This is a genomic window from Streptomyces sp. NPDC014623 (assembly GCF_043088245.1).
Classification (GTDB): domain Bacteria; phylum Actinomycetota; class Actinomycetes; order Streptomycetales; family Streptomycetaceae; genus Streptomyces.
Genome location: NZ_JBIBZU010000029.1, coordinates 1 through 54,513, shown reverse-complemented (window position 1 = coordinate 54,513; position 54,513 = coordinate 1). Strand labels below are relative to the sequence as shown.

Sequence of the window (54,513 nt, the reverse complement as noted above, 5' to 3'; positions counted from 1 at the left end):
CTGCCGGCTCGCACGAGAAGCGGCACCCGGCCACGACGGCGACCTCGGGCATCAGCGCGGCGAGCGCCCGCACGGCGGTGGACTTGGCGGTGCCCTTCTCACCCCGGACCAGGACCCCGCCGACGGCGGGACTGACGGCGTTGAGCAGGAGCCCGAGCCGCAGATCGTCCTGCCCCACGATGGCGGTGAAGGGATACGGCGTACTCACAGGGCCTCCTCGTTCACAGAAACATCGGTGCCGGCCCCGGGATCCACCCGGGCTTCCGGAGTGCGGGGCAACAACTCGGGCCCGTGCGGGTCCCCCCGGTCGAGGTCCGGGGGAGTCCGAGGGCCGGGGTCCGGGGCGGAGCCCCTGTCACGGGAAGGGGCGGGGCGGGGGGACAGCCCCGCCGCAGGCGCCTTTGCGCCCGGCGCCTCCGGCACCGGCGGCGCGCCGGGCGGGAGGAACGGCAGCCCCCCGGGCACGCCGGTCTCGATCAGCCGCCACAGCGCGTCGGTGTCCGCGTGTTCCTCGATCAGGTCCCCCAGCCGGTCCAGCTGTTCCTCCCGCAACGCCCCGAAACCCGTGTCGGGCGCCGCCGTGAACCGCCGTCCCGCGGCCCGCGCCACCTCGCCCAGGAACGCGCGCCGGAACGCGTCGCTCTCCAGCGACCCGTGCCAGTGCGTCCCCCAGACCGAACCCACCCGGCACCCGTCCAGGAACGGCTCGCCGCCGCTCACCTCGGCGACCCCGTGATGGATCTCGTACCCCTCCACCGTCTCCCCGAGCGCCGATCCCACGGGCCTGGCCAGGACCTTCTCCCGGCCGAAGCGGACCCGTACCGGCAGCAGACCGAGTCCCTCGACCAAGCCGGCCCGCGACTCCACGTCGTCCTCGATGCGCTCGCCCAGCACCTGGAAGCCGCCGCAGATCCCCAGCACCGGCCGCCCCTCGGCGGCCCTCCGCAGCAGCGCGCCGGCCAGTCCCCGCTCGCGCAGCCACGCCAGCGCCTTCACGGTGCCCCGCGTCCCGGGCACGATCACGAGGTCCGCGTCGGTGAGCTCCTCCGCCCGGTCCACGAACCGCACGACCACACCCGGCTCGGCCGCCAGCGCGTCCACATCGGTGAAGTTCGACATCAACGGGACGGCGCACACCGCGACCCGCAGCACGTCCTCGCCGTGCGGCGGCGCCACGACCGACTCCCGTACGGCGCCGCGCATCGACACCCGCAGCCCGTCCTCCTCGTCGATGCCCAGGCCATGGGCGTAGGGAAGCACCCCGTACGTCGGCCGCCCCGTGAGCCCCAGCAGCATGTCGAGACCGGGCTCCAGCAGTGACACGTCACCGCGGAACTTGTTGACGAGGTACCCGGCGACCAGCGACTGGTCCTCGGGGCTCAGCAGCGCCGTCGTACCGAAGAACGAGGCGAACACACCGCCCCGGTCGATGTCGCCGACCACCAGCACGGGAAAGCGCGCGGCCCGCGCGACACCCATGTTCACGATGTCCGTGCGCCGCAGATTGATCTCGGCCGGACTGCCCGCCCCCTCGCAGATCACCGCGTCATAGGTGGCCCGCAGCTGCTCCAGACAGTCCACGACCGTCCCGAGGAGGGCTTCCTGCCGCCCCCCGTGGTAACCGCGCGCACTCATCTCGCCGACCGGCTTCCCCATCAGGACGACCTGGCTCGACCGGTCACCGCCGGGCTTGAGCAGCACCGGGTTCATCAGCGCGGACGGCTCCACCCGGGCGGCCTGCGCCTGCATCGCCTGGGCGCGGCCGATCTCCGCCCCCTCCCGGGTGACGAACGAGTTCAGCGACATGTTCTGCGCCTTGAACGGCGCGACCTTCACCCCCCGGCGCACCAGCCACCGGCAGATCCCGGCCGTGACGACGCTCTTGCCCGCGTCCGAAGTGGTCCCCGCGACCAGCAGTCCGCCGCTCATCCGGCTCTCCGTCCCATGGCCAGCCGCCCCGCCGCGCACACGGCGAGGGCCAGCACACTCACCCGGCGCGACAGCCGCACCGCGCGTTCGATGTCCGTGACCCGCACGTCCCGGCCGGCCTCGCCGTTGAGCACCGGCCGGTGCTCGACCCGCCCGCCGTACGCGAGGGTGCCGCCGAGCCGTACCCCGAGCGCTCCCGCGAACGAGGCCTCCACCGGGCCCGCGTTGGGGCTGGGGTGCCTGCCCGCGTCGGCCCGCCAGGCCCGGACGGCCTCGCGGGGGCGCCCCCCGGCGGCCACGGCCAGCACCGCGGTGAGCCGGGCCCCGGGCCAGCCGGCGACGTCGTCGAGCCGGGCCGAGGCCCAGCCGTAGCGCCGGTAGCGGGGCGACTTGTGCCCGACCATCGCGTCGAGCGTGTTGACGGCCCGGAAGCCGACGAGCCCGGGCACTCCGCCGAGCGCGCCCCACACAAGGGCTCCCACGACGGCGTCGGAGGTGTTCTCGGCGACGGACTCCACCACCGCACGGGCGATCTGCTGTCCGTCCAGGGCCTGCGGATCGCGGCCGCACAGATGCGGCAGCCGCTCCCGGGCCAGCTCGATGTCCCCGGCGGCCAGTGCCCCGCCGACGGCGCGCGCCTCGCGCCCCAGCGAGGTGCCCCCGACGACCGACCAGGTGGCGGCGGCGGTCAGCGCCACGGCGGCGGCGGGACGGTTCCGTACGGCGCGGGCGGCCAGCGCGGCGGCGCCCGTGGCGCCGCCGGCGCAGACGAGCGTGTGCAGGGCGCCCCAGCCGCGGTGATCGCGCCACAGCCGGTTCTCGGCGCCCGCCGCGGCGCGCCCGAAGGCGGCGACGGGGTGGCCCCGCCGGGGATCACCGAGCAGCAGGTCGCCGACCAGGCCGGCGGCGGCGCCGTACGCGAAGATGCGGTCGGCTCGCACCGCTCAGCCGGCCGTCGCGCCTCGACGGGGCTTCGAGGCAGGTGGTGCAGCGACCGACACGGGGCAGCCAGGCATGACGTATGTCCTCACTCAGGGTCCGCGCCCTGGTTCGACGTGACCGGCGACGAGAGTCTCCTGGCTCCCGGATCCGCAGTTCCCCCCCGGCCTTCCAGTCCGCGGTGGCGGACCGTGACTTCCGTACGGAGGCTGCTCCCCGGTGACAGTGGCGGGACCGCGCCGGACTCGCACCGGCTTCCTCTCCTGTCGCCGTAAACGGCTCCGGCAGTCCACCATGCCCCACGAATGCCCGTCAACCTGCCGTTGACCTGCGGGGCTTCGGTGTGCTCAGACGCACACCGGGCCGGACACACGTGGTGTGTCCGGCCCGGTGGGTGTCCACGTGGGAGCGGTCAGGCGACGATCAGATAGATCCCGTACGCGACCGCCGCCACGCACAGCCCGAAGCAGGCGTACGCGCCGGTGCGCACCAGGACGCCGGCACCGCCGGCCCCCTGCGCCGTGGGGACCTGCTTCGCCAGGCCCGTGATGCCGAGGGTGAAGAGGCCGACCAGTGCGACGGTGACCACGAGGCTGACGCCGAAGACGGATGCGAGAGCTGCCCAGTCGATGTTCATGCGGATCTGTCCTTACACCGTGGCCGGGTCGGCCGGGGTTCCGGCCGTGGGAACCGGGGCCGGGATGGTGGTCTTGAGGTCCGGCGGGAGGGTACCGGCGGGCGGCGGGCTGACCGCCGAGATGGCGGTGGTGACGATGCCCGCGGGCTCGGTGTCCGCGTTCACGTTGGTGTGGTCGACCGGCTTGCGGCGCGACAGCAGCCAGATGGCGGCGGAGCCGGCGACGAGGATCACGGCGACCACCGCGACACCCCAGGGGCCCTGCTTGGTCAGGAACTCGGCGCCCGCCCCGATCAGACCGGCGGCCGGCAGGGTCAGGCCCCACGCGACGAACATCCGGGTGGCGGTGGACCAGCGGACCGTGCCGCCCTTGCGGCCGAGACCCGCGCCCATGACGGCCCCGGAGCACGACTGCGTGGTGGAGAGCGAGAAACCGAGGTGCGAGGAGGCCAGGATGACCGTGGCCGCGCTCGTCTGGGCCGCGAAGCCCTGCGGCGGGCGGAGGTCGGTGAGACCGCTGCCCATGGTGCGGATGATGCGCCAGCCGCCGAGATAGGTGCCCAGCGCGATGGCGATACCGGCGGAGGCGATGACCCAGACCGGCGGGTTGGAGCCGGGGGCGAGGACCCCGCCGGTGACCAGGGCCAGGGTGATGATGCCCATGGTCTTCTGCGCGTCGTTGGTGCCGTGGGCGAGCGAGACGAGACCGGCCGAGGCGATCTGGCCGGCGCGGTAACCCTTGGCGGTCGACTTCAGCTGGGCCTCGTCGGTGATCTTCCGGTTGAGGCGGTACGTCAGCCTCGTGGCCAGCAGCGCGGCGACACCGGCGACGAGCGGCGCGGCGACCGCGGGCAGCAGGACCTTGGTGACGACGGTGCCGCCGTCGATCGAGGACCACCCGGCCGACATGACCGCGGCGCCGATGAGACCGCCGAAGAGCGCGTGGGAGGAACTGGAGGGCAGGCCGACCAGCCAGGTCAGCAGATTCCACAGGATGGCGCCGACGAGCGCGGCGAAGATGACCTCGGTTCTGAGACCGTCCTCATTGATGATGCCGCCGGAGATCGTCTTGGCGACCTCCACCGACAGGAACGCGCCTACGAGGTTGAGAACGGCGGACATGGCCACCGCTGTCTTGGGCTTGAGAGCGCCGGTCGAGATGGTGGTGGCCATCGCGTTGGCGGTGTCGTGGAAACCGTTCGTGAAATCGAACACGAGAGCTGTCACGATCACGATCGCGAGCAGCAGCGTGATGTGTTCCATTTACCCAGGCAATCGTTCGACGTCATTGGCACGTGGAACGTAAGCAACCAGGATGAACGGAAGGTGAACTGGGCAGGGCGTCACGGTGACCCCAACCGCATGCGCCGGTTCCGCTTGTGTGCGTGGAGGGTGCGCCGGAGATCCCCGGACCGGTGCGGGAACCGGCACCCGCCCGGTCTCCGCCCGGTATCGGCCCCGCGGCCGTCAACCGGCGTCCTGCCCGGGTGTCCCTCCGAAGAGACCTCGGTCACGTGACCCTAGGATCACCGCATGAGTGACGTGGACGAGGACGCGATCCGACAGGCGTGGGACGGTGTCGTGGCGACGGCCCGGAGAACGGCGGCGGAGGGCCTGGTCGTCGGCACCTCGGGCAACGTCTCGGCCCGGGCCGGCGGACTCGTCCTGGTCACCCCCAGCGGGGTGCCCTACGACCGGCTCGGCCCCGGGGACGCGGTCGGCGTCGACCTCGAAGGACGCCAGGTCCTCGGCGAGCTGGCCCCCACCAGCGAGCTCCCGCTCCACCTGGCCGTCTACCGCCACAGCGACGCCGCGGCCGTCGTCCACACCCACGCGGTGCACGCCACGGCCGTCTCCACCCTCGTCACCGAGATACCGCTCGTCCACTACGCCGCCGCCCTGCTCGGCGGCCCCGTCCGCACCGCCGCCTACGCGCGCTACGGGACGCCGGAACTCGCCGGCAACATGCTGGCCGCCCTGCGCGGGCGCACCGGCTGCCTGCTGCAGAACCACGGCACGGTCACCTACGGGAGCACCCTCGACGAGGCCTACGACCGCACCGCCCAGCTCGAGTGGATGTGCAGGCTCTGGCTCACCGCGAGCTCGGTGCCCGGCCACCGGCCGTCCCTCCTCACCCCGGCCCAGCTGCGCGACGTGCAGGACGCCCTGGAGGGGTACGGCCAGCCCGGCTGAGCCCGGCGCCACCCCGTACGGCCGTTGCCTACTGGCCGTCGGCGCCGCCGCCCAGGACACTGGTGCCGTGCGCCCGGCAACAGCGGCGGCAGTGGCCGCCACCTCGGTCCTCGGCGTCGGCGCGGCAGCGGTCGCCGCCGGCCGCTACGCCAGCGACGCCGCTCTCGGGGCGGCCTCGCCACGCCCCTTCCCGGCCGACCGCCGACTCACCGTCCACGCCACGGCGGCCGGGCGGATCGCCCTGACCCGCTCCTTCTCCGCGCTGCGCCCCGGCACGTACGGGCTCACCGGGCGCGGGGTCCACGCGGTGGTCGGCCCGGTGACGGAGCAGGCGCCCCACGGTTCGGCCGACACCGTCGTACGCCGGCTGGAAGGCGTGACCCTCGGCAGCCTCAAGCGGGGCGCCAAGGTCCGCCTCACCCCGGAGCTCCACCGCGGTGACCCGCTCACCGCCCTCGGCCTCACGTACAAGGAGGCCGAGGTCCCCGGCGAGCTCGGCGCCCTGCCCGCCTGGTTCGTCCCCGGTGCCCGCGACACCTGGGTGATCGCCGTGCACGGCCTCGGCACCACCCGGGACCACCCCATGAACCTGATGGGATTCCTGCACGCCCAGCAGTTCCCCGTGCTCGCCCTCGCCTACCGCGGTGACGCGGGCGCCCCGCGCTCCCCGGACGGACTCGCCCACCTCGGCGAGTCCGAATGGCGCGACCTCGACGCCGCCATCCGCTACGCCGTGCGCTACGGGGCCGAGGACGTCATCCTCCACGGCTGGTCGTCCGGCGCCTCGATGGCCCTGCACGCGGCCGTCAACTCCGCCCTCCGCGACCGCATCCGCGGCCTCGTCCTCGACTCCCCGGTCATGGACTGGAAGACCACCCTGCGCGCTCTCGCCTCGGCCCGGGGCGTCCCCTCCGCGCTGCTGCCCCTCGCCGTCCGGGCGGCCCAGGGCCAGACCGGGCTGCACGGCGCCCGGCTCCTGGACACCTCGGTGCCGACGGCCCTGCACGCCCCCACCCTGATCGTCCACGGCCCCGACGACACCCTGGCCCCCTGGGAGCCGTCCAGGGAGCTCGCCGCACGCCGCCCCGACCTGGTGAGCCTCCACTCCGTACCGCAGGCTCCGCATGCGGCGATGTGGAATGCCGACCCCACCGGCTACGAAGAGGCGCTACGGCGCTTCCTCACGCCCCTGATGTGAGCTGATGGGCCGGAACCGCCCGGTTGGTGCCCGGCCCCGAAGCCCTTCGAACCCCGGTGACACGGCTTCCGTTTGGGCTTTCGGCCCGTCAGAGGCAAGACTGCTCCTCGTGACGTCCCGTACCCCGCGCGACTCCAGGCTGCGACTTGTCCGCCCGCGACCCCAGGCGACCGCCCGTAAGGCCGTGACGACCCGGCGCACCAGGCCGGCGCCCCGCCCACCCGAGGGCACACCGCCCCCGGCGGAACTGGCACGCCAGGCCAGGGCCGTACTGGCCGACGCCGTGCGGATCGCCCGCTGGGCCGCGGACGGCACGAGCCCGGGCTCCGCCCCGCTCGCCGCCCAGGTCCTGGAACGGGCCGCCGCCGCGCTCGAACTGTCCCCGGCCCAGGTGCGGACCGGCTGGGACCGGGCCAGGCTGGCCGGGCTCATCGAACTGCACGGCGACACCGCCCGCCCCGGATGGCGGCTGCGCGCCTGGGACCGTGACGATTCGGCCGTGCTCCGCGGCTGGGTGGCGCTCTTCGACGCCTGGTCGCTCGTCCACGCCTCGCCCGAGGGCATCGAGGCCACCGCCGTGGCGGAGGCCGTCGAGGCCGTGCCCCAGGTGCTCTCCCTCCTCCAGCTCTCGGCGGGGCCGGTCACCGTGCCCGCGCTCCTCGACCTGCTCGGACAGCGCGTCGCGGAACTCCACGAGGAACGCTGCGAGGTGCCGTACGGTCAGCAGGAGCAGCCCGCCCCCGCCGGGGGGCGGCCCGCCGACCTCAACGCGCTGCTGCTCGACTGGGCCCTGGAGGGTCTCGCCTCCGTCGGCGCCCTCACGCTCGGCCCGGGTCACGCCACTCTCACCCCGCTGGGCAACTGGGCGGTCTGGGTCAAGCTGGAGCAGATCTGCGTCGCCGCCCAGAGCCCGGCCGGAAACATCGAGCAGTCCGCGGCCGACATGCTGCTCGGCTGCGCACGGCTCACCCCTGGCCCGGCCCGCGCCGAATACCGGGCCTGGCTCGCCGCCCGGCCCGTCGGCAGCGCCGTGACCGAACTGCTGGCCGTCGCCCGAGGCGAGGACGCCCTGCTGCGCGGCCTCGCCTTCGAGGCCCTGCGCGTCGTAGGGGCCCCCGCGGAGCCCGTCGTCCGCTCCGTCGCCACCGAAGCGCCGCTGCGTCCGTACGCACTGCTCTGGCTCGCCGAGTACGAGGGCACCGACCCGGACGACGCCCAGGACGTCCTCAGCCGTGAGGAAGCCACCTGGCTCTGGGTGGACACCGCCGCGGCCGTGGCCGACCACGGCGAGACGGGCCTGCTGGTCCGTCATCTCGATTCGGCCGTCCAGGGCACGGTCCCCGCGCTCCTGGACGAGGTACGGGCCGTAGGGCACCCGCGGACCGTCCAGGTGCTGGTCGCCCTGGCCGCCGCCCACCCGGACCCGGCCCTCGCCAAAGCCGTACGCCGCGCCGCCTTCCAGGTGCACAACGGCGGGGTGTGACCGCGAGGCCCGCGAAGTCCCGGGCGAGGCCCGGTCCGAGGGGAGCGGGGCCCGGAGCTCCGGACGCCGCCCTCCGGGCCCCGCGCCGCGCAGCCGCGCGAGCCGCGGCCCCGGCGGGCGGGCAGCAGGGCCTCCGTCCCGGTGCCCGCCATCGCCTGGGCGAAGGCGCCCGCACCCCTCCGAAGCGGTCCTCGCCCCGTTGTTGCCGCAGGGCGGCTCGGCACGGGGGACGCTGCCGTTCCTCCCTTCGTGCACCGCTTCCCCGGTGATACTCCGGGACCCGCGACGGCACCCCGGTCTCCCGCTCACGGACGCCTTTCGACGTGATCTCCGTCTCGCTGCCCCGCCGGTCGCAGGCCACCTCCGCGAAAGCGCGGCCGGTGCCGGTGGCGGGGTGGCAGACGGGCCGGCACCGCCGGGTGGCGCACCCGCGGCGCCGCGCCGACGGGGCAGGAGCATGACGAAAAGCAGGTGGACACCGCCAGTAGACTGAGTCCCATGGCAATTCTCCTTGTGCATTAGGCGGCGTCGAGTCGTGAGCCCGCTGTCCCTCCGCCGTCCATACCGCCCTGGAGTATTTCCGTGATCACCGCTTCCGGCATCGAGCTGCGCGCCGGCGCACGCATCCTCATCGAGTCCGCCTCCTTCCGCATCGCCAAGGGCGACCGCATCGGCCTGGTCGGCCGCAACGGCGCGGGCAAGACCACGCTCACCAAGTGCCTTGCGGGTGAGGGGACGCCGGCCGGCGGCACCATCACCAACAGCGGCGAGGTCGGCTACCTCCCGCAGGACCCCCGCACCGGCGACCTCGACGTCCTGGCCCGCGACCGCATCCTCTCGGCCCGCGGACTCGACGAGATCCTGCGCAAGATGCGGGAGAACGAGGAGCGGATGGCGAACGGCAAGGGCGCCACCCGCGAGAAGGCGATGAAGCGCTACGAGCGACTGGAGACGGAGTTCCTCACCAAGGGCGGGTACGCCGCCGAGGCCGAGGCCGCCACCATCGCCGCCGCGCTCAGCCTGCCCGACCGGGTGCTCGGCCAGCCCCTGCACACCCTCTCCGGCGGCCAGCGCCGCCGTGTCGAGCTCGCCCGCATCCTGTTCTCGGACGCCGACACCCTGCTCCTGGACGAGCCCACCAACCACCTCGACGCGGACTCGATCGTCTGGCTGCGCGACTACCTCAAGACGTACCGCGGCGGCTTCATCGTGATCTCCCACGATGTCGAGCTCGTCGAGACGGTGGTCAACAAGGTGTTCTACCTCGACGCCAACCGCGCGCAGATCGACATCTACAACATGGGCTGGAAGCTCTACCAGCAGCAGCGCGAGGCCGACGAGAAGCGCCGCAAGCGCGAGCGTCAGAACGCCGAGAAGAAGGCCGCGACCCTCAACGCGCAAGCCGACAAGATGCGCGCCAAGGCGACCAAGACCGTCGCGGCCCAGAACATGGCCAAGCGGGCCGACCGTCTGCTCTCGGGGCTGGAGGCCGTGCGGGTCTCCGACAAGGTGGCGAAGCTGCGCTTCCCGGACCCGTCCCCGTGCGGCAAGACCCCGCTGATGGCCGAGGGCCTGTCCAAGTCCTACGGCTCACTGGAGATCTTCACCGACGTCGACCTCGCCATCGACAAGGGGTCACGCGTCGTCATCCTCGGGCTCAACGGTGCGGGCAAGACCACGCTGCTGCGGCTCCTCGGCGGCGCCGAGAAGCCCGACACCGGCCAGGTCATCGAGGGACACGGCCTCAAGCTCGGCTACTACGCCCAGGAGCACGAGACCCTGGACCCGGAGCGCACGGTCCTGGAGAACATGCGCTCCGCGGCGCCCGACCTCGATCTCGTCGAGGTACGCAAGACCCTCGGATCCTTCCTCTTCTCCGGTGACGACGTGGACAAGCCCGCCGGAGTGCTCTCCGGCGGGGAGAAGACCCGGCTCGCCCTGGCGACGCTCGTCGTCTCCTCCGCCAACGTGCTGCTGCTCGACGAGCCGACGAACAACCTCGACCCGGCCAGCCGCGAGGAGATCCTCGGGGCCCTGCGCACGTACAAGGGTGCCGTCGTCCTCGTCACCCACGACGAGGGCGCGGTCGAGGCGCTCCAGCCGGAGCGGATCATCCTGCTGCCCGACGGGGTCGAGGACCTCTGGGGTGCGGACTACCGGGACCTGGTCGCCCTCGCCTGACCCGCACGCGCCCCCGGGTCCGGGGAGAAGCCCGGTGATCCAACGCGTCTGGATCATTCGGCCCATCGGTGATCCGTCATCTGGGTGAGCGGGTCTCGTACCCCGGCGCGGCGCCCGGCGGCTATCTGCCGGGCGCACTCGTTTCGGGCCGCCCCACCAGGTACGGCTCTGACCTGCCTCTTCTCCCCGCACTCCGCCCCACGGGGCCGCGAGACACCCTGGAATTCTGAGTTCCATTTGTGTCGGACCGCTTCGGGGCGGTGAATCCCGCCGTACATACCTTGCCGAATGGGTGGCCATGAAGCCGGGAAGGGGTGATCATGAGAGTTCAGAGCGCACTTCCTTGAGGAGGCACGGGTGGCCGAGACTCTGAAGAAGGGCAGCCGGGTGACCGGCGCCGCGCGCGACAAGCTCGCGGCAGACCTGAAGAAGAAGTACGACTCCGGTGCAAGCATCCGGGCGCTGGCCGAGGAAACCGGCCGCTCCTACGGATTCGTCCACCGGATGCTCAGCGAGTCCGGAGTCACGCTGCGGGGACGCGGCGGGGCTACTCGAGGCAAGAAGGCCGCTTCGGCCTGACGGCGGGCAGCGGCCCGGGGACGGCCGAGGCCGGCTCCGGGGCTCACCGGAACACCGGGTGGCCACCCGGTCGATCGTCAGGTCGCCCGGGTGGTTACTGTTCAGTTACTTGCCAGTAAGTGCTGACTGCACCCGATCCGGAGGCCTCCATGACCTCGCTCGACTCCGTGCTCGACAAGGATGGCGTACGGCTCACCGTCGAAGACGCGGTTGCCACGGTGACGCTCACCAACCCGGCCAAGCGCAACGCTCAGTCTCCCGCTCTGTGGCGGGCGTTGGCAGAGGCCGGACGGGCGCTCCCCGGCAGTGTGCGGGTCGTCGTGCTGCGCGGTGAGGGCAAGTCCTTCTCCGCGGGCCTCGACCGGCAGGCATTCGCACCGGAAGGATTCGACGGCGAGCCTTCCTTCCTCGACATGGCGCGCGGCCCGGAAGCCGAGCTCGACGCGATCATCGCCGAGTACCAGGAGGCCTTCACCTGGTGGCGCCGCAACGACATCGTGTCGATCGCGACCGTCCAGGGACACGCGATCGGCGCGGGCTTCCAGCTCGCCCTCGCCTGCGATCTGCGGATCGTCGCCGAGGACGTGCAGTTCGCGATGCGTGAGACCAGCCTCGGCCTCGTCCCCGACCTCACGGGCACCCACCCCCTGGTGAACCTCGTGGGTTACGCCCGCGCGCTCGAGATCTGCGCCACCGGGCGCTTCGTGCACGCGGAGGAGGCCGAGCGCACCGGTCTCGCCAACCTCGTGGTCCCCGCAGACCAGCTCGACGCCGCGGGGGCCGACCTGGCCGCGGCCCTGCTCGCCGCCCCGCGCGACGCGGTCGTCGAGACCAAGGCACTGCTGAGCGGCGCACTCTCGCGTGACTACGAGGAGCAGCGCACCGCCGAGCGGGCCGCCCAGGGCCGCCGCCTGCGCGACCTCGCCGGCCTCTCCGACTGAAAAGACGGAAACCCGGCACACGCTGCCCCCGCCGTCCGGCGGGGGCAGCGTCACGCGCGGTCCACGACGGCCGTGACCAGCACGGCGACCGTCGGACGGCCTTCCACGGCCCCGGCCACCGCCTCACGCACCGCCTGCGCCACATCGAACGCGCGGTGGTCCCCGGCCGTCGCCAGCTCCAGCCGGACATGCCCCTCCGTGTGCTGCACGGCACCGCCCAGTACCCGCGTCAGCGACACCACGCCCGGGACCCCGGCCGCCGCCCTCGCGGCAGCCCCCTCAGGTGCCGCCGCGAGCATCTCGGCGGCCGGAGCCCTGGCCGGCGCCGGCTCCTCCTCCAGCAGCTCCGTCACCCGGAGGTCCACCTCGTCGACCACCAGACCGAGCCGCTGGACCGCCACCGTCAGCAGAGCCGCGCGCAGCGCGTCCGCCGTCACGGTCAGTGGCCGCCGCGCCGTCGCGGAGAAACCGGCCTCGATCCGCAGCGGGCCGGGCGGCAGTGCGCTGGGAGGCCCCGGCACCACCGGGTCCGGGGCGTGGTCCCCGTCGGCAGGGGCGATCCTGAGCGTGCCCAGGACGGCCCCCGTTCCGGCGGCGGCGTCCCGCAGCACCGTCGTCGCCGCTCGTTCCGCGATCCAGGAACCGCCGGCGGGGCCACCCAGAGGGAGCAATCTGCCCAGACCGAGCCGTTGGCGTACCGCGGCGGTCCATCCGTCGGCCCGGTGCGGGCTGTCAGCCGTTGTCATTGCTCCACCCTGCCTCATCCACGGCGCGGGACCACGGAAGCGCACTTACTGTGAGCCACGGAAGTACAACCCGCCCCGAAGGGAAGAGCGGCGATGACCGAGAGCCCACAGCGGAACCGGCCCGACAGCCCCGGCAGTGTGACCGGCGGGGACGACGGCAGGCAGAGCCAGTTCAGCAAGCGCGGCGGGGGAGCCCCCGCGACCCGCGGTCGCACCACCATCGCCGACGGTGTGGTCGAGAAGATCGCCGGAATGGCGGCACGGGACATCGCCGGTGTCCACGCCATGGGCAGCGGCCTCTCCCGGACGTTCGGCGCGGTCCGCGACCGCGTTCCCGGCGGCAACAAGTCCGTGTCCCGCGGCGTCAAGGCGGAGGTCGGCGAGTCGCAGGCCGCGGTCGATCTGGAGATCGTCGTCGACTACGGCGTGGCCATCAGAGAAGTGGCCCGCGACGTGCGCGAGAACGTCATCGCGGCGGTCGAGCGGATGACCGGCCTGGAGGTCGTCGAGGTCAACATCGCCGTGAGCGACGTGAAACTGCCCGACGAGGAGGACGACGAGGACGAGTCGGAGTCCCGCGTTCAGTAGATCTGTCACGTCCGGCAGTTGAGGAGCACACGATGAGCATGGCTGTGGTCGGCCTGGTGGCCGGCATGGCACTCGGTTTCGCCGGGTACTTCGGCGGGTTCGGGGCCTTTCTTCTGGTGGCCGCGCTGGGCGCGGTCGGCTTCGTCGCCGGCCGCTTCCTGGACGGCGACCTGGAACCCGGCGACTTCTTCCGGAGTCGCGAGCGCGGCGACCGGCGACGGTGACGGGGATGACAGGCCGGGTCGACGCCGCCGGGCGCGGGCAGACCCGGGTCGCCGACCGGGTCGTCGCGAAGATCGCCGCCCAGGCGGCCAAGGAGGCGGCCGGCGAACGGCCCGAGGGCGCCGCCACGCCGCGTGCCACCGTCACCGTGCACCAGGACACCGCGCGGGTCCGGGTCAGCCTCGACCTCGCCTACCCCTGCGACATCGGCCGTCGGTGCGGCTCGGTGCGCCGTCGCGTGACCGAGCGGGTAAGAACCCTGGCGGGGATGGAGGTACCCGAAGTGGCGGTGCAGGTCGAACGGCTGTATCCGTCGGGAGCGGGCACCGCACCGGAGGGGAGCATCCGATGACCGAGCCCCACGAGCCGGAGAACAGTACGCGGCACCTGTCCACCACCGAGCCGGCGCCACCGGGCGGCGTGCTGGAGGCGGACCGGTCCGCGTCGGACTCGTCCTACGAACCCGTCCCCGCACCGGACCACCGGGGCGGCCGGACGGGCCGGTTCTGGTCCGGGCGCAGAATCCCCGCGGCGCTGGTCGCCCTGATCGTCCTCGGCGGTTGCGGGCTCCTGCTCTACGACATCGCGGCGGTGCGGGCCGGCCGCCCCGCCATGCAGTGGCGGCGCTCCGTCGCCGACGACCTGGCGAGCCGTCATCTCGACGACGTGTGGGTCCTGGCAGGGTCCGCCCTCGCGGCCGCACTCGGTCTCTGGCTCCTGCTCCTGGCCCTCACCCCCGGACTGCGCGCCCTCCTCCCCATGAGCCGCCACCACGCCGGCGTACGTGCCGGACTCGACCGGACCGCCGCCGCCCGCGTCCTGCGCGACCGGGCCGTGAAGGTGTCCGGGGTGCAGTCCGCCCGGGTGAAGGTGAGACGGCGCAAGGCGACCGTGCGGGCCCTCTCGCACTTCCGTGAACTCGACGACGTCAGGGCCGACCTGGACGACGTCCTCGGCAGGGCCGTCAGCGAACTGGGTCTGGCCCGGCCGCCCGGCCTCTCCGTGCGTGTACGCCGACCTGCGAAGAAGGGGTGACCCCGTGATCAGATCCGTGAACCGGGTCCTGCTCGGTCTGGCAGGACTGGTCCTCCTCGTCCTCGGCGCCGCCGTCCTCGTGTCCGGGCTCGGTCTGTCCGTACCCTCCTGGCTGCCCTTCGACGGCACGGAGGACGTGCTGCTCAGCAAGGCCGACCGGACCAGGTGGCGGGACGAGGGCTGGTGGTGGCCCGTCGTCATCGCGCTCCTCGCCGTCCTGGTGGTGCTCGCGCTGTGGTGGTTCCTGGCCCAACTGCGCCGGGGGCACCTCGCCGAGGTGCTGGTCGACAGTGGCGACGGCGAGGGCGCGCTGCTGCGCGGCAGGGCTCTGGAGGGCGCGCTGGCCGACGAGGCGGGTGCGCTGGGCGGGGTGTCCGACGCCAAGGCCACGCTGACCGGCCGGCGCACCGCACCGCGGGCCCGGGTCCGGCTGCTGATGGAGCCGCACGCGGCCCCCGGGCCGGCGCTGCGTGGCCTTTCCGAGGGGGCCCTGGAACACGCCCGGACCTCGGCGGGGCTGGACGAACTGCCCGCCGAGGTCCGGCTGAAAGCGGTCAAGCACCGGGCGGAACGCGTGAACTGACGGCGCGAAGGACCGCGCGGAGCGGGTCAGGCGGCGGTCCGTCGGCGCGGGAGCGTCAGAAACCGTGCCGGGCGCCGCCGTCGACCGGCACCATGATGCCCGTCAGGTAGGAGGCGGCGGGGGAGAGCAGGAAGGCGGAGGTCTTCCCGAACTCCTCCGGGGTGCCGTAACGGCGCAGCGGGATACGCGCCTCGTTGGCCGTACGGGAGGCCTCCGCGTCGCCGGACAGGGCGTCGAGCTCACGCACCCGGTCCGTGTCGATCCGGGACGGCAGGACCCCGACGACCCGGATGCCGCGCGGGCCCAGTTCGTCGGCGAGGGACTTGGCGAAGCCGGCGAGGCCGGGGCGCAGTCCGTTGGAGATCGTCAGACCGGCGATCGGCTCGTGCACGGATCCGGAGAGCACGAAGCCGATGACCCCGCCCTCGCCGAGCGCCTCGGCCGCCGTACGGGCCAGACGTACGGCACCGAGGAACACCGACTCGAAGGCCGACTGCCACTGGTCGTCCGTGTTGTCGGCCATGAAGCCCGGCGCGGGGCCGCCGACGCTGATGAGGATGCCGTCCAGTCGGCCGAAACGTTCCTTCGCGGCGTCCACCAGGCGTCGGGCGGCCAAGGGGTCGGCGTTGTCCGCACCGAGCCCGAGTGCGTCGGGGCCCAGCTCGGCGGCTGCCTCGGCGGCGGCCTCCTCGTCACGGCCGGAAATGACCACCTTCGCCCCGTCGGCGGCGAGAGCACGCGCGGTGGCGTTGCCCAGCCCCCGGGTCGCACCGGTGACGATGTACACACGGTCCTTCAGTCCAAGATCCATGGTCCTATCCTGCCAAGTCCGCACGGGCCAGGTCGACCGCACTGTTCACCAGACCGATGTGGCTGAAGGCCTGCGGGTAGTTGCCGAGCTGGCGCCCGGCCGCCGGGTCGTACTCCTCGGCCAGCAGCCCCACGTCGTTGCGCAGGTCCAGCAGCCGCTCGAAGAGCACCTCGGCCTCGTCCCTGCGGCCCGTCCGCAGCAGGGCGTCGACCAGCCAGAACGAACATGCGAGGAATGCCCCCTCGTCACCGGGAAGGCCGTCCACCGACGCGCCCTCGGTGCTGTAGCGGCGGATCAGACCGTCGTGGGCGAGCTCGCTGCGCACCGCGTCGACGGTCCCGATCACCCTGGGGTCGCCGGGGGGCAGGAAGCCGGTACGCACGATGAGCAGCGTCGAGGCGTCCAGCTCCTGGGAGCCGTAGTACTGGGTGAAGGTGTTGCGTACGGGGTCATAACCCTTCTCGCAGACTTCCGCGTGCACGGCGTCCCGCATCGCCCGCCACCGGTCGGCGTCACCCGGCAGACCGGGGTTCTCCTCCAGGGTGCGCACCGCACGGTCGGCCGCGACCCACGCCATCACCTTGGAGTGCACGAAGTGGCGGCGCTCCCCGCGGACCTCCCACAGACCCTCGTCCGGTTCGCGCCAGGCGGCCTCCAGGAAGCCGAGCAGACTGAGCTGCAGGTTCCAGGCGTGCGTCTTGTCGTCGAGACCGGCCTCACGGGCCACCCTGAGCGAGTCGATGACCTCGCCGTACACATCGAGCTGCCGTTGCCGTACCGCCGCGTTGCCCGTGCGGACCGGGGCGGAGTTCTCGTAGCCGCTCAGCCACGGCAGCTCCGTCTCCGGCAGTCTGCGCTCACCGGCGAGGCCGTACATGATCTGGAGGTCCGCGGGATCGCCGGCCACGGCCCGCAGCAGCCAGTCCCGCCACGCAGCCGCCTCCTCCACGTACCCGGCCGAGATCATGGCCCCGAGGGTGAGGGTGGAGTCCCGCAGCCAGCAGTAGCGGTAGTCCCAGTTCCGTACGCCCCCGATCTCCTCGGGCAGCGAGGTCGTGAGGGCCGCCACGATTCCGCCGGTGGGGGCGTAGGTGAGCGCCTTCAGGGTGATCAGGGAGCGGAGCACCGCCTGCCGGTGCCTGCCGTGGTAGGTGCACTGCGCGGCCCATTCCGCCCAGTCGGCGAGGGTGTGCTTCAACGACTCGTAAGGGTCGATCAGCTTCGGGCGGGGGGAGTGCGAGGGGTGCCAGGTGAGGACGAATGCCACGGACTCACCCTCGGCGACCGTGAAGGAGGAGCACGTGCTGTACTCCTGGCCCCAGGTCTTGACCGGCGGCTCGCTGCGCAGCCAGACGGAGTCGGGGCCCGCGACGGCCACGCGGTGACCGTGCGAGCGGCGCATCCACGGGACCACGGAACCGAAGTCGAACCGCAGCCGCAGCACGGAACTCATGTCGACGCTGCCGCTGACACCCTCGACGATCCGCATGACGTCCGGCGCCTTGTCGCGCTGCGGCATGAAGTCGACGACCTTCACGGTCCCGGTCCTGGTCTCCCAGAAGGTCTCCAGGACCAGGGAGTCGTCCACGTAGGCGCGCCGGGTGCAGGTCTCCGTGCTGTCCGTGCCCTGGGGGGCGATACGCCAGTGGCCGTTCTCCTCGTCTCCCAGCAGGGCCGCGAAGCAGGCACCCGAGTCGAAGCGGGGCAGACACAGCCAGTCGACGGAACCGTTCCTGCCGATCAGGGCGCCCGTCTGGAGATCGCCGATGATGGCGTAGTCCTCGATAGGTGGGGTCACGCTGTGGCGTCTTCCCGGACCTCGGCCCCGTTAAGCAGCGAAACCGGTACGAACAGAACCGGCGGCACGGAGCTCAGGCGGTCGCCGGTTCCGGCTGGGCCGCCTTCTCGCCGTCCTCGCCGCCCCTGGCGGCCTCTTCGCGGTCGCGCTTCTCGCGGCGTACGAGGATGAACCAGCCGACGGGGACCCCTGCGGTGAACAGCCACCACTGGACGGCGTACGCCATGTGAGGGCCGATGGAGCTGTCGTCGGGGGCGGCGATCGTCTCGGGGCTGCCGTCCGCGGGTTCGGGGCCGGTCAGCTCGACGTACCCGCCCAGTACGGGGCGGCCGAGCAACTGCGACTGCTGCGAGCTGTTCATCAGCATCACCTGGCGGTCCGGCAGGCCCTCGAGGTCCTTGATGCCGCTGGCCCCCGTCGTCTCGTCCGCCTTGAGCCGGCCCGTGACGGTGACCTCGCCGCGGGGCGGGGCGGGGACCTCCGGATAGGTCCGCTGGTCGGCGGCGGCCGGCACCCAGCCCCGGTTGACCAGGACGGTGCCCCCGCCCTTGAGGTCCAGCGGGGTCAGGACGAGTACGCCGATGCGTTCGTCCCGCGAGGTACGGCGGCGTACGACCACCTCGTGCTCGGTGTCGAACGTCCCCGTGGCCGTCACGGCGCGCCAGTAGTCGGAGCGGGGCACCGTGTGCCCGGGAGAGGTGAGGCGGGTGACGGGGACCGGGTCCGCCTCCAGGTTCCGCGTGATCAGCGCGTTCTGCTCGACCCGGTGTTCATGCCGGTGGAACTGCCAGAAACCCAGCTCCACCATCGTGGGAATCATGGCCAGGACGAGGAGGGTGAGAATCACCCACTGCCGGGTCAACAGGAAGCGGTACACCCCATGACCGTACAGCCGGGGCCATGGGGTGCGGCACGGAGGGTCCCCCGTGCGGACGGGGCGGCTCGTCATACTTTGTCCACGATGCCCGTCCTTCCTTCGGCGCGGGCGCAGTGGCCGCCGCAGTACCAGTGACCGTCGACCTCGACGCCCTGGCCGATGACCTGGACCCGGCAGTGCTCACAGATGGGCGCCATGCGGTGGATGGCGCAGGAGAAGCAGTCGAAGACATGCACCGCCCCCTGCGCGTGCACCTCGAAGGACATCCCGTAGTCGTTTCCGCAAACCTCACAACGTGCCATGCGCCACAGGGTGGGGCGCCGGGCGGCGGCGGGCGAGCCGGTGCGGGGCGAGTCGCCGCCGGTTCACTCCGATGACGCTGACGGGTCCGGTACGGCGACCGTCCCGGCCGGCGCCACATCCCTCAGCAGATGGGTGAACGCGCTCTCCTCGAGGATGGGGACGCCGAACGACCTGGCCTTCACCGTCTTGGACGTGGCCGAGTCCGGGTCGTTGGTGACGAGCAGGCTCGTCAGCCGCGACACGCTGGTCGCCACGTGCAGGCCCGCCTCCACGGCGCGGTCCTCCAGGAGTTCCCTGTCGATCGAGGTGTCACCGGAGAAGGCCACACGCATGCCCTGCATGAGCGGTTTGTCCGACTCGTAACGCCCGGGATTCGGATACGGGCACGCGGGACGCTTGCGCGAGGGACGCCAGCTCCCCTGTCCCTGTGACGGGCGGTACCCGGTGCGAGGGGTGACCGGGGAGTCGTTCCACTCCGTCAGCGGGCGGCACTCCAGCAACGGCAGCCGCACCCCGTCCCTGGCTGCCGCGTGCAGACTCGGCCGGAACGCCTCGGCCAGCACCCGGGCGTCGTCCAGCGCGTGGTGCGCGTGCTGCTGCACCACGCCGAAGTGTGCGGCCAGCGACTCCAGCTTGTGGTTGGGCAGGGGCAGCCGGAGCTCCTTGGCGAGCGCGATGGTGCACAACCGCTGCTCCACGGGAGCGGTGATCGCCGCCCGCGCGTACTCCCGGGCGATCATCGACCAGTCGAAGGCCGCGTTGTGGGCGACGAGAACCCGTCCGGCGAGCCGCTCGGACAGCTGCGCGGCGACCTCGGGGAAGAGCGGCGCACCCTCCAGGACGTCACTGGTGAGCCCGTGGATCCATACGGGCCCGGGGTCCCGCTCGGGGTTGACCAGGGTGTACCAGTGGTCCTCGACGGCGCCTCTCGCGTCCAGGCGGTACACGGCAGCGGACACTATCCGGTCGTCGCGGGCGAGTCCGGTGGTCTCCACGTCGACGACCGCGTATCCCCGGGGATACGCGGCCGGCCACGGGGCTGCGGTCTGACGGTCGTCGAGCATGGTCACAGAGAATACGGGCCGGGACCGACAGGGACCCATCCGGGCGCCCTCCCGCCGTGAGCCCGAAGGTGGCGCCGGGCGGTGGGTCACGGCGCCGGCGACGCGCCCGGTCCGAGGGCCGGCAGTGACCTGGTGGCCGCGCCGATGACCGTGGCGGCCGGCCGGACCGGTGAACCTCCGTGCCGGTCACGCGTGTTCCTCCCCCTGGTGGCGCCCGTGCCGGAGGTCCTGCGGCGGGGGCGCCCGGCGGAACCTGCCGAACGCTCATGACGCCATGTCTCACATACTTGTCGGTAACAACGTCTGTACCCGGCACCCCGGGCGGCTCTACGGTGCTCCCATGGAGCCGAACCTGCCCGATGTCGTGCTGTGGTCGATCCCGGCCTTCGTCCTGCTCACCGCCCTCGAGATGGCCCTCCACCGGCTGCACCCGGACGAGGACGCCGCCGGGTACGACGCCAGGGACGCCGCCACCAGCGTCACCATGGGGCTGGGCAGCCTGGTCTTCGACCTCTTGTGGAAGATACCGATCGTGGCGGTCTACGCGGCCCTGTACGAGCTGACCCCGCTGCGGGTCCCGCTCCTGTGGTGGACGGTCCTGCTCATGCTGGTCGCCCAGGACTTCTGCTACTACTGGTCCCACCGGGGCCACCACGTCATCCGGGTCCTCTGGGCCTGCCACGTGGTCCACCACTCCAGCCGCAAGTTCAACCTCACGACGGCGCTGCGCCAGCCCTGGACCTCACTGACCGTCTGGCCGTTCTACGTCCCGCTCATCGCCTGCGGGGTCCACCCGGCCGCACTCGCCTTCTGCTCCTCGGCGAACCTCGTCTACCAGTTCTGGGTGCACACGGAACGGATCGGCAAGCTGCCCCGGCCCTTCGAGTACGTGCTCAACACCCCCTCCCACCACCGGGTGCACCACGCCTCGCAGGGCGGCTACCTCGACCGGAACTTCGGCGGCATCCTGATCGTCTGGGACCGGCTCTTCGGCTCGTTCGCCGCCGAGACCGAGCGGCCCGTGTTCGGCCTCACCAAGAACATCGCCACCTACAACCCCCTGCGCGTCGCCACACATGAGTACGCGGCCATCGCCCGGGACGTCCGGGCGGCCACCAGCTGGGGTGAGCGGGCCGGACGGATCTTCCGCGGGCCGGGCTGGCAGCCTTCACGCGCCGCCGGGGCGCCCGCCGCCACGGCTGCGCCCGCGCCGCCGCGCGCCGCCGCCACCGAGCAGGCCGGATGACGCCCCGCACGGGTGCGCCCCGGCTCGCGCGCCCGCTGCTCGCGGCCTTCCTGGCGGTCTCCACCGTCCACCTGACCGGGCTCCTGGTGGGCGTCGACGCCGCCCACCAGGTCACCAAGCCGCTGCTGATGCCCCTGCTAGCCGCCTACGCCGCCGCGCGTGGCGGCCCGCGTCCGCTCATCGCGGCGCTGCTGTTCGGCTGGGGCGGGGACGTGCTGCTGATGCCCGGCTCGGACACGGCCTTCCTCGCCGGGATGGGTTCCTTCGCCGCCGGCCACGTCTGCTACCTGTGGCTCTTCGGGCGCGACCGCGTCTCCCCGACGGCCGGCGTCGCGTACGCCGCCGTCCTGGCGACCTTCGTCGTGCTCCTGTGGCCCGGCCTGCCGGGCGAACTGAGGGTCCCTCTGACCGGCTACAGCCTGCTGCTCACCGCGATGGCCTGGCGGGCGGGCGCCCTCGGCCGTCACGCGGCCCTCGGCGGCGCGCTCTTCCTGCTCTCGGACGCGCTCATCGCGACCGGTATCGCGGACCGGCCGCAACTGCCCGCACACGACTTCTCGGTCATGCTGACCTATCTGGCCGCGCAGTACCTGCTCACCCGGGGGGCGCTCGGCGGACCGGTGGATTCCCCCGCCGTCGGTGCGGAAGGCCACCGGGAGATGGGCTGGCGCACCGCGCTCAAGGCCCTCACCGGGCCGTAGCGGTGCGTCGCACGAGAGGGGCCGGGGACAGCCGTCCCCGGCCCCTCTCCCACGTATTACCTGCGGACCGCGTCCAGCGCGTCCACCACACCGGCTCCGTAGAAGCCGTTGTACTGCTTGCCGCCCTCGCAGACCGCGTCGATTGTGCCGTCACCGTCGATGTCGTACGGCGCGCCGCACGCGGTGGCATCGGCCTGGTGGGTCAGCAGCGCCTTCACCCCGGCCGCCGAGGCGTACGGGTGGGTCGACTTGATCAGGGCCGCGACCCCCGCGACGTGGGGGGAGGCCATGGACGTACCCGCCTTGTAGCCGAATCCGCCGCCGGGCAGCGTGGAGAGGATCAGCCCGTTGTCGGCCGGCGCCTCCGGCGTCTGGTAGCGCGTCGAGTCACCGCCCGGGGCGGCCACGTCGACGACTCCGAGGCCGTAGTTCGAGTAGGAGGACTTGAGGTTCTTCGCACCGGTGGCCGAGACCGTGACGACACCCGGGATCATGGTCGGGATGTCGGGGCAGGCGCTCGGGTCGACCGTGCGGGTGACCGGCGTCGTGTCGTTGGGGCTCGTCGTGTCCTCGATGGCGTCCAGGGCCAGGTCGTGGTCGGAGTTGCCGGCCGCGGCGACGTTGACGACGCCCTTGCCCTCCGCGTAGCGGGTGGCGCGGGTGACCGACTCGACCAGGGCGCCCTGGTCCGGGTCGTTCTTGCAGTTGAACAGCCACGGGTCGGTGTAGTAGCTGTTGTTGGTCACGTCGACGCCGTGCTCGGCGGCCCAGACGAAGCCGCAGACGACGGCCTCGGCGTAGAAGAACCCGGCCGGCGTGGACACCTTGATGCCGGAGACCTTCACGCCGGGCGCGACACCGGTGATGCCGGTGCCGTTCTTCGCCGCGGCTATGGTGCCCGCGACGTGCGTGCCGTGGTCGCTCTCGCCGGCCGCCGGCCGCCAGGCGCCGTCCGTGGTGTCCGGGGCGCCGGACACACAGTTCACCGAGGCCTCGCGGTCGAAGTTCGGGGCCAGGTCCGGGTGCGTGTCGTCCACACCCGTGTCGATGACGGCGACCGTGACCTTGCTGCTGCCGAGCGACTTCTTGTGTGCCTTGTCCGCCTTGATGGCGGGCAGGTCCCACTGCAGGGGCTCCAGCGGGTCCTGGCCCGCCACCGCGTCCTGCGACGCCGCCCGCGCCTGGCCGGCGGTGAGGGGCTGCTCGACCCCGATGTCCTTCGTCGCCTGCGGGACGAGCGGGCTGGTGCGCGTGGCGCCCGCGGACTGGACGCCCTTGGCCTTGCGGATCGTCGCGCCGAAGTCCGGGTTCTGCGAGTGGACGACGATGACGCCGATCTTGTCGTACGACGTCACGACGGTTCCGCCGGCCGCGGATATCGCCTTCCGCACCTGCTTGACGGTGCCGTGGCCGGCCCGCGTGTTGACGACGTACGACAGCGTGGGGCCGTCCGTGCGAACCGCCGCCGGCCCCTCCGCAGGTGCCGCGGACGCGGTACCCGTCGGAAGGAAGCCGAGCGAGGCCGTGAGCGCGAGCCCGACGGGCAGCGTGAGCACGCGAGTCCGTCTGGATGCCAGATGAGCCATGGGTTCTCCACATCATCCGTGCCGGTGGAGCCGGACACGGGCGTGTCCGGTCCGGTACATGACCAGTGAATTTATCGCTGATCTTCGCGGCACATCAATGAATACGGGCAAGTGAGTTCGAGGTGTGACCTGGGAGGGTCGCGTCCACGGGTGCCGGCCGGAGAAGACCGAACCTGCGGTGAACCGCTTCGCCGCGCTCTCCGTGCCGTTGCACAGGGAGTCGCGCACATTTCAGCCCCCACCACCCGAGAACGCAGAGGACTCCCCTTGGAACCCACCGTCCCCACCACCGCACCCGCGTCGCGAGGAGAATCCGTGGCCACCGAAACACCGCCGCCCCCGTCCCCTGAGGACGGCAGTCCCGTCCAGCCCACGACCGAGGCGTTCCTCGCCGCGCAGAACAGTGCGGAGTTCACCGAACTGCGCCGCTCCCACCGCTCCTTCGCCTTTCCCCTGACGGTCGGGTTCATCGCCTGGTACCTGCTGTACGTGCTGTTGTCCAGCTATGCCGACGGTTTCATGAGCAAGATCGTCTTCGCGAACTTCAACGTCGCCTTCGTGTTCGGCCTCGCCCAGTTCGCCACCACGTTCCTCATCGCCTGGTTCTACTCGCGCCACGCCACGAACAAGCTCGACCCGCAGGCCGCGGCCATCAAGTCCCGTCTGGAGGCCGACGCATGAGCGCCGCGTACGCATCGCACACCTTGAACCAGCTCGCCGCCTCGTCGTCGACGACCGAGCACCGGCCGCTGATCATCACCCTCTTCGCGGTCTTCGTCGCGGCCACCCTGGGCATCACCGTCTGGGCCGGCCGGCAGACCAAGAGCGCGTCGGACTTCTACGCGGGCGGCCGGCAGTTCACCGCCTTCCAGAACGGCCTCGCCGTCTCCGGCGACTACATGTCGGCGGCGTCCTTCCTCGGCATCGCCGGCGCCATCGCCCTCTTCGGCTACGACGGCTTCCTCTACTCCATCGGTTTCCTCGTCGCCTGGCTCGTCGCGCTGCTGCTCGTCGCCGAACCGCTGCGCAACTCGGGCCGCTACACCATGGGCGACGTCCTCGCCTACCGGATGCGGCAGCGGCCGGTACGCACCGCCGCGGGCGTCTCCACCATCGTCGTGTCGATCTTCTACCTGCTGGCCCAGATGGCGGGCGCGGGAGTCCTCGTCGCGCTGCTGCTCGGCATCACCAGCGACGCCGGAAAGATCCTCATCGTGGCGCTGGTCGGGGTGCTCATGATCCTCTACGTCACCATCGGCGGCATGAAGGGCACCACCTGGGTGCAGATGGTCAAGGCCGTCCTGCTCATCGCCGGCGCGCTGCTGATGACCCTCATGGTGCTCTGGAAGTTCGACTTCAACATCTCCGACCTGCTGGGCACCGCCGCGGAGAAGAGCGGCCACGGCGCCGCGTTCCTGGAGCCGGGCCTCAAGTACGGCGTCACGGACGTGTCGAAGCTGGACTTCATCTCGCTCGGGATCGCGCTGGTGCTCGGCACCGCGGGCCTGCCGCACATCCTGATCCGCTTCTACACCGTCCCGACCGCCAAGGCCGCCCGTAAGTCCGTGAACTGGGCCATCGGCATCATCGGCGCCTTCTACCTGATGACGATCGCCCTCGGCTTCGGCGCGGCGGCACTCATCGGGCCCGAGGAGATCAAGGCGAAGAACCCGGCGGGCAACGCGGCGGCGCCCCAGCTCGCCGAGTACCTCGGAGGGGTCGGCACCACCGGCGGTGCCATCATGCTCGCCGTCATCTCCGCCGTCGCCTTCGCCACGATCCTCGCCGTCGTCGCGGGCCTCACCCTGGCCTCCTCGTCCTCCTTCGCCCACGACATCTACGCCAACGTCATCCGCAAGGGGAAGGCGACCGAGAAGGAGGAGATGCGCGCGGCCCGCTGGGCCACCGTCGCGATCGGCGTCGTCTCCATCGGCCTCGGCGCGATGGCCCGCGACCTGAACGTCGCGGGACTCGTGGCCCTGGCCTTCGCCGTCGCCGCTTCGGCCAACCTGCCGACCATCCTCTACAGCCTCTTCTGGAAGCGCTTCACCACCCAGGGCGCCCTCTGGTCCATCTACGGCGGTCTCGCCTCGTCCGTCTTCCTGGTGCTGTTCTCCCCGGTCGTCTCCGGGAAGGCCAGCTCGATGTTCCCGGGCGTGGACTTCGCCTGGTTCCCCCTGGAGAACCCGGGCCTCATCTCCATCCCGCTGGGCTTCCTGCTCGGCTGGGTCGGCTCGGTCCTCTCCAAGGAGGAGCCGGACAAGGGCAAGTACGCCGAACTCGAGGTCAAGTCCCTCACCGGCACCGGAGCCCACTGACCAGCCTGCCGCACCTCGTACGGGGCCCCGTCGTAGAGACCTACGACGGGGCCCCGCCGCACCTCGTGCCAACCGGGCCCCCGCCATGTCACAGGTCTCGCGTAGTCTCGGAGGAGTCAGAACCGCAACCGCGCACACCACCGGGGGAGGGGGCCCACAGTGCTCGTCGACACCTACGGCCGGGTCGCCACCGACCTGCGTGTTTCACTGACCGACAAGTGCAATCTCCGTTGCACCTACTGCATGCCCGAAGAAGGCCTGCAGTGGCTCTCCAGGACCGACCTGCTCAGCGACGACGAGATCGTCCGGCTCATCCGTATCGCCGTCACCGCTCTCGGCATCACCGAGGTCCGTTTCACCGGGGGCGAGCCACTGCTGCGCCCCGGCCTCGTCTCGATCGTCGAGCGGTGCGCCGCGCTGGATCCCCGCCCCAGGATGTCGCTGACCACCAACGGCATCGGTCTCAAGCGCACCGCCGGCGCCCTGAAGGCCGCGGGTCTGGACCGGGTCAACGTGTCCCTGGACACCCTGCGCCCCGACGTCTTCAAGACGCTCACCCGCCGCGACCGGCACAAGGACGTGCTGGAAGGACTCCAGGCCGCCCGCGAAGCGGGACTGACCCCGGTCAAGGTCAACTCCGTCCTCATGCCCGGGCTCAACGAGGACGAGGCCCCCGACCTGCTCGCCTGGGCCGTGGAGAACGCCTACGAGCTCCGCTTCATCGAGCAGATGCCGCTCGACGCCCAGCACGGCTGGAAGCGCGACGGCATGATCACGGCGGGCGACATCCTCACCTCGCTGCGCACGCGGTTCACCCTCACCGCGGAAGGCGAGGAGGAGCGCGGATCCGCCCCCGCGGAGCGCTGGACCGTGGACGGCGGCCCGCACCGCGTCGGCGTCATCGCCTCCGTGACCAGGCCCTTCTGCGGAGCCTGCGACCGCACCCGGCTCACCGCCGACGGACAGGTCCGCACCTGTCTGTTCGCCCGCGAGGAGACCGACCTGCGTGGCGCCCTGCGCTCCGACGCGCCGGACGAGGAGATCGCCAGGATCTGGAAGCTCGCGATGTGGGGCAAGAAGGCGGGATCCGGCCTCGACGACCCCGCCTTCCTGCAGCCCGACCGTCCGATGTCAGCGATCGGCGGCTGAGGACTCCCACTCCGCCAGCGTCACGACGTCCTTGAGGAAACCCCGCACACCGAGGAAGGACGAGAGGTGCTCCCGGTGCTCGTCGCATGCCAGCCAGGTCTTGCGGCGCTCCGGGGTGTGCAGCTTCGGATTGTTCCAGGCGAGCACCCACACGGCATCGGCTCGACAGCCCTTGGCGGAGCAGACCGGTGATCCGGTGGAGCTCCCGGCGGAGGTATCGGGAAAGTTCACGGCCTCAACCCTAACCTCGTGCTTCTGCGGCGGTCCGCCCGGCCAGGCGGACCGGCACGTGTGCTCGGCCCCGGCTTCCGGCCCGGTGCACGTGCCGTCAGAGCTGTGGTCAGGCGGTGCGCCCACCCCGGATCCGTGCGGTCGCGGGGAGCGCCGCCGCGAGCAGGCTGAGTGCGGCTGCGGCAGACCGCTCACCCATCCACGGTGCGGCCGCGACGACGACGATGGCTATCACGGTGATCAACCGGTCCCGGTGATCCGTGAGCCCGTCGAGCGGATGCCTGCGCGGTTCGTGTGTCATGTGAGGCGACCCCTTTCGCTGCGGCGTTCAGGGGCCGGAGCCGACCCGGGCCGCGCATATGTCACGCGGTACGGGACAGGGTGCACCGGAACGGCATGGTTGATCTGGGCTTTTCGCGGGCTCCGGAGAGGGAGCCGGTCTGCCGGGAACGACGGCTGCGGGGGTCTTTCGCCGACGCGTCCCCGCCGGAGAACGGCGACGCCGGGCAGCCACGGGGGGAGCTGCCCGGCGTCGGTCCGTCGCTCCGACGGGGGATGCGGAGCGCTCACGCAGTATGCCACGGGGCCCGGGGTCCGCCGCACCGGAACGTCATGATTGCCCTCAGCTCTTCCGGGCCCCGCAAAGTGCTGCTGCTCAGTCCGTGGGGCGCGGCTCGCCCACGCGGCTGCCGCCCCCGGGCTCCGGAGCCGGCCCCGCGGGACCGGCCGCGGGAGCCGCGCCGAGAGCGGGCCGCATCGGTGCGGGCACGAACGTGGAGGGGAGTGAAGGGGCGTTCTCACGGCCGGCGTTGGCGATGACCACCGCCACATAGGGGAGCAGGACACCCAGCGCGAGCGCCACCACGGCCACGTGCCTCTCGACATTCCACAGGGTCGTGGCCAGCACCACGGAGACCGTGCGCACGGACATCGAGATGATGTAACGCCGCTGCCTGCCACGCACGTCATCGGCGAGCCCCTGCCGGGCACCCGTGATACGGAAGACCTCCGTGCCGCTCTGCTTCCGCATCGTGATTCCACCACCAGATCTCTGTGCCGGTCTTCCCCGGACGGTGCGGCTTCCACGGTACGCCTGGCCTACGCCGTATTCGAGCCCGGGGCGCCCCCCGTCCGTACGGATCCCGACCGCGGCCTCACGTACGGCCCTGCCCGGCGTGCGGCGTACGCCCGGCAGGCCGAGACTGGGGCGAACGTGCGCACACAGCGCCGCACGAGGAGGCGATATGAGCTGGTTGTGGGCAATCATCGTAGGGCTGGTACTGGGCGTGCTCGCCCGGGCGATCCTGCCGGGGAAGCAGAGCATCCCCCTCTGGCTGACGGTGGTGTTCGGCATCCTCGGCGGCATCCTCGGCAATGCCGTCGCCACCTGGATCGGTGTCAACGACACCAAGGGGATCGACTGGATCCGTCATGTGCTGCAGCTGATCGGCGCCGTGGTCGTCGTCGGTGTCGGAGACATGCTCTGGCAGTCGATCCGGGGCAACCGGGGCAGGAAGCAGAGAGCCTGACCCGGTACGGCACAGCACCGCGGCCGGTCACGCGTCGTGTGTGACCGGCCGCGGTGCTGTGCTCGCCGGCGTCAGCCGGCCGTGACCTCGACAGCGGCCAGGTTCTTCTTGCCCCGGCGCAGGACCAGCCAGCGCCCGTGCAGCAGTTCCTCGCGGGCCGGGGCGCCCTCGCCGTCCGTGACCTTCGCGTTGTTCACGTAGGCCCCGCCTTCCTTGACCGTGCGGCGGGCGGCCGACTTGCTGGCGGACAGCCCGACCTCGACCAGGAGATCCACCACCGGACCCAGCTCGGTGACCTGGGCATGCGGCACCTCGGACAGGGCGGCGCTCAGCGTCGCCTCGTCCAGCTCGCCGAGCTCACCCTGGCCGAACAGCGCCTTCGAGGCCGCGATGACCGCCGCGCACTGCGCGCCGCCGTGCACCAGCGTCGTCAGCTCCTCGGCCAGCGAACGCTGCGCCGAACGTGCCTGCGGGCGCTCCTCGGTCAGCTTCTCCAGCTCCTCGAGCTCCTCACGGCTCTTGAAGCTGAGGATGCGCATGTACGTCGAGATGTCCCGGTCATCCACATTCAGCCAGAACTGGTAGAAGGCGTACGGCGTCGTCAGCTCCGGGTCGAGCCACACGGCCCCGCTCTCGGACTTGCCGAACTTGGTGCCGTCGGCCTTCACCATCAGGGGCGTCGCCAGAGCGTGCACGGCGGCGCCCGGCTCCAGGCGGTGGATCAGGTCGATGCCCGCCGTGAGGTTGCCCCACTGGTCGCTGCCGCCCTGCTGGAGGGTGCAGCCGTAGCGCCGGTACAGCTCCAGATAGTCCATGCCCTGGAGGAGCTGGTAGCTGAACTCCGTGTAGCTGATGCCCTCCTGCGACTCCAGCCGGCGGGCCACCGAGTCCTTGGTGAGCATCTTGTTGACCCGGAAGTGCTTGCCGATGTCCCGGAGGAACTCGATCGCGGACATGCCCGCGGTCCAGTCCAGGTTGTTCACCATCGTGGCGGCGTTCGGGCCCTCGAAGGTGAGGAAGGGCTCGATCTGCCCGCGCAGCCGCTGGACCCACTCGGCGATGGTCTCCGGATCGTTCAGCGTGCGTTCCGCGGTCGGCCGCGGGTCACCGATCTGACCGGTGGCCCCGCCGACCAGGGCGAGCGGCTTCAGCCCGGCCAGCTGGAGCCGGCGCATGGTGAGCACCTGCACCAGGTGGCCCACGTGCAGACTCGCCGCAGTCGGGTCGAAGCCGCAATAGAAGGTGACCGGGCCGTCCGCGAGAGCCTTGCGCAATGCGTCCTCGTCGGTGGACTGGGCGAACAGCCCGCGCCACTTCAGCTCGTCGACGATGTCCGTCACGGTCGTTTCTCTCCTCTGAGGGTCCGGCTGGGCTCGGTCGGTTGTCCGGTCAGTCTATGGGCGTCATACGCCCCGGCTGACCGAACTCATGTGGAAGTCGGGAATGCGCAGCGCGGGCATCGCGGCCCGGGTGAAGTAGTCACCCCACTCGCGCGGCAGCGTCTTCTCCGTACGGCCCGCCTCCGACGCCCGGGCCAGCAGCCCGACCGGCGACTCGTTGAACCGGAAGTTGTTCACCTCACCGAGGACCTCGCCGTCCTCCACCAGATAGACCCCGTCCCGGGTCAGACCGGTCAGCAGCAGGGTGGCCGGGTCCACCTCCCGGATGTACCAGAGGCAGGTCAGCAGCAGGGCCCGGCCGGTCGTCGCGGCCACCATCTCCTCCAGGGACCGCTCGCCGCCGCCGTCCAGGACCAGGTTGTCCATCGAGGGGGCCACCGGCAGGTCCGTCAGCCCGGCGGAGTGACGGGTCGTGGTCAGCCGCTCCAGCCTGCCGCCCTTGATCCAGTCTGTCGGGGCCAGCGGCAGCCCGTTGTCGAAGACCGAAGAACCGTCCCCCGACGCGTGCGCGATCACGAAGGGGGCGGACTCCAGCCCCGGGGCGTACGGATCGCTGCGCAGGGTCAGCGGCAGCTCGGAGAGCCTCTCGCCGACCCTCGTACCGCCGCCGGGCCGGGAGAAGACCGTCCGGCCCTCCGCCGCGTCCCGGGCGCCCGCCGACCAGTACTGGTAGATCAGCAGGTCGGCGACCGCGGTCGGCGGCAGCAGCGTCTCGTAGCGCCCGGCCGGCAGCTCGATCCTGCGCTCCGCCCAGCCGAGGCGCTGCGCCAGCTCCGCGTCCAGGGCCACCGGGTCGACGTCCTCGAAGTCCCGGGTGGCCCGGCCCGCCCAGGCGGAACGGGTCCGGTCGGGGGACTTCGCGTTCAGCTCCAGCGTCCCGTTCGGCTGGTCGTGGCGCAGCCGCAGCCCCGCCGACGTACCCAGGTACGTCGAGCTCAGCTGGTGGTGGGCGAAGCCGTACAGCTCACGCCCGCCCGAGCGGGCCCGCGCGAAGGCGTCGCCGAGCGCCGGGGCGAAGCCGTCGAAGACACCGGAGCCGGTCTCGGCCGGCGCTTCCGTGAAACCGGCCGACACCGGGAGGCCGGAGACCAGCGGCTGGGCGTCCTCGGCGGGTCCGGCACCGCGCGCAGCGGCCTCGGCGGCCCGCACGAGCGGCTCCAGGTCGTCGGCGGTGACGGCCGAGCGGGACACCACCCCGGACGCCGTCCCCTCCGCGCCGTCCACGGTCGAGATCACGGTCAGGGTCCGCCCCCGCGTCACCCCGTTCGTGGTGAGCGCGTTGCCGGCCCAGCGCAGATTGGCGGAGGAGCTCTCCTCCGCGATGACCACACAGCCGTCGGCGGCGGACAGCTCCAGGGCGCGCTCGACGATCTCGTACGGCTTGCTGACGCGGCTCATCGCCCGGCCTCCTGCGTCGTGTTGAGGATGTTCACGCCTCGGAAGAGGGCTGAGGGGCAGCCGTGCGAGACGGCCGCGACCTGACCCGGCTGGGCCTTGCCGCAGTTGAACGCGCCGCCCAGGACGTAGGTCTGCGGGCCGCCGACCTTCTCCATCGAGCCCCAGAAGTCCGTCGTCGTCGCCTGGTACGCCACGTCCCGCAGCTGGCCCGCCAGCCGGCCGTTCTCGATCCTGAAGAACCGCTGCCCGGTGAACTGGAAGTTGTAGCGCTGCATGTCGATCGACCAGGACCGGTCGCCCACCACGTAGATCCCGCGCTCCACCCCGCCGATCAGGTCCTCCGTGGAGAGCCCGCCCGGGTCCGGCCGCAGCGAGACGTTCGCCATGCGCTGTACGGGGACGTGCTCCGGGGAGTCGGCGTACGCGCACCCGTTGGACCGGCCCAGCCCCGTCAGCTTCGCGATCCGCCGGTCCGTCTGGTAGCCCACCAGGGTCCCGTCCCTGACCAGGTCCCAGGACTGCGCCTCGACGCCCTCGTCGTCGTAGCCGATGGTCGCGAGACCGTGTTCGGCGGTGCGGTCACCGGTCACGTTCATGACGGGGGAGCCGTACGTCAACGTGCCCAGCTGGTCGAACGTCGCGAACGACGTCCCCGCGTACGCGGCCTCGTAGCCCAGCGCCCGGTCCAGCTCGGTGGCGTGACCGATCGACTCGTGGATGGTCAGCCAGAGGTTGGACGGGTCGACGACCAGGTCGTACGTCCCCGCCTCGACGCTCGGTGCCCGCATCTTCTCGGCCAGCAGCTCAGGGATGCGCTCCAGTTCGGCGTCCCAGTCCCAGCCGGTGCCCGTGAGGTACTCCCAGCCCCGCCCCACCGGAGGGGCGATCGTCCGCATCGAGTCGAACTCACCGGTCGTACCGTCCACGGCCACCGCGGTCAGCTGCGGATGCACCCGCACCCGCTGCTGGGTGGTCACCGTGCCGGCGGTGTCCGCGTAGAACTTGTTCTCGCGGACCGTCATCAGGGAGGCGTCCACATGCGCGACGCCGTCGGCCGCCAGCAGCCGCGCGCTCCATTCGGCGAGCAGCCCGGCTTTCTCCGCGTCCGGTACGCCGAAGGGGTCGACCTCATAGGCCGACACCCAGGTCCGCTCGCCGTGCACCGGCTCGTCCGCCAGCTCCACACGCTCGTCGGAACCGGCCGCCGCGATCACCTTCGCGGACAGCTTGGCCATGGCGACGGCCTGCGAGGCCACCTTCGCCGCCGCGTCCATCGTCAGGTCCACCCCGGACGCGAACCCCCAGGCCCCGCCGTGCGCGACCCGGACCGCGTACCCGGTGTCGGTGGTGTCCGACGTCCCGGACGGCCGGGCGTCCCGCAGCCGCCAGGAAGCGTCGCGCACCCGCTCGAACCGGAAGTCCGCGTGCACGGCGCCGAGCGCGCGGGCGCGGGCGAGCGCCGCGTCGGCGAGAGCGCGCAGCGGCAGGGCCAGGAACGACTGATCTACCTCGTGGGCCACGCGGGCCTCCCCTTCTCCACCTCTGAAAACGTCTCCGCAGTGAATCATGAGGGGTCGTGGGGTTCCCGTGCTCCGGTTTTACGTTGCCGTGTCCCGGCCGGGCCTTTCTGTAGAGATCCGACAGTCGCGGCCCGGCGGCGCTGTCAGAGGCCGATTCCCTGGATGCGGGATGGTACCGATAGGTTTTCGATGTACCAGAACGCCAAGGAAAGGGTGATCCGATGAGCCGCTCGGTTCTCGTCACCGGAGGAAACCGGGGCATCGGCCTCGCCATCGCCCGCGCCTTCGCCGACCACGGCGACAAGGTCGCCATCACCTACCGCTCGGGGGAGCCGCCGCAGGCGCTCACCGAGGCGGGCGTTCTCGCGGTCCGGTGCGACATCACCGACACCGAGCAGGTGGAGCAGGCCTACAAGGAGATCGAGGAGAAGCACGGCCCCGTGGAGGTGCTGGTCGCCAACGCCGGTATCACCAAGGACCAGTTGCTGATGCGGATGTCCGAGGACGACTTCACGTCCGTGCTCGACACCAACCTCACCGGCACCTTCCGCGTCGTCAAGCGGGCCAACCGCGCGATGCTGCGAGCGAGGAAGGGCCGTGTCGTCCTGATCTCCTCCGTCGTCGGTCTCCTCGGCTCGGCGGGACAGGCCAACTACGCGGCGTCCAAGGCGGGCCTGGTCGGCTTCGCCCGGTCGCTGGCCCGCGAGCTCGGCTCGCGCAACATCACGTTCAACGTCGTCGCACCCGGGTTCGTCGACACCGACATGACCCAGGTGCTCACCGACGAGCAGCGTAAGGACATCGTGTCGCAGGTCCCGCTCGGCCGCTACGCGCAGCCCGCCGAGATCGCCGCCGCGGTGCGCTTCCTCGCGTCCGACGACGCGTCGTACATCACTGGAGCCGTCATTCCCGTTGACGGCGGATTGGGCATGGGTCACTGATCACCATGAGCGGAATTCTCGACGGCAAGCGCATCCTCATCACGGGGGTGCTGATGGAGTCGTCCATCGCCTTCCACACCGCGAAGGTGGCCCAGGAGCAGGGGGCCGAGGTCATCCTCACGGCCTTCCCCCGGCCGACGCTGACCGAGCGCATCGCCAAGAAGCTCCCGAAGCCCGCCAAGGTCATCGAGCTCGACGTGACCAACGACGAGCACCTGGACCGGCTCGCGGGCCTGGTCAAGGACGAGCTCGGCTCGCTGGACGGCGTCGTGCACTCCATCGGCTTCGCGCCGCAGGACGCGCTCGGCGGGAACTTCCTGAACACGCCCTTCGAGTCGGTCGCCACCGCGATGCACGTCTCGGCGTTCTCGCTGAAGTCGCTCGCCATGGCCTGCAAGCCGCTGATGGCGGACGGCGGTTCGATCGTCGGCCTCACCTTCGACGCCCAGTTCGCCTGGCCCCAGTACGACTGGATGGGCCCGGCCAAGGCCGCGCTGGAGGCCACCTCCCGCTACCTCGCCCGTGACCTCGGCGGCGACAGCATCCGCTGCAACCTGATCTCGGCGGGCCCCATCGGCTCGATGGCCGCCAAGTCCATCCCGGGCTTCGGCGATCTCGCGGAGGTCTGGAACACCCGGTCGCCGCTGGCCTGGGACATGGCCGACCCGGAACCGGCCGGCCGCGGTGTCGTCGCCCTCCTCTCGGACTTCTTCCCGAAGACGACCGGCGAGATCATCCACGTCGACGGCGGCGTGCACATGATGGGTGCCTGACAGCTCGCGCCTCACCGACGGCCGCGTACTCCTCGCCGGGGTACGCGGCCGTCGCGCGTGTCCGGCGGCTCTCCCGGCGCTCGAGTCGAAAAGACGGCTGTCCCACCGCAGAATGTGGTGAACCGGACTTTCGGTCAGGCTGCGGGGAGGAGGTCGCTGTGCGCTCCACACGTCGCCGAACCTGGGCCCTGCTCGCCGCGGCGGCCGTCGTCGCGGGGCTCCTGGCCCCGGTGGCCGTGAGTGCGGCCGGCCGGGCGGGGAGCGGAGCGGCAGCGCCCCCCGCCCCGGAACCCGGGCCCTCGGGCGCCGAATGCCGTACGACGGTCGCGGGATCCCAGGTGGTCGCCTACTGTCACAACCCGTACCCCACGACCGATCTCGTCCGGCTCCACACCGAGTGCGCCCGGTGGTGGGACGTCGACGCCGACGGCGCTGCGGTCGCGGTGCAGCCGGGCCGGACGGTCAGGCTCGAGGACCGCTGCTGGAAAGAGGTCGGCTCGGCCTGGGTCAGCCACGCGGTGACCTTCTGAGCGGCCGGCCCTCAGACCCTCTCCCGCAGGCAGTTCAGCGCATGGGCGGCGGCCTCCGCCGCCGCCGTCTCGGCGTCGCCCGCCCTGATCGCCTCCACCAGCCGCGTGTGGTCCATGAGCTCCTCCGGGCCCAGCTCCGTGCCCACGTCGTCACGCAGGTAGTCGCGGAGCAGGTCGTTCAGGTCGGCGTAGAGCTCGGTCAGGACGTCGTTGTGGGAGGCGGCGACCACGGCGAGGTGCAGGGTCGCGTCGGCGGCGACGAAGGCCTCGGCGTCACCCGACGCCCAGGTCTCCTCGCGCCGCGCCATCAGTGTGGCGAGCTGCCGCAGATCCCGGTCCGTACGCCGCAGGGCGGCCAGCCGGGCGGCCGAGGACTCCAGGGTGGAGCGCAGCTCGGCGACGTGCCGGGGGTCGGCGTCCGCGAAGCGGCGGTGCATCACCCCTGCCAGCTCGCTGGTCGCCACCACATACGTGCCGGAGCCCTGGCGGATGTCCAGCAGCCCGTTGTGTGCCAGGGCACGAACCGCCTCGCGCACCGTGTTGCGGGCGACCCCGAGCTGCTCGACCAGTTCGGGCTCGGTGGGGATCCGTGAGCCCACGGGCCACTCGCCCGAGGTGATCTGGTTCCTCAGCTGGGCAATCACCTGGTCGGCGAGAGCCGAACGCCGCGTGGACGTCAGCGCCATGGTGCTCCTTGCTCGTGTTCCGGAGGGGGCGGTCCGGGAGGTGCGGGCCCGTGGGGTCGTCCTCCCGATTGTCTCAGGGAGAGAACCGGAGTGGACAGTCAATCATCCCATGATTCTATGATGGGGCTCATGCGTCACGACGAGACCCCGACCATGAGACCTCCGGCCGCCCCCGGTGCCCCGGCGCCGGGAGGCTCCGCACCCGGGCCTTCCCCCTGGGTGCTGCGGATCGTCACCATCGGTCTGGTCCTCGCCGCACTGAACCTCCGGCCCGCCATCACCAGCCTCGGCCCCCTCCTCGAGGAGGTCCGGGACGGACTGCGCATGAGCGGCAGCGTCGCCGGGGTCCTCACCTCCGTGCCGCCGCTCTGCTTCGCGCTGTTCGGCTTCGCGGCGCCGCGGCTGGCCCGCCGGTTCGGTCCGAGCGCCGTCGTCTGCGCGGGCATGGCGGCCATCGCCGCAGGCCTGCTGCTGCGTCCCTTCGTGGGCGGTACGGCCGGATTCCTCGCCGCCAGTGCCCTCGCCCTGATGGGCATCGCGGTCAGCAACGTCCTGATGCCGGTCATCGTCAAGCGCTGGTTCCCCGACCGGGTCGGTACCGTCACCGGCCTCTACTCGATGGCCCTGGCTCTCGGAACCGCCCTCGCGGCAGCCCTCACCGTGCCCCTGACGAACGCGCTGGGCGGCAGCTGGAGGGCGGGGCTGGTGGTCTGGGCAGGCCTCGCCGCCGTCGCCGTCCTGCCCTGGATCCCGCTCGTACGCAGGCGTGACCCCGGTACGGGGCAGGCCGCCGCCGGGCGGACCACGCGGCAGGCTCCCGCGCTGAGGATCACCCGCAGCCGCACCTCCTGGGCGCTCGCCTGCTTCTTCGGCCTCCAGGCCACGGCCGCCTACATCACCATGCAGTGGATGCCGCAGATCTTCCGCGACGCCGGGGTCTCGGCCGGCACCGCGGGAGTCCTGCTCGCCGTGACCATGGCCATGGGCGTACCGCTCGCCTTCGTCATCCCGCGCGTCGCCGCCCGCCTGAAGAACCAGGGGGTGATCGCCCTGGTCCTCGGAGGCTGCGGTCTCGTCGGCTACGCCGGGCTCTATCTGGCCCCCGCCGGCGGTGCCTGGCTCTGGGCCCTCCTGCTCGGCATCGCGAACTGCGCCTTCCCGCTCGCCCTCACCATGATCGGGATGCGCGCCCGCACCGGCGCCGGCGTGGTCAGGCTCTCCGCCTTCGCGCAGTCCACCGGCTACCTGATCGCGGCCCCCGGACCGCTGCTCGTCGGCGTGCTCTACCAGCACAGCGGGGGCTGGGGGCTGCCGATCGCCCTGATGGCGGGGCTCCTGGTGCCGCAGATGGCGGCAGGGGTGCTCGCGGGGCGGGACCGGACGATCGAGGACGAGTGCTGAGATGCGAGACTGTGCGCATGCCAGTGCTCGATCCGAATCCCCAGAACGGCCAGAAGAAGCTTCTCCTCGTGTTCGGCACGATGCTTCTCATCTCCGTAGTCATCGGCGTGATCGCCACGATCGCCTCCCCCTGACCTCCCGGGGTGGGGCAGGCCCCCCTGTCCCCTAGGGGGCCAGGTTCAGGGTCGAGTGGGTGGGTCACCGGATGGGACCGCCGCCGGCCGGCCCGTAGGTTCGGCATGACACAGCCCAGGACCCATGGAGGCGGACATGCCGGCCCGTACACCCATCCGGACCCACCGCCCGGCCACGGACACCGCCGAGGTCAGGCTGCCGTGGTGGGCCGTCGTGCTGCCCGCCCTCGCCTTCGCCGCGCTCCTCCTGCTGATCGTGGAACCCGGCCAGGCGCACGCGGCGGCAGGCGACCCCGCGATCGGGCGGCTCCTCGGGCACATCCTGGGGCTGGTGCCCGCCTGACGCGCCCCGGCGCCCACCGTGCACCCCCGGCGGGCCGACGCGTCAACACCCTGCGCCCGGAGGCGCAATTCGTGCGAAGCTGAAGTGTATGAGCGCCGATACACCTCGCAGGATCGTCCTTCTCAGGCATGCAAAGGCGGAATGGTCGCAGCAGTCCGACCATGAGCGGCCACTGGCGGAACGGGGCAGGAAGGACGCCCCCGTCGCCGGCCGCAAGCTGGCCGATTCAGGCATCACCTTCGACCTGGCTCTGTGCTCGACCGCCACCAGGACCCGCGAGACCTGGAAGCTCGCGGTCCACGAATTCACGGAGCGCCCCAGGACCGTGTACGAGGAGAGGCTGTACGAGGCCTCCCTCGGCGAACTGATCGCCCTGTTCGACGAGACCCCCGACGATGTGCGGAATCTGCTGGTCGTCGGCCACAATCCCGGCATGCACGGCGCAGCGGACGCGCTCTCCGGCAGTGCCGAGGGCGACGCGCTCGCCCGTATGACCAAGGACGGCTTCCCGACCGCCGCCTACGCCGTCGTCGAGTTCTCGGGCCCCTGGAAGACCCTGGAGCACGGAGTGGGCAAGCTCGTCGAATACTGGACGCCGAACGACTGAAACACGACGCGCGAAGGGGCGCCGCGCACACCCCGTGTGCGCGGCGCCCCTCCCTGCGTACGGAACCCCCGCGCGGTCAGTCCACGAGGCCGTCGGCGGCCTCGACCTCCTCGCGGGTGATCCCGAGGAGGTACAGCACGGTGTCCAGGAACGGGACGTTCACCGCCGTGTGGGCGGCCTCCCGGACGACCGGCTTGGCGTTGAAGGCGACACCGAGGCCGGCCGTGTTCAGCATGTCGAGATCGTTCGCACCGTCACCGATCGCCACCGTCTGGGCCAGCGGCACCCCCGCCTGCGCCGCGAAGCTGCGCAGCAGCCGGGCCTTGCCGGCCCGGTCCACGATGTCGCCCACGACCCGGCCGGTGAGCTTGCCGTCGACGACCTCCAGCGTGTTGGCGGAGGCGAAGTCGAGCCCGAGGCGCTCCTTGAGGTCATCCGTGACCTGGGTGAAGCCCCCCGAGACCACACCCACTTGGTAGCCGAGCCGCTTGAGCGTCCGGATGAGGGTACGGGCCCCGGGGGTCAGCCGCACCTGCTCCCGCACCTTCTCCACCACCGACACGTCGAGCCCGGCCAGCAGTTCCACACGGGCGTGCAGGGACTGCTCGAAGTCGAGTTCGCCGCGCATCGCCTGCTCCGTCACGGCGGCGACCTCGGCCTCGCAGCCGGCATGGGCCGCGAAGAGTTCGATGACCTCGTCCTGGATGAGCGTGGAGTCCACGTCCATGACGACCAGCCGCTGTGCCCGGCGGCTCAGCCCTGCCGACACGACGGCGATGTCGACGCCGATGCCGGCGGCCTCCGTCGCCAGCGCGGTCCGCAGTACCTCGGTGCCGGTGCCGGACACCGCGAACTCGACGGCGGTGACGGGGTACTTCGCCAGACGGAAGATCCGGTCGATGTTGCCGCCGGTGGAGGTGATCCTGGCCGCTATGGCCGCCGTGGACTCCGCGGTCAGCGGGTGCCCCAGCACGGTCACATGGGAACGGCCGTCGCCGCGGGGGCGGTTGTCACCGGTGCCCGAGATGATCTCGGCCTGCAGCTTCAGCGACTCCGCCCAGCTGTGCACGGTCGCCCGGAGGTCACCCTCGGTCGTACCGTCCGGGACCGGTGAGGTCACCAGGGCGCACAGGACGATGCGGCCACGGGTGACGACCTGTTCGATGTCCACGACGTCGACGGCGTAGGCGGCCAGGGTGTCGAAAAGTCCGGCGGTGATGCCCGGCCGGTCCTTCCCGAAGATCTTGACGAGAAGGGTGGGGGCGTCTGTGCCCCGAGGGGCTTCGGAGGGCTCAGGAGACCGGGGTGACCGAGGTGGCTGAGATGCGCTCATGGTGGTCCCACCGTATAGGGCCACGGGGCGAGCCCAGAAGCCGTCCCGAGTGGCGGACAGCCGGCGGCGGGCCCGGGCGGGGCCGCGGGACCGGGCATCAGGCGCCTCGGATGAGGTGCTCCGGACCCATTTCTCCCGAGTCGGCGGAGGGGGCGCCGGGCCTCCGCACCGTCTTCACGCCGCCCGGCTTTCCGTTCCGGGACCGCTCCTGGAATAGTTCCCCACGATGTTCAGCATCCCTAGGCTCCCTGCGACGGGGGCGATTCGGGGGACGACTAGTGGGGCGCGGAGTGCCGGAACTCGTACTTGAATTGAACGGAAGGACCTGGGCGCTCGATCCGTCCAGGTCGTACGCCCTCGGACGTGATCCGCAGGGTGACCTGACGGTCGACGACGCCAGGGTGTCCTGGCGGCATGCCACGATCAGCTGGAACGGCCGCAGCTGGTCCATCGAGGACCACGGCAGCACGAACGGCACCTATGTGCAGGGCCGGCGCATCCAGCAGACGGAGATCGCCCCGGGCACCTCGGTCCACCTGGGCAACGCCACGGACGGACCGCGGCTGAGCCTCGCCGCTCCGGCGGGAGCCGGAGTCCAGGGCGGGCACGCGGCGGGAGCGCGACAGGCGCCCTCACCTCATGTGCAGGAGGCGCCCGCCCCGCACGTGCAGCAGGCACAGCAAGCCCCCGTGCAGTCGCAGCCGCAGGCGGCCTGGCAGCAGGCACCGCAGGCGCAGCAGCCTCCGGTCCCGCACCAGCAGGGCCACCCCGGAGCAGGCGGCCACGGGGGCGCGGCGGGGGTGCCGCCGGTCTACGGCGACCGCAGCCCCACCACCTTCCACCAGCTGGACCTCGGCCGCGTCATGCGCATCGGCCGTGCGCTGGAGAACGAGCTGGTCGTCTCCGACCTGCAGGTCTCCCGCCTGCACGCCGAGTTCCGGGCCACGCCCGACGGGCGCTTCGAGATCCGTGACCTCGGGTCGCACAACGGCACGTACGTCAACGGCCAGCCGCTCAGCAAGTCCGGCACGGCGCTCATCGGCCCGAACGACATCGTCGGTGTCGGCCACTCGACCTTCAGGCTGGTCGGGGACAGGCTGGAAGAGTTCGTCGACACCGGTGAGGTCTCCTTCTCCGCCCGCCACCTCACGGTGACGGTCGACGGCGGCAAGGACATCCTCAAGGACGTCTCGTTCGGCGTTCCGGAGAAGTCGCTGATCGCCGTCATCGGACCCTCCGGCTCCGGCAAGTCCACCCTGCTCAAGGCGCTCACCGGTTACCGGCCCGCCAACCAGGGCGACGTCCTCTACGACAACAGGAACCTGTACAAGCAGTTCGCCGAGCTGAGGCAGCGCATCGGCCTGGTCCCGCAGGACGACATCCTGCACAAGGAACTCACGGTCACCAAGGCCCTCAAGTACGCGGCCAAGCTCCGCTTCCCCGCGGACACCACGGAGGCCGAACGCACCGCCCGGATCCACGAGGTCCTCGCCGAGCTCAAGCTCGACATCCACAAGGACAAGAAGGTCACCTCGCTCTCCGGCGGCCAGCGCAAGCGCGTGTCGGTCGCCCTGGAGCTGCTGACCAAGCCGTCGCTGATCTTCCTGGACGAGCCGACCTCGGGCCTCGACCCGGGCATGGACCGTGACGTCATGCAGCTGCTGCGCGGCCTCGCGGACGACGGCCGTACGGTCCTGGTGGTCACGCACTCCGTGGCCGAGCTGGCCATCTGCGACAAGCTCCTGGTGATGGCGCCCGGCGGTTCCGTCGCCTACTTCGGCCCTCCCGGGGAGGCACTGAACTTCTTCGGCTACACCAGCTGGGCGGACGTCTTCTCCGCCTTCGAGAACTACCGCGACTACGACTGGTCGGGACGCTGGCGCGGCTCGCAGCACTACCAGATGTACGCCGCCGACATCGACGCCGTCGCCGTGCAGTCCGTGCACATGCCCCCGCCGCAGCGGATGCGCCCGCCGAAGCCGTCGGGCTGGGCGGCCCAGCTGTGGACCCTGATGCGCCGGTACGTCTCGGTGATCGCGTCCGACAAGGGCTTCCTCCTCCTGATGGTGCTCCTGCCCGCCGTGCTCGGTGTCGTCAGCGTGGTCATCCCGGCGGAGTTCGGCCTCGCGGAGCCCGACCCGCCCTCGCGGTTCAACGGCAAGGCCGGAACGATCATGCTGATCCTCGCGGTCGGCATGTGCTTCGCCGCCGCCGCCAATTCCGTGCGGGAACTCATCAAGGAGCGGGTGATCTACGAACGGGAACGGGCCACCGGCCTCTCCCGTTCCGCCTACCTGCTGTCCAAGGTGATCGTCCTCGGCGTGATCACCGCCTTCCAGGGCGTGATCATCTGCGGGATCGGCTTCTCCACCCGCGAGCTGCCGGAGGAGGGCCTGTTCATGCCCCCCGCGGTGGAGATCTGCCTGTCGATCATCGTGCTCGGCTTCGCCTCGATGATGTTCGGCCTGATGATCTCCGCGCTGGTGAAGACCGCCGAGAAGACCATGCCGCTGCTCGTCATGTTCGCCATCGTCCAGGTCGTCTTCACCGGCGTGCTCTTCCAGGTCTACGGATCGCCGGGCCTGGAGCAGTTCGCCTGGCTGATGCCGTCGCGCTGGGCGGTGGCCGCGGCCGGGACCACGCTCGACCTCGCCCACCTCATGCCGCCGTGGGACCCCAAGGCCCCGGCCGACCTGGACCCGCTCTGGGAGCACTCGGCCGGCCAGTGGGGGATCAACATCACGGTGATGCTCGTCATGAGCGCCGTCCTCTTCTTCGCGGTCTCACGGATGCTGCGCCGCCACGAACCCGAGGTGATGCGCAAGTAGACGCGCCGGGCCGCACCGGGCCCGGAAACGCCCGAGGGCGGCACCCCGCGGGGTGCCGCCCTTCGGCATGTACCGGCCGGTCACGCGACGCTGCGGACCGGCGGGTCGGTTCTGCCAGGTGCTGCTCGGTGCGTGACTCAGTACGCGCTGTCGACGTTGTCGATCGAGCCGTACTTGTCCGCGGCGTAGTTGGCGGCCGCGGTGATGTTGGCGACCGGGTCGTACTGGTCGTGCTTGGTGCCCTTGACGTGGTAGAAGTCGAAGGTCGGCTTGATGACCTGCAGCAGGCCCTTCGACGGGACGCCGTTGATCGCGTTGATGTCCCAGTTGTTGATGGCCCGGGGGTTACCGCTGGACTCGCGGATGATGTTGCGGTGCAGACCCTCGTAGGTGCCGGGGATGTTCTTCTTGTCCATGATGGCGAGGGCCTCACGGATCCAGCCGTCCAGGTTGTCGGCGTAGACCGGCTTGCGGTCGGCCGCACGGCTGGCCTTCTTGGCGGCACGCTTCTTCGCGTCTGCCTTGGCCTTCGCGGCGGCCTTGCTCTTGGCCTCGGCGACGGCCTTGGCCTTCGCCTCGGCCGCGGCTGCGGCCTTCTTCTTCTCGGCGGCGTCCTTGGCCTTGGCCGCGTCGGCGGCCTTCACCAGCTGCTCGGCCGTCGAGTTCTGCTCGATCGCGCCGGCCTGGATGTTCTTGGCCTGCGAGCCGGTGTAGGCCACCGGCGCGGCGGCCGAGGCGGCCTGCGGCTCGGTCGTGGCCGAGGCGTCGTCCGGGACGAGGGAGAAGGCGAGAGAGGCGGCGGCCAGGGTGGAGACCCCCGCGACGGAGAGCTTCTGCGCCTTGTTCAGACGACGGTTACGGCTGGAGATGCGGGACACGGACATGCAGTCGTACCTCTTCGAATAGCAGGGGTCCTCGGCGAGGACGCGGACGGAAGAGCCGGGGGCATCTCCGTCGGGGACAGATGCAATTCTTAGCGCCAGCAAAATGGCCTGGCAAAGGTGTGACGTACGAAGCTGGTTAGTGGATGGGGGTCTCTTTCCTGCCTTCTTGTCCGGTTTGAACCTGGGCAACTTGACCGTTTTACGCTAACTATCCCTCTTCGTAAGTGACGTGAGTCCTATGCCTCGGCTCACACGGGAGCCTTCTGCCGCTCACGAGAAGTTGCTTCAGTAATGCGGAGCGTAAGGGGTGTATCGGGCAATCTGCGGCACTGTGGGACGGCCGCGGCCCGCCGCCTCACCCACGGGCCGCCGCGGCGCAAGGGGGCCCGTGGACCTAGGGCCGGGGCCCCGTTCCGTCCGGGCCCGCAGCCCGGTACGGCGGGGGCCTTCCCGCCGGTACGGTGAGCGCATGAGCCATCGCCCACCGTCGGGCCTCGCCGCGGTCAGCGCCGCGCTGCTCGCCATGAGCCGGCACCTCGAAATGCGGGACGTCCTCAAGACGATCGTCGCCTCGGCCCGGGAACTGCTCGACGCGGAGTACGCCGCCCTCGGCGTCCCGGACGACCACGGCGGCTTCGCCCAGTTCGTCGTCGACGGGGTCAGCGACGAACAGTGGAAGGCCATCGGGCCGCTGCCCCGCCAGCACGGCATCCTCGCGGCGATGCTCCACGAGGCGAAGCCCCAGCGGCTCGCCGACGTCCGAGAGGATCCCCGCTTCGAGGGGTGGCCCGAAGCCCACCCCGACATGTCCGACTTCCTCGGCCTGCCCATCCAGGACGGGGACGAGACCATCGGCATCCTCTTCCTCGCCAACAAGCGCTGCCCCAGGCCGACGGGCGGCTGCGACTTCACGGAGGAGGACGAGGAGCTTCTCGGGATCCTCGCCCAGCACGCGGCGATCGCCCTCACCAACGCCCGGCTCTACGAACGCAGCCGTGAACTCACGATCGCCGAGGAACGCTCACGGCTCGCCCACGAGCTGCACGACGCCGTCAGCCAGAAGCTCTTCTCGCTCCGGCTCACCGCCCAGGCCGCCGCAGCCCTCGTCGACCGCGACCCGGGGCGCGCCAAGGACGAGCTCCAGCAGGTGGCCGCCCTGGCGGGCGAAGCCGTCGACGAGCTGCGCGCGGCCGTCGTCGAGCTGCGTCCGGCCGCCTTGGACGAGGACGGTCTGGCCGCCACGCTCCGTACCCAGATCCAGGTCCTGGACCGCGCCCACAGCGCCCGGGTCACCTTCGAGAGCGCCGGAGTGCGCGCCCTCCCCTCCGCCCAGGAGGAGGCGATGCTGCGGGTCGCCCAGGAAGCACTGCACAACGCCCTGCGCCACTCGGGCGCGGGGAAGGTCGCTGTCACCCTCGTCCGGCACACCTCCGCCACGGTGCTGCGGGTCACCGACGACGGCTGTGGCTTCGACACGCGCGCCGTCCGGCGCGCCGGACGGCACCTCGGCCTCGTCTCGATGCGGCACAGGGCCGGCAGCGTCGGAGGCCGGCTCACCGTCACCTCGGAGCCCGGCAAGGGCGCCACGGTCCAGATGGAGGTCCCCTGTGCCTGAGAAGATCATCAAAGTGCTGCTGGTCGACGACCACCAAGTGGTCCGGCGGGGGCTGCGTACGTTCCTCGAGATCCAGGAGGACATAGAGATCGTCGGGGAGGCGTCGAACGGGGCCGAGGGCGTCGCCAGGACGGAGGAGCTGCGCCCCGACGTGGTCCTGATGGACATCAAGATGCCCGGCACGGACGGTATCGAGGCGCTGCGCAGGCTCAGCGAGCTGGACAACCCCGCCAAGGTGCTGATCGTCACCAGCTTCACCGAGCAGCGCACGGTCGTGCCCGCCCTGCGGGCGGGCGCGTCGGGTTACGTGTACAAGGACGTGGACCCGGACGCTCTGGCCGGCGCCATCCGCTCGGTGCACGCGGGCCACGTCCTGCTCCAGCCGGAGGTCGCAGGCGCGCTGCTGGCCCAGGACGACGCGGACGGCAACGGCACGGGGCGGGGGAGCACCCTGACCGAGCGGGAGCGGGAGGTGCTCGGGCTGATCGCCGACGGCCGCTCCAACCGGGAGATCGCCCGGGCACTGGTCCTCTCGGAGAAGACGGTGAAGACCCACGTCTCGAACATCCTCATGAAGCTGGACCTCTCGGACAGGACGCAGGCCGCGCTGTGGGCGGTCCGCAACGGAGCCGCGGGCTGAGGAAGAGCTCCTGCCGGGCGCCCCCGGGTGCGCGTCGCCGGCGCCACGGCCGACGTGGCGGGCCCGCCCGCGGCCCTCGGACAGCCCTGGCCCCGACGGCTGACGGCCGACGGCGCCCCGCCCCGCCGGGAGGGCTCGTGCGGGCCCTCCCGCGTGCGCGGTTACCGCCCCCGTTCCTCCACGTACGCGTTGTACGCCGCTACCTGCGCCCGCCTGGCCACCCGCTCCACCGGCCGCAGCGCCTCGCCCCGGGCCGCGATCTCGGAGGCGCTCACCGCGCCGCCGTGCCCGTTCGCACGGGCCACCGACACCAGCAGTCCGACGCGCTGAGCCAGCTCCAGCACCCGGACCGCCCGCGGCGGATAGCCCGGGGCCAGCAGCTCCCGCCCCCGCTCCGCCCGTGCCCGGTAGGCGTCCACAGCGGCCTCCGCGACCGGACCGGACCCGGCGACATCGAGCCGGGACAGCACCGCCGTGGCGTCCCGCAACGCCTCGGCGAGTTCCCGTTCCGCCTCACCGAGCGACGGCACATCCGCAGGCGGTGCCTCCCTGACCGGCAGGCAGCGCCAGACCACCCCGACATGCAGATCCCCGGCGGGCCCCGCCTCGCTCACCTCCGGTACGAGCCCGTAGGGCGCCCCGGACGCGACCACCGCCTCCTCCGCCTCCAGTGCCCGGGCATTGAAGGCCGGCGGCCCGCTGAGCCCCAGCGGATGCCCGGGCACCGGCAGGGCGACCCGGAAACCGGTCACGCCGAGTCCTCTCAGCCGGCCGAGTGCCAGAGTGAGCCCGACGGACCCCGGTTCACCGGGCACCCCCTCGACACGGTGCACCGCGTCCTCACCGACGATCGCCGGCACCGCGTCGTCCGGTGACACGAGTCCGGCCAAGAACGCGTTTCCCCATGCGGCGAGCCGCCCTGAGCGTGGTTCCGAAAGCATGGGAACAGCCTAGGGAACGGCCCCAGGACCTGAGCACTCCCCGGGTGGCGTAGGTTTTCCCTGGGAGCTGTGCCCACAGGCACGCGACGATCTCGACACTGTATGGGGAGACAACGCGCCATGAGCGATGTACTGGAGCTGGTGGACGTATCCGTGGTCCGCGACGGACGCGCTCTGGTGGACGACGTCTCCTGGTCGGTCAAGGAGGGGGAGCGCTGGGTCATCCTCGGGCCGAACGGTGCGGGCAAGACCACCCTCCTCAACGTCGCCTCCAGCTACCTCTTCCCGAGCACCGGCACGGCCGAGGTCCTCGGTGAGCGGCTCGGCGGGGTCGGCACCGACGTCTTCGAGCTCCGCCCCCGCATCGGCATGGCCGGTGCGGCCATGGCCGAAAAGCTCCCCAAGCGCCAGACCGTGCTGCAGACGGTGCTCACCGCCGCTTACGGCATGACCGCCACCTGGCACGAGAACTACGAAGCCGTCGACGAGGAGCGCGCCCGCGCCTTCCTCGACCGCCTCGGCATGACCGGGTACCTCGACCGCAAGTTCGGCACGCTCTCCGAGGGCGAGCGCAAGCGCACCCTCATCGCCCGCGCCATGATGACCGACCCCGAACTGCTTCTCCTCGACGAGCCGGCCGCCGGACTCGACCTCGGAGGGCGCGAGGACCTGGTCCGTCGCCTCGGCAGGCTGGCCCGGGACCCGTACGCCCCCTCCATGGTCATGGTCACCCACCATGTCGAGGAGATCCCGCCCGGTTTCACCCACGTCCTGATGATCCGCCAGGGCAAGGTGCTCGCCACCGGCCCCATGGAGACCGAGCTCAGCTCCCGGAACCTCTCCCTCTGTTTCGGCCTGCCGCTCGTCGTCGAGCACCACGGCGACCGCTACACCGCTCGCGGACTTCCTCTCGGCCAGTAGGCGCCCCACAGCCAACCTCCTCTGCGCCCTGTCGGGGAAGGCGTCCACGGTCCTACGATGACCATGTGGACATCGACGCGTGGGTGTGGTGGCTGATCGGCGCGGTGGGACTGGGCATCCCCCTCGTCCTGACCGCGATGCCCGAATTCGGAATGTTCGCCGCCGGAGCGGTGGCCGCGGCCGTCGTCGCGGCCCTCGGCGGCGGCGTCGTCGCCCAAGTGCTGGTGTTCGTCGTGGTCTCGGTGGCTCTGATCGCCGTCGTCCGGCCGATCGCCGCCAGACATCGTGCGGGCCGGCCCGGGGAGGCCACCGGCATCGACGCACTGAAAGGCCGTCAGGCCGTCGTCCTGGAACGGGTGGACGGCAGCGGCGGCCGCATCAAGCTCGCCGGCGAGGTGTGGTCCGCCCGCTCGCTCGACGGCGACCAGGTCTTCGACCCCGGCCGGCAGGTGGACGTCGTGGACATCGACGGTGCAACAGCCGTCGTCATGTGAGCGAACCGGTCACACGGCAGGCCACAGTCTGCCAAACTCGAAGTCGATCATCATGAGACCGCGACTTTCATATAAAGATGCGACCGTCATGACCGTTCGACCTCGATCACCGCGATCCGTCGGCAACCGAAGGGCACGAGGCACACGATGCAACCGATCATCATCGTCCTGATCATTCTGGTGGTGCTCGTCTTCATCGCCCTGATCAAGACGATCCAGGTCATTCCGCAGGCCAGTGCCGCCATCGTGGAGCGCTTCGGCCGCTACACCCGCACACTCAACGCCGGGCTGAACATCGTCGTCCCGTTCATCGACTCGATCCGCAACCGGATCGACCTCCGCGAACAGGTCGTCCCCTTCCCGCCCCAGCCGGTGATCACCCAGGACAACCTCGTCGTCAACATCGACACCGTCATCTACTACCAGGTGACCGACGCCCGGGCCGCCACCTACGAAGTCGCCAGCTACATCCAGGCGATCGAGCAGCTCACCGTCACCACACTGCGCAACATCATCGGCGGCATGGACCTCGAGCGGACCCTGACCTCCCGCGAGGAGATCAACGCAGCGCTGCGCGGAGTCCTCGACGAAGCCACCGGAAAGTGGGGCATTCGCGTCAACCGTGTCGAGCTCAAGGCCATCGAACCGCCCACCTCCATCCAGGACTCGATGGAGAAGCAGATGCGCGCCGACCGCGACAAGCGCGCCGCGATCCTCACCGCCGAGGGCATCAGGCAGTCCGCGATCCTCACCGCCGAGGGTGAGAAGCAGTCCGCGATCCTGCGCGCCGAAGGTGAGGCCAAGGCGTCCGCGCTGCGCGCCGAAGGTGAAGCCCAGGCCATCCGTACGGTCTTCGAGTCCATCCACGCCGGGGACCCGGACCAGAAGCTCCTGTCGTACCAGTACCTCCAGATGCTTCCCAAGATCGCCGAGGGTGACGCCAACAAGCTCTGGATCGTGCCCAGCGAGATCGGTGACGCGCTCAAGGGCCTCAGTGGCGCCTTCGGCAACCTCGGCAGCGGTGCCCCCGGCTTCAACACCGGCGCCGAACGGCGGGAGCAGCCCCCCGTCGACTGACCGGGAAACACCTTCGGGCATGATCAGTGAGGCCCCTCGACCTTCATGGCGGGGAGGCACCACTGACCATCGAAGGGGATGGCCTTGTCCATCTGGGAGATTCTCGCGGTCTTCGCGGCCGGCGTCGGGGCCGGCACGATCAACACCATCGTCGGATCGGGGACACTGATCACCTTCCCCGTCCTGCTCGCCACCGGGCTGCCACCGGTGACCGCCACCGTGTCCAACGCACTCGGCCTGATCCCGGGCTCCATCAGCGGCGCCATCGGCTACCGCCAGGAGCTGACCGGGCAGCGGCGCCGCATACTGAAACTGAGCGTCGGCGCACTGGCCGGCGGACTCACCGGGGCCACCCTCCTGCTCGCGCTGCCCTCCACGGCGTTCGAAACGATCGTCCCCGTCCTGGTGGCCCTCGCGCTGGTCCTGGTCATCCTGCAGCCCCGCATCAGCAGGGCGGTACAGCGCCGCCGCGACCGCACCGGCACCGCCTCCCGGCCCGACGGCGGGCCCCTCCTGTTCACGGGCCTGATGCTCGCCAGCGTCTACGGCGGCTACTTCACGGCGGCCCAGGGCATCATCTACCTCTCCCTCATGGGGATGCTGCTCGACGACACGATGCAGCGCCTCAACGCCGTCAAGAACGTCCTCTCCGCCGTCGTCAACACCGTCGCCGCGCTCTTCTTCCTCTTCGTCGCGGATTTCGACTGGACGGCCGTCGCCCTGATCGCCGTGGGGTCCGCCATCGGCGGCCAGATCGGCGCCAGGGTCGGCCGCCGGCTCAGCCCCCGCTTCCTGCGGGCCCTGATCGTCGTCGTCGGCACCGCGGCCATCGCCCAACTGCTGCTGCGCTGACGGACCGAGCCCGCCCCTCCGGCAGGTGGGAACGGGCTCCGCACGCGTACACGCGGGCGGGAAGACGATCACGCCGCGGAGCGTGCCAGCCACTCCGGAAGCGCCGACCGGTCACCGGCACCCAGCGCGAGCAGCATCGCGTCCGCCGGCGAAGGCACGAACGGCTGCCGCAGCAGTGGCATGCCCGCCTGCTCCGGCGTCCGGGCCGCCTTGCGGTGGTTGTCCTCCGCGCACGAGGCCACGGTGTTCAGCCAGGTGTCCTGGCCTCCCTGGGCCCGTGGCACGACATGGTCCACGGTGCTCGCCCGCCGCCCGCAGTACGCGCACCGGTGCTGGTCCCGTATGAGTACACCCCGTCTGGACCACGGCGCGTGTCTTCGGAACGGCACCCGAACGTACCGGCAGAGCCTGATCACCCGGGGGACCGGAATGTCCACGGCGGCACCTCGCATGCGGAGCCCGGGGTGCGCCTGCTCGACGACGGCCTTGTCCTGCAGGATCAGGACCACCGCACGGTTGAGCGTCACCGTCGACAGTGGCTCGAAGCTCGCGTTGAGTACAAGTGTGTCCCGCATCCTGTCCACCTCCCGTGTGCCGCCCGCCCGCCGGCGGACCCGGGATCAACTCTGTCCGGGCGAGCCGTGATGGACAACGCAATAAAAGTGCCCTGCCCTGATCTCTCCAAGACCAGGGCAGGGCAAACAGGAGGCGAACCTTCAGCTTTCCGGGGCGGTGTATTCCCCGATCAGCTGGGCGCGGCCCAGCGTGTGGAACCGCAGATTGAATCCGACCACGGCGGGCGAGGCATCACTGTCGGGGCCGAGCTTCTCGGTGTCCACCGCGTACACGGTGAAGACGTACCGGTGGTTCTCACCGGCAGGCGGCGCGGCACCCCCGAACTCCTTCGCTCCGTAGTCGTTCCGGGCCTGCACGGCGCCCTCGGGCAGCCCCTCGAACACCCCGCTCCCCGCGCCGGCCGGGAGTTCCGTCACGGATGCGGGGATGTCGAAGAGCACCCAGTGCCAGAACCCGCTGCCTGTGGGGGCGTCCGGGTCGAAGCACGTCACGGCGAAGCTCTTCGTCCCCGCGGGGAAGCCCTCCCACCGCAGGTGCGGCGAGGTGTTCCCCGCATCGAGCACCTGGGCGTCCGCCAGCACGGCGCCCGGCGTGAGGTCTTCACTCACCACGGTGAACGAGGGGACCTCCGGGTGGAAGTCGTGCGGCAGCGGCGCCCTCTTCGGCTCGGTCACGTCAGCACCTCTCCTGATCGGCTGTGGGATCTCTTCCCACCGACCCTAGGCGGTGTCAGGACCAGTTGCGCCGACCGCCGACCTGGGCGAGCCACTGATTGAGGTATGCCGCCCAGTCCGTTCCCTGGAAGTCGTTGAGGCCCACCTTGAACGCACGGTAGGAGTCACTGCCCTCACTGAAGAGCCCCGGCTTCTTGTCCATCTCCAGGACGACGTCCATCTCGCGGTCGTCCGCGATGAACGTCAGCTCCACCTGGTTCAGCCCCCGGTACTGCTGCGGCGGGAAGAACTCGATCTCCTGGTAGAACGGCAGACGCTGACGGGTGCCGCGGATGTGGCCGCGCTCCATGTCGGCGCTGCGGAAGCCGAAGCCCAGCTGTCCGAAGGCGTCCAGGATGGCCTGCTGCGCGGGCAGCGGGTGCACGTTGATCGGGTCCAGGTCACCCGAGTCCACCGCGCGGGCGATCTCCAGCTCCGTGGTCAGCCCGATGTTCATGCCGCGCAGCTGCTGCCCGGCGAACATGGTGATCGGGGTCTCCCAGGGGATCTCCAGCCCGAACGGGACGACGTGCACCGCGCCGGCCTGTACCGCGAAGGCGCCGCCGAGGCTCTGCTTGGTGAACTCGATGTTCTGCTTGGTCTCCTGGTCCCCGCCTTCGACCTCGACCAGGGCCTGCAGACCGACCGAGAGCCCTTCGATCTGCTGGTCCACGGATCCGCCCTGGATCCGCACCTCACCCTGGACGACCCCGCCGGGGACGACATTGAGTTCGGTCAGCTCGGTCTCGACCGAAGCACCGCCGGCACCCATGCTCGCGAGCAGCCGCTTGAAGCCCATGATTTTCCTCCTTGGTCCTGACCCCTACATACGCGCCACGACCGTAGCCGGTTCCCGCCCCGCCGAGCCCAGTACCCTCGGACGCCATGAACGAAGGCATGGACCGTACGCTGCTGACGCGGGACTTCTCCGACAGGCCCGTCGTGGAGGCGGTACCCGATCTCCTGGGCCGCATCCTCGTCCGGACCACCGACGAGGGGCCCCTGGAGCTGCGCCTGACGGAGGTGGAGGCGTACGCGGGTGACATCGCCCCCGGCTCCCACGCCTTCCGAGGCCGGACGCCCCGTAACCGTGTGATGTTCGGGCCGCCGGGCCACTCGTACGTTTACTTCGCGTACGGCATGTCAAGGCGGTCAGCATGAACGTTGACCTCCTCGCCCATCCTGCCGAAGAGGTCGCCCCCAAGCTGCTCGGGAGCGTCCTCACCTGCAAGACTCCCGAGGGGACCGTGAGTATCGCCATCACGGAGACCGAGGCGTACTCCGGTTCGGCTGACCCGGCCTCCCATGCCTACCGAGGCCAGACGCCCCGTAACGCCGTCATGTTCGGACCCGCAGGACACCTGTACGTCTACCGGTCCCACGGCCTCCACTGGTGCGCCAACGTCGTCACCGGGACGGACGGTGCCGCCTCGGCTGTCCTCATCCGGGCAGGCAGAGTCATCGAGGGGGAAGACCTGGCACGCAGGCGACGAGGGGAGAGGGTCGAGAACCCACGGCTTGCCCGAGGTCCGGGGAACTTCTGTCAGGCACTCGGCATCACGGCGGAGCACAACGGCGCAGACCTCCTGACAGGCACCTCGGTCGTGTTGTCCGAGGGCGAGCCGGTACCTGCCGCGCTCATCCAGACCGGTCCTCGGGTAGGCGTGAGCAAGGCCCACGACTGGCAGCACCGGTTCTACCTCGCCGGTGATCCAACGGTCTCGGCGTACCGACTGAGCCCGAGGGCCAAACCGTCCGCCGGAGCCTGAGTCGCTGTGCGCCTTGCTCACGGCCCGCCGGTGAGCCGACGCAGGTGAGCCAGAAGATGCGTGATCGTTCGCGGGCGCGGCGCGTGACGCGTTCCTGGCCGGTCGAGTGACTGCCGACGTGCGCCGACCCGGACCGGACGGGCGGGCGGGTGCGACTGAGTACTCCAGTCGGCATCTGAGCAGCTGAGTCGGGCTCTCGTCCCTGCCTGGTGCATGCGAACCAAAGCAACAGACACAGATCTGGGCCGGTCAGACGTAGGGGTGGGTGGATGAGCGCAGATGTGGAGCGGGAGCGCTGGGAGCTGCGATCCGGAGAAGGCGTGGCCCGCTGAAGTTCGGGATGTCTCCAGCCGAGGTCGCCGACGCACTGCTGGTCTCCGAGTCTCTGGTACGCGTCGGCGGTCCGTACGAGCAGGAAGACTTCCCGGGCGGGGTGAAGGCCTCCTACGACGCGGGCAAGCTCGCACGCGTCGCGCTGGATGCAGTCACCGGTCCGCAGGTCTTCCTGGCCGGCTTCCCGTTGGCAGGGAGCGATCCAGGGCAGGTAGGGAAAGCGCGCCTTACGCGTCCACTCTTCGTCAACATGCGGCACGGCCTCAACCCGGTGTGCGGTCCTGAGGGCGAGGCGAGCGGTGTCCTGCTCCGGGCAGGGGAGATCGGCACCGGGTGGAGCTGGCCCGCCCACGTCGCGTCTCGGCCCGGAACGACAGGGAACTGGCCAAACGGCCGGCGCGCCTCGCCACAGCCCTCGACGTCGACCGCGCACTGAACGGTGCCGGCGTGGTGGAGGGCCCGCAGCGTCCTCTTTCCGTTCTGCGAGGCCCCCCGCCCTCCCCCGACAGGTGAGGGGTGGCCCCCGCACGGGCGTGGGCGGTGACGGCTCCCACCAGCCCTGGCGCTTCTGGATCGACGGTGACCCCATGGTCAGTCCGTACCGGGCCCATGTGCCGCGCCGCCGCGCAACTTGACTCGCCCCTGCCGTTTGCCTAATGTAGTCCGAGCCGCTCGAACGGATGCAGTTGTTCTTGGCGCGGTCCATCGGGCCGGGTCGAAGCATCGTGAGAGGGCCAACCACTACCTACGATTCACCCCTGGCGGGTGTAATTTCGGCATGCCGAAATTCGCCTTTCGGCTCGATTATGAGTCACCGAGGAAATCGGCTAACGTAGTGACCGCGCCGGAAAGGGAAACGCGAAAGCGGGGAACCGGACGGCGGAAGAGCAGGAGCCCGTTTCGGCCGGGAATCGGACACGGAAGAGTCTGATAGAGT

57 protein-coding genes, 2 pseudogenes and 1 riboswitch (1 of these 60 only partly in view) are annotated in these 54,513 nt (G+C 71.1%); of the genes and pseudogenes, 34 read left to right on the top strand and 25 right to left on the bottom strand.

Annotated elements, in window-relative coordinates; translation table 11 throughout:
• From ACF1FZ_RS32105 to ACF1FZ_RS32085, 5 genes are all read right to left on the bottom strand, one after another.
• Positions 1-208 carry the 5' end (the start) of a putative cobaltochelatase gene (locus ACF1FZ_RS32105; protein WP_391776900.1) on the bottom strand. It extends 1,823 nt beyond the left edge of the window, so the window shows 208 of its 2,031 coding nt (coding positions 1-208); its start codon is at positions 206-208; its stop codon lies off the left edge, out of view.
• Complete coding sequence (locus ACF1FZ_RS32100) at positions 205-1,929, bottom strand: cobyric acid synthase (RefSeq protein WP_391776899.1); 1,725 nt, start codon at positions 1,927-1,929, stop codon at positions 205-207. The genes ACF1FZ_RS32105 and ACF1FZ_RS32100 overlap by 4 nt, the downstream gene beginning before the upstream one ends.
• Positions 1,926-2,870: a cobalamin biosynthesis protein gene (locus tag ACF1FZ_RS32095; protein ID WP_391776898.1), complete on the bottom strand. Its 945-nt coding sequence runs from the start codon at positions 2,868-2,870 to the stop codon at positions 1,926-1,928. The genes ACF1FZ_RS32100 and ACF1FZ_RS32095 overlap by 4 nt, the downstream gene beginning before the upstream one ends.
• Positions 2,871-2,998: 128 nt before the next feature.
• Positions 2,999-3,130, bottom strand: a riboswitch (cobalamin riboswitch).
• A gap of 150 nt (positions 3,131-3,280) precedes the next feature.
• The gene (locus ACF1FZ_RS32090; protein ID WP_391776897.1) at positions 3,281-3,505 is read right to left on the bottom strand and encodes a hypothetical protein; all 225 of its coding nucleotides are present in this window, start codon (positions 3,503-3,505) and stop codon (positions 3,281-3,283) included.
• 12 nt (positions 3,506-3,517) lie between these two features.
• Positions 3,518-4,768, bottom strand: coding sequence for an anion permease (locus ACF1FZ_RS32085; RefSeq protein ID WP_391776896.1), 1,251 nt, complete (start codon positions 4,766-4,768; stop codon positions 3,518-3,520).
• A gap of 270 nt (positions 4,769-5,038) precedes the next feature.
• Here ACF1FZ_RS32085 and ACF1FZ_RS32080 point away from each other — a divergent pair, with 270 nt between their 5' ends.
• The 6 genes from ACF1FZ_RS32080 to ACF1FZ_RS32055 all read left to right on the top strand — a co-directional run bounded on the left by ACF1FZ_RS32080 (position 5,039) and on the right by ACF1FZ_RS32055 (position 12,080).
• A complete protein-coding gene (locus tag ACF1FZ_RS32080) occupies positions 5,039-5,698 on the top strand; it encodes a class II aldolase/adducin family protein (protein ID WP_391776895.1) in 660 nt (219 codons plus the stop codon).
• 67 nt (positions 5,699-5,765) lie between these two features.
• Positions 5,766-6,896, top strand: coding sequence for an alpha/beta hydrolase (locus ACF1FZ_RS32075; RefSeq protein WP_391776894.1), 1,131 nt, complete (start codon positions 5,766-5,768; stop codon positions 6,894-6,896).
• Between the two features lie 184 nt (positions 6,897-7,080).
• Positions 7,081-8,379: a hypothetical protein gene (locus ACF1FZ_RS32070; protein WP_391776909.1), complete on the top strand. Its 1,299-nt coding sequence runs from the start codon at positions 7,081-7,083 to the stop codon at positions 8,377-8,379.
• A gap of 582 nt (positions 8,380-8,961) precedes the next feature.
• Positions 8,962-10,560 (top strand): ABC-F family ATP-binding cassette domain-containing protein, encoded by a 1,599-nt coding sequence (locus ACF1FZ_RS32065; protein ID WP_391776893.1) that lies wholly within the window; start codon positions 8,962-8,964, stop codon positions 10,558-10,560.
• Between the two features lie 357 nt (positions 10,561-10,917).
• Positions 10,918-11,139, top strand: a complete 222-nt coding sequence (locus ACF1FZ_RS32060; protein WP_006123601.1) for a helix-turn-helix domain-containing protein — start codon at positions 10,918-10,920, stop codon at positions 11,137-11,139.
• A 149-nt stretch (positions 11,140-11,288) separates the two neighbouring features.
• Positions 11,289-12,080 carry an enoyl-CoA hydratase/isomerase family protein gene (locus tag ACF1FZ_RS32055; protein ID WP_391776892.1) on the top strand — a complete coding sequence of 264 codons (792 nt, stop codon included), beginning with the start codon at positions 11,289-11,291 and terminating at the stop codon, positions 12,078-12,080.
• A gap of 50 nt (positions 12,081-12,130) precedes the next feature.
• Here ACF1FZ_RS32055 and ACF1FZ_RS32050 read toward each other — a convergent pair whose 3' ends face one another.
• Positions 12,131-12,826 carry a hypothetical protein gene (locus ACF1FZ_RS32050; protein ID WP_391776891.1) on the bottom strand — a complete coding sequence of 232 codons (696 nt, stop codon included), beginning with the start codon at positions 12,824-12,826 and terminating at the stop codon, positions 12,131-12,133.
• A gap of 93 nt (positions 12,827-12,919) precedes the next feature.
• On the opposite strand from ACF1FZ_RS32050, the gene ACF1FZ_RS32045 reads away from it, so the two are divergent.
• Genes ACF1FZ_RS32045 through amaP form a run of 5 tightly spaced genes read left to right on the top strand, consistent with a single transcriptional unit; the run spans position 12,920 to position 15,254 of the window.
• A complete protein-coding gene (locus ACF1FZ_RS32045) occupies positions 12,920-13,414 on the top strand; it encodes an Asp23/Gls24 family envelope stress response protein (protein ID WP_391776890.1) in 495 nt (164 codons plus the stop codon).
• Between the two features lie 32 nt (positions 13,415-13,446).
• Positions 13,447-13,638, top strand: a complete 192-nt coding sequence (locus ACF1FZ_RS32040; RefSeq protein WP_031099868.1) for a hypothetical protein — start codon at positions 13,447-13,449, stop codon at positions 13,636-13,638.
• Complete coding sequence (locus tag ACF1FZ_RS32035) at positions 13,635-13,988, top strand: hypothetical protein (RefSeq protein ID WP_391776889.1); 354 nt, start codon at positions 13,635-13,637, stop codon at positions 13,986-13,988. Before ACF1FZ_RS32040 ends, ACF1FZ_RS32035 begins: the two co-directional genes overlap by 4 nt.
• Positions 13,985-14,671, top strand: coding sequence for a DUF6286 domain-containing protein (locus tag ACF1FZ_RS32030; RefSeq protein WP_391776888.1), 687 nt, complete (start codon positions 13,985-13,987; stop codon positions 14,669-14,671). The genes ACF1FZ_RS32035 and ACF1FZ_RS32030 overlap by 4 nt, the downstream gene beginning before the upstream one ends.
• A 4-nt stretch (positions 14,672-14,675) precedes the next feature.
• The gene (gene amaP / locus ACF1FZ_RS32025; RefSeq protein WP_391776887.1) at positions 14,676-15,254 is read left to right on the top strand and encodes an alkaline shock response membrane anchor protein AmaP; all 579 of its coding nucleotides are present in this window, start codon (positions 14,676-14,678) and stop codon (positions 15,252-15,254) included.
• Positions 15,255-15,309: 55 nt separating this feature from the next.
• Here the strand turns inward: amaP and ACF1FZ_RS32020 are convergent, their stop codons facing one another.
• The 5 genes from ACF1FZ_RS32020 to ACF1FZ_RS32000 all read right to left on the bottom strand — a co-directional run bounded on the left by ACF1FZ_RS32020 (position 15,310) and on the right by ACF1FZ_RS32000 (position 20,113).
• On the bottom strand, positions 15,310-16,065 hold the full coding sequence (locus ACF1FZ_RS32020) for an SDR family oxidoreductase (RefSeq protein WP_391776886.1): 756 nt from the start codon (positions 16,063-16,065) through the stop codon (positions 15,310-15,312).
• 4 nt (positions 16,066-16,069) lie between these two features.
• On the bottom strand, positions 16,070-17,863 hold the full coding sequence (locus ACF1FZ_RS32015; RefSeq protein WP_391776885.1) for a glycoside hydrolase family 15 protein: 1,794 nt from the start codon (positions 17,861-17,863) through the stop codon (positions 16,070-16,072).
• A 73-nt stretch (positions 17,864-17,936) separates the two neighbouring features.
• On the bottom strand, positions 17,937-18,740 hold the full coding sequence (locus tag ACF1FZ_RS32010) for an SURF1 family protein (protein ID WP_391776884.1): 804 nt from the start codon (positions 18,738-18,740) through the stop codon (positions 17,937-17,939).
• 68 nt (positions 18,741-18,808) lie between these two features.
• Positions 18,809-19,042 (bottom strand): hypothetical protein, encoded by a 234-nt coding sequence (locus ACF1FZ_RS32005; protein WP_078492597.1) that lies wholly within the window; start codon positions 19,040-19,042, stop codon positions 18,809-18,811.
• A gap of 63 nt (positions 19,043-19,105) precedes the next feature.
• Positions 19,106-20,113 (bottom strand): DEDDh family exonuclease, encoded by a 1,008-nt coding sequence (locus tag ACF1FZ_RS32000; RefSeq protein ID WP_391776883.1) that lies wholly within the window; start codon positions 20,111-20,113, stop codon positions 19,106-19,108.
• 334 nt (positions 20,114-20,447) lie between these two features.
• Here ACF1FZ_RS32000 and ACF1FZ_RS31995 point away from each other — a divergent pair, with 334 nt between their 5' ends.
• Positions 20,448-21,353 (top strand): sterol desaturase family protein, encoded by a 906-nt coding sequence (locus ACF1FZ_RS31995; protein WP_391776882.1) that lies wholly within the window; start codon positions 20,448-20,450, stop codon positions 21,351-21,353.
• Complete coding sequence (locus ACF1FZ_RS31990) at positions 21,350-22,054, top strand: lysoplasmalogenase (protein WP_391776881.1); 705 nt, start codon at positions 21,350-21,352, stop codon at positions 22,052-22,054. Before ACF1FZ_RS31995 ends, ACF1FZ_RS31990 begins: the two co-directional genes overlap by 4 nt.
• Positions 22,055-22,110: 56 nt before the next feature.
• Here ACF1FZ_RS31990 and ACF1FZ_RS31985 read toward each other — a convergent pair whose 3' ends face one another.
• A complete protein-coding gene (locus ACF1FZ_RS31985; protein ID WP_391776880.1) occupies positions 22,111-23,640 on the bottom strand; it encodes a S8 family serine peptidase in 1,530 nt (509 codons plus the stop codon).
• Positions 23,641-23,955: 315 nt separating this feature from the next.
• Between ACF1FZ_RS31985 and ACF1FZ_RS31980 the strand changes: the two genes are divergently transcribed.
• The 3 genes from ACF1FZ_RS31980 to moaA all read left to right on the top strand — a co-directional run bounded on the left by ACF1FZ_RS31980 (position 23,956) and on the right by moaA (position 27,107).
• Positions 23,956-24,321, top strand: coding sequence for a DUF485 domain-containing protein (locus ACF1FZ_RS31980; protein WP_391776879.1), 366 nt, complete (start codon positions 23,956-23,958; stop codon positions 24,319-24,321).
• Positions 24,318-25,958 carry a cation acetate symporter gene (locus tag ACF1FZ_RS31975; protein ID WP_391776878.1) on the top strand — a complete coding sequence of 547 codons (1,641 nt, stop codon included), beginning with the start codon at positions 24,318-24,320 and terminating at the stop codon, positions 25,956-25,958. Before ACF1FZ_RS31980 ends, ACF1FZ_RS31975 begins: the two co-directional genes overlap by 4 nt.
• A 159-nt stretch (positions 25,959-26,117) precedes the next feature.
• Positions 26,118-27,107, top strand: a complete 990-nt coding sequence (gene moaA, locus ACF1FZ_RS31970; protein WP_391776877.1) for a GTP 3',8-cyclase MoaA — start codon at positions 26,118-26,120, stop codon at positions 27,105-27,107.
• Here the strand turns inward: moaA and ACF1FZ_RS31965 are convergent.
• The 3 genes from ACF1FZ_RS31965 to ACF1FZ_RS31955 all read right to left on the bottom strand — a co-directional run bounded on the left by ACF1FZ_RS31965 (position 27,090) and on the right by ACF1FZ_RS31955 (position 28,368).
• Positions 27,090-27,338, bottom strand: coding sequence for a hypothetical protein (locus tag ACF1FZ_RS31965; protein WP_391776876.1), 249 nt, complete (start codon positions 27,336-27,338; stop codon positions 27,090-27,092). The two genes, moaA and ACF1FZ_RS31965, sit on opposite strands and share 18 nt — an antisense overlap.
• 109 nt (positions 27,339-27,447) lie before the next feature.
• Positions 27,448-27,639 (bottom strand): hypothetical protein, encoded by a 192-nt coding sequence (locus ACF1FZ_RS31960; protein WP_391776875.1) that lies wholly within the window; start codon positions 27,637-27,639, stop codon positions 27,448-27,450.
• 354 nt (positions 27,640-27,993) lie between these two features.
• Positions 27,994-28,368, bottom strand: coding sequence for a DUF3099 domain-containing protein (locus tag ACF1FZ_RS31955; protein ID WP_391776874.1), 375 nt, complete (start codon positions 28,366-28,368; stop codon positions 27,994-27,996).
• Positions 28,369-28,582: 214 nt separating this feature from the next.
• Here ACF1FZ_RS31955 and ACF1FZ_RS31950 point away from each other — a divergent pair, with 214 nt between their 5' ends.
• A complete protein-coding gene (locus ACF1FZ_RS31950; RefSeq protein WP_391776873.1) occupies positions 28,583-28,867 on the top strand; it encodes a GlsB/YeaQ/YmgE family stress response membrane protein in 285 nt (94 codons plus the stop codon).
• 71 nt (positions 28,868-28,938) lie between these two features.
• Here ACF1FZ_RS31950 and tyrS read toward each other — a convergent pair whose 3' ends face one another.
• From tyrS to ACF1FZ_RS31935, 3 genes are all read right to left on the bottom strand, one after another.
• A complete protein-coding gene (tyrS, locus tag ACF1FZ_RS31945) occupies positions 28,939-30,207 on the bottom strand; it encodes a tyrosine--tRNA ligase (RefSeq protein WP_391776872.1) in 1,269 nt (422 codons plus the stop codon).
• Between the two features lie 63 nt (positions 30,208-30,270).
• Positions 30,271-31,665: a metallopeptidase TldD-related protein gene (locus ACF1FZ_RS31940; RefSeq protein WP_391776871.1), complete on the bottom strand. Its 1,395-nt coding sequence runs from the start codon at positions 31,663-31,665 to the stop codon at positions 30,271-30,273.
• On the bottom strand, positions 31,662-33,185 hold the full coding sequence (locus ACF1FZ_RS31935; protein ID WP_391776870.1) for a TldD/PmbA family protein: 1,524 nt from the start codon (positions 33,183-33,185) through the stop codon (positions 31,662-31,664). Before ACF1FZ_RS31935 ends, ACF1FZ_RS31940 begins: the two co-directional genes overlap by 4 nt.
• A 221-nt stretch (positions 33,186-33,406) precedes the next feature.
• Between ACF1FZ_RS31935 and fabG the strand changes: the two genes are divergently transcribed.
• The 3 genes from fabG to ACF1FZ_RS31920 all read left to right on the top strand — a co-directional run bounded on the left by fabG (position 33,407) and on the right by ACF1FZ_RS31920 (position 35,429).
• Positions 33,407-34,126: a 3-oxoacyl-[acyl-carrier-protein] reductase gene (fabG, locus tag ACF1FZ_RS31930; RefSeq protein ID WP_391776869.1), complete on the top strand. Its 720-nt coding sequence runs from the start codon at positions 33,407-33,409 to the stop codon at positions 34,124-34,126.
• 5 nt (positions 34,127-34,131) lie between these two features.
• Entirely contained in the window at positions 34,132-34,899 is a 768-nt protein-coding gene (fabI, locus tag ACF1FZ_RS31925) for an enoyl-ACP reductase FabI (RefSeq protein ID WP_391776868.1), read from the top strand.
• A gap of 158 nt (positions 34,900-35,057) precedes the next feature.
• The gene (locus ACF1FZ_RS31920; RefSeq protein ID WP_391776867.1) at positions 35,058-35,429 is read left to right on the top strand and encodes a hypothetical protein; all 372 of its coding nucleotides are present in this window, start codon (positions 35,058-35,060) and stop codon (positions 35,427-35,429) included.
• 11 nt (positions 35,430-35,440) lie between these two features.
• Here ACF1FZ_RS31920 and ACF1FZ_RS31915 read toward each other — a convergent pair whose 3' ends face one another.
• Positions 35,441-36,115, bottom strand: a complete 675-nt coding sequence (locus tag ACF1FZ_RS31915; RefSeq protein ID WP_391776866.1) for a FadR/GntR family transcriptional regulator — start codon at positions 36,113-36,115, stop codon at positions 35,441-35,443.
• Positions 36,116-36,268: 153 nt separating this feature from the next.
• On the opposite strand from ACF1FZ_RS31915, the gene ACF1FZ_RS31910 reads away from it, so the two are divergent.
• The 4 genes from ACF1FZ_RS31910 (at position 36,269) to ACF1FZ_RS31895 (ending at position 38,600) form a co-directional block, all read left to right on the top strand.
• Entirely contained in the window at positions 36,269-37,516 is a 1,248-nt protein-coding gene (locus tag ACF1FZ_RS31910) for a CynX/NimT family MFS transporter (protein WP_391776908.1), read from the top strand.
• A gap of 17 nt (positions 37,517-37,533) precedes the next feature.
• The gene (locus tag ACF1FZ_RS31905) at positions 37,534-37,650 is read left to right on the top strand and encodes an SGM_5486 family transporter-associated protein (protein ID WP_086010434.1); all 117 of its coding nucleotides are present in this window, start codon (positions 37,534-37,536) and stop codon (positions 37,648-37,650) included.
• Between the two features lie 136 nt (positions 37,651-37,786).
• On the top strand, positions 37,787-37,993 hold the full coding sequence (locus ACF1FZ_RS31900) for a hypothetical protein (RefSeq protein WP_391776865.1): 207 nt from the start codon (positions 37,787-37,789) through the stop codon (positions 37,991-37,993).
• Positions 37,994-38,081: 88 nt separating this feature from the next.
• Positions 38,082-38,600, top strand: a complete 519-nt coding sequence (locus ACF1FZ_RS31895; protein WP_391776864.1) for a SixA phosphatase family protein — start codon at positions 38,082-38,084, stop codon at positions 38,598-38,600.
• 76 nt (positions 38,601-38,676) lie between these two features.
• Here ACF1FZ_RS31895 and serB read toward each other — a convergent pair whose 3' ends face one another.
• Positions 38,677-39,933, bottom strand: coding sequence for a phosphoserine phosphatase SerB (gene serB, locus ACF1FZ_RS31890; protein ID WP_391776863.1), 1,257 nt, complete (start codon positions 39,931-39,933; stop codon positions 38,677-38,679).
• A gap of 278 nt (positions 39,934-40,211) precedes the next feature.
• Between serB and ACF1FZ_RS31885 the strand changes: the two genes are divergently transcribed.
• Positions 40,212-42,761 carry an FHA domain-containing protein gene (locus ACF1FZ_RS31885; RefSeq protein WP_391776862.1) on the top strand — a complete coding sequence of 850 codons (2,550 nt, stop codon included), beginning with the start codon at positions 40,212-40,214 and terminating at the stop codon, positions 42,759-42,761.
• A 137-nt stretch (positions 42,762-42,898) separates the two neighbouring features.
• Here the strand turns inward: ACF1FZ_RS31885 and ACF1FZ_RS31880 are convergent, their stop codons facing one another.
• Positions 42,899-43,645 carry a transglycosylase SLT domain-containing protein gene (locus tag ACF1FZ_RS31880; RefSeq protein ID WP_391776861.1) on the bottom strand — a complete coding sequence of 249 codons (747 nt, stop codon included), beginning with the start codon at positions 43,643-43,645 and terminating at the stop codon, positions 42,899-42,901.
• A gap of 469 nt (positions 43,646-44,114) precedes the next feature.
• Here ACF1FZ_RS31880 and ACF1FZ_RS31875 point away from each other — a divergent pair, with 469 nt between their 5' ends.
• Complete coding sequence (locus tag ACF1FZ_RS31875) at positions 44,115-45,260, top strand: GAF domain-containing sensor histidine kinase (protein ID WP_391776860.1); 1,146 nt, start codon at positions 44,115-44,117, stop codon at positions 45,258-45,260.
• On the top strand, positions 45,253-45,900 hold the full coding sequence (locus tag ACF1FZ_RS31870; RefSeq protein ID WP_391776859.1) for a response regulator: 648 nt from the start codon (positions 45,253-45,255) through the stop codon (positions 45,898-45,900). The genes ACF1FZ_RS31875 and ACF1FZ_RS31870 overlap by 8 nt, the downstream gene beginning before the upstream one ends.
• A gap of 161 nt (positions 45,901-46,061) precedes the next feature.
• Here ACF1FZ_RS31870 and ACF1FZ_RS31865 read toward each other — a convergent pair whose 3' ends face one another.
• Entirely contained in the window at positions 46,062-46,841 is a 780-nt protein-coding gene (locus ACF1FZ_RS31865) for a hypothetical protein (RefSeq protein WP_391776858.1), read from the bottom strand.
• 120 nt (positions 46,842-46,961) lie between these two features.
• Here ACF1FZ_RS31865 and ACF1FZ_RS31860 point away from each other — a divergent pair, with 120 nt between their 5' ends.
• From ACF1FZ_RS31860 to ACF1FZ_RS31845, 4 genes are all read left to right on the top strand, one after another.
• On the top strand, positions 46,962-47,762 hold the full coding sequence (locus ACF1FZ_RS31860) for an ABC transporter ATP-binding protein (RefSeq protein ID WP_391776857.1): 801 nt from the start codon (positions 46,962-46,964) through the stop codon (positions 47,760-47,762).
• 65 nt (positions 47,763-47,827) lie between these two features.
• Positions 47,828-48,256, top strand: coding sequence for an NfeD family protein (locus ACF1FZ_RS31855; protein ID WP_391776856.1), 429 nt, complete (start codon positions 47,828-47,830; stop codon positions 48,254-48,256).
• Between the two features lie 147 nt (positions 48,257-48,403).
• Positions 48,404-49,333 (top strand): SPFH domain-containing protein, encoded by a 930-nt coding sequence (locus ACF1FZ_RS31850; protein ID WP_150490505.1) that lies wholly within the window; start codon positions 48,404-48,406, stop codon positions 49,331-49,333.
• A gap of 78 nt (positions 49,334-49,411) precedes the next feature.
• Positions 49,412-50,185 carry a sulfite exporter TauE/SafE family protein gene (locus tag ACF1FZ_RS31845; protein ID WP_391776855.1) on the top strand — a complete coding sequence of 258 codons (774 nt, stop codon included), beginning with the start codon at positions 49,412-49,414 and terminating at the stop codon, positions 50,183-50,185.
• Between the two features lie 68 nt (positions 50,186-50,253).
• Here the strand turns inward: ACF1FZ_RS31845 and ACF1FZ_RS31840 are convergent, their stop codons facing one another.
• The 3 genes from ACF1FZ_RS31840 to ACF1FZ_RS31830 form a co-directional block, all read right to left on the bottom strand.
• A complete protein-coding gene (locus tag ACF1FZ_RS31840) occupies positions 50,254-50,760 on the bottom strand; it encodes an HNH endonuclease (protein WP_391776854.1) in 507 nt (168 codons plus the stop codon).
• 141 nt (positions 50,761-50,901) lie between these two features.
• A complete protein-coding gene (locus ACF1FZ_RS31835) occupies positions 50,902-51,435 on the bottom strand; it encodes a YbhB/YbcL family Raf kinase inhibitor-like protein (RefSeq protein ID WP_391776853.1) in 534 nt (177 codons plus the stop codon).
• Between the two features lie 55 nt (positions 51,436-51,490).
• Positions 51,491-52,273: a sporulation protein gene (locus ACF1FZ_RS31830; protein WP_391776852.1), complete on the bottom strand. Its 783-nt coding sequence runs from the start codon at positions 52,271-52,273 to the stop codon at positions 51,491-51,493.
• A gap of 86 nt (positions 52,274-52,359) precedes the next feature.
• Between ACF1FZ_RS31830 and ACF1FZ_RS31825 the strand changes: the two are divergent.
• From ACF1FZ_RS31825 to ACF1FZ_RS31815, 3 genes and pseudogenes are all read left to right on the top strand, one after another.
• Positions 52,360-52,617: pseudogene (locus ACF1FZ_RS31825) on the top strand (DNA-3-methyladenine glycosylase); the annotation flags it as partial.
• A gap of 14 nt (positions 52,618-52,631) precedes the next feature.
• Positions 52,632-53,243, top strand: a complete 612-nt coding sequence (locus tag ACF1FZ_RS31820; RefSeq protein WP_391776851.1) for a DNA-3-methyladenine glycosylase — start codon at positions 52,632-52,634, stop codon at positions 53,241-53,243.
• Positions 53,244-53,826: 583 nt separating this feature from the next.
• A pseudogene (locus ACF1FZ_RS31815) lies at positions 53,827-54,211 on the top strand (DNA-3-methyladenine glycosylase); the annotation flags it as partial.
• Between the last annotated feature and the right edge of the window lie 302 nt (positions 54,212-54,513).

Excerpts from the sequence above, each read along its gene's own strand:
- ACF1FZ_RS32055 (WP_391776892.1), top strand. The coding sequence starts at position 11,289 with ATGACCTCGCTCGACTCCGTGCTCGACAAGGATGGCGTACGGCTCACC.
- ACF1FZ_RS32040 (WP_031099868.1), top strand. The coding sequence starts at position 13,447 with ATGAGCATGGCTGTGGTCGGCCTGGTGGCCGGCATGGCACTCGGTTTC.
- ACF1FZ_RS31900 (WP_391776865.1), top strand. The coding sequence starts at position 37,787 with ATGCCGGCCCGTACACCCATCCGGACCCACCGCCCGGCCACGGACACC.
- ACF1FZ_RS32080 (WP_391776895.1), top strand. The coding sequence starts at position 5,039 with ATGAGTGACGTGGACGAGGACGCGATCCGACAGGCGTGGGACGGTGTC.
- ACF1FZ_RS32100 (WP_391776899.1), bottom strand. The coding sequence starts at position 1,929 with ATGAGCGGCGGACTGCTGGTCGCGGGGACCACTTCGGACGCGGGCAAG.
- ACF1FZ_RS31845 (WP_391776855.1), top strand. The coding sequence starts at position 49,412 with ATGGCCTTGTCCATCTGGGAGATTCTCGCGGTCTTCGCGGCCGGCGTC.
- ACF1FZ_RS31915 (WP_391776866.1), bottom strand. The coding sequence starts at position 36,115 with ATGGCGCTGACGTCCACGCGGCGTTCGGCTCTCGCCGACCAGGTGATT.
- ACF1FZ_RS32090 (WP_391776897.1), bottom strand. The coding sequence starts at position 3,505 with ATGAACATCGACTGGGCAGCTCTCGCATCCGTCTTCGGCGTCAGCCTC.
- ACF1FZ_RS32045 (WP_391776890.1), top strand. The coding sequence starts at position 12,920 with ATGACCGAGAGCCCACAGCGGAACCGGCCCGACAGCCCCGGCAGTGTG.
- fabG (WP_391776869.1), top strand. The coding sequence starts at position 33,407 with ATGAGCCGCTCGGTTCTCGTCACCGGAGGAAACCGGGGCATCGGCCTC.
- ACF1FZ_RS31995 (WP_391776882.1), top strand. The coding sequence starts at position 20,448 with ATGGAGCCGAACCTGCCCGATGTCGTGCTGTGGTCGATCCCGGCCTTC.
- ACF1FZ_RS31990 (WP_391776881.1), top strand. The coding sequence starts at position 21,350 with ATGACGCCCCGCACGGGTGCGCCCCGGCTCGCGCGCCCGCTGCTCGCG.
- ACF1FZ_RS32020 (WP_391776886.1), bottom strand. The coding sequence starts at position 16,065 with ATGGATCTTGGACTGAAGGACCGTGTGTACATCGTCACCGGTGCGACC.
- ACF1FZ_RS31910 (WP_391776908.1), top strand. The coding sequence starts at position 36,269 with ATGAGACCTCCGGCCGCCCCCGGTGCCCCGGCGCCGGGAGGCTCCGCA.
- ACF1FZ_RS32050 (WP_391776891.1), bottom strand. The coding sequence starts at position 12,826 with ATGACAACGGCTGACAGCCCGCACCGGGCCGACGGATGGACCGCCGCG.
- ACF1FZ_RS31820 (WP_391776851.1), top strand. The coding sequence starts at position 52,632 with ATGAACGTTGACCTCCTCGCCCATCCTGCCGAAGAGGTCGCCCCCAAG.
- ACF1FZ_RS31985 (WP_391776880.1), bottom strand. The coding sequence starts at position 23,640 with ATGGCTCATCTGGCATCCAGACGGACTCGCGTGCTCACGCTGCCCGTC.
- ACF1FZ_RS31940 (WP_391776871.1), bottom strand. The coding sequence starts at position 31,665 with ATGAGCCGCGTCAGCAAGCCGTACGAGATCGTCGAGCGCGCCCTGGAG.
- ACF1FZ_RS31955 (WP_391776874.1), bottom strand. The coding sequence starts at position 28,368 with ATGCGGAAGCAGAGCGGCACGGAGGTCTTCCGTATCACGGGTGCCCGG.
- ACF1FZ_RS31865 (WP_391776858.1), bottom strand. The coding sequence starts at position 46,841 with ATGCTTTCGGAACCACGCTCAGGGCGGCTCGCCGCATGGGGAAACGCG.
- ACF1FZ_RS31830 (WP_391776852.1), bottom strand. The coding sequence starts at position 52,273 with ATGGGCTTCAAGCGGCTGCTCGCGAGCATGGGTGCCGGCGGTGCTTCG.
- ACF1FZ_RS31975 (WP_391776878.1), top strand. The coding sequence starts at position 24,318 with ATGAGCGCCGCGTACGCATCGCACACCTTGAACCAGCTCGCCGCCTCG.
- ACF1FZ_RS32030 (WP_391776888.1), top strand. The coding sequence starts at position 13,985 with ATGACCGAGCCCCACGAGCCGGAGAACAGTACGCGGCACCTGTCCACC.
- ACF1FZ_RS31880 (WP_391776861.1), bottom strand. The coding sequence starts at position 43,645 with ATGTCCGTGTCCCGCATCTCCAGCCGTAACCGTCGTCTGAACAAGGCG.
- ACF1FZ_RS31850 (WP_150490505.1), top strand. The coding sequence starts at position 48,404 with ATGCAACCGATCATCATCGTCCTGATCATTCTGGTGGTGCTCGTCTTC.
- ACF1FZ_RS31950 (WP_391776873.1), top strand. The coding sequence starts at position 28,583 with ATGAGCTGGTTGTGGGCAATCATCGTAGGGCTGGTACTGGGCGTGCTC.
- ACF1FZ_RS31860 (WP_391776857.1), top strand. The coding sequence starts at position 46,962 with ATGAGCGATGTACTGGAGCTGGTGGACGTATCCGTGGTCCGCGACGGA.
- ACF1FZ_RS31875 (WP_391776860.1), top strand. The coding sequence starts at position 44,115 with ATGAGCCATCGCCCACCGTCGGGCCTCGCCGCGGTCAGCGCCGCGCTG.
- fabI (WP_391776868.1), top strand. The coding sequence starts at position 34,132 with ATGAGCGGAATTCTCGACGGCAAGCGCATCCTCATCACGGGGGTGCTG.
- ACF1FZ_RS32085 (WP_391776896.1), bottom strand. The coding sequence starts at position 4,768 with ATGGAACACATCACGCTGCTGCTCGCGATCGTGATCGTGACAGCTCTC.
- serB (WP_391776863.1), bottom strand. The coding sequence starts at position 39,933 with ATGAGCGCATCTCAGCCACCTCGGTCACCCCGGTCTCCTGAGCCCTCC.
- ACF1FZ_RS31905 (WP_086010434.1), top strand. The coding sequence starts at position 37,534 with ATGCCAGTGCTCGATCCGAATCCCCAGAACGGCCAGAAGAAGCTTCTC.
- ACF1FZ_RS31895 (WP_391776864.1), top strand. The coding sequence starts at position 38,082 with ATGAGCGCCGATACACCTCGCAGGATCGTCCTTCTCAGGCATGCAAAG.
- ACF1FZ_RS31960 (WP_391776875.1), bottom strand. The coding sequence starts at position 27,639 with ATGACACACGAACCGCGCAGGCATCCGCTCGACGGGCTCACGGATCAC.
- ACF1FZ_RS32005 (WP_078492597.1), bottom strand. The coding sequence starts at position 19,042 with ATGGCACGTTGTGAGGTTTGCGGAAACGACTACGGGATGTCCTTCGAG.
- ACF1FZ_RS31840 (WP_391776854.1), bottom strand. The coding sequence starts at position 50,760 with ATGCGGGACACACTTGTACTCAACGCGAGCTTCGAGCCACTGTCGACG.